Genomic DNA, 57,671 nt, shown 5'->3' on the forward strand with positions numbered 1-57,671 from the left:
TTCCTCTGAATACTTCGTAAACTTTTGTCCTTTTATAGCCATAATAAAATCCCCTCCAAGTAGCAGTGTAACATTCCATGATTAACATGGTCTTTTTACACTGTCTACCTAAAGGGGATAATATCATCTTATTACAAGAGCGGGCTTTTTTTATTTATCGCCGATTAACGGGCAGTAAGGGCCCCGTTGGTTCGGGCCAGGCTGAGCCTGGTCACTCAAGTATTGCCGCAGGACACGGTGCTCTTTACTTGAAGAAGTTTCATCTTATTTAAAGTAAATCACGGTCTGTGCGTTTCGTTCTATCTTCATTTACATGTGCTTCCTCGCGTCTGACAGTGTCACGCACCGTTTCGGTATCTTGTACTTTCCGTTTACCGATAACAATTTCCTCTGTCACGACCGGCTTTTTCGTTACTTCTACGCGTTCCTCTGTAATAGGCACACGGATCGTTTCACCATCATCTTCGAATGCGTCACGGTCATCAAACGCTGTTAAATCATCGTCTGTTCTTGTTAAATCGTTCTCCGCTACTGGACGGCGCTCTACAAATACTTCTTCGCGCTGAACAGGTACATCAATTACTTGTTCTTCTTGAATCACTTCTTTCTCTACATGCACTTCACCTGTTTGCACCCGTTCTTTATTTACATTTAGACGCTCTTCATGCAGCTGAAGAGTTTCTTCTTCTTGAATAGCATGGTCATGGTTATCATCAAAACGACGATCATCTGCTACAAATAGATTGCCGCGAAGAGTGGGATCAACGGTTGCTGCTGTATGGTCTTCATCATAAAGGTCACCGTAATCACGGTCTACATATAAAAGAATGCCGCCGTTTTCCACTTCTGTATAGTAGCGGTCTGCCTCAGCGTCCGATAAACCCATGTGACGAAAAGCACTGCGTACCGGTTCTTCACCTGACATGAACGCCATAAAACGATCCATCCATGATCCTTCTGTTGTTTGCACGTCTGCATTTGTACGTCCGCGAACCATTGAAATATCATCTTTGTCTTTTGCAATGACATAAATGTCGTTTTCTGTAAAGCCTTGTGTTTTCAAATTGTTGATTTCTGCGATCACTTCTGATTCACTATGATATACACCAATAAATGTTTTATTTTCCATGATAATTTATTCCCCCTAGAAGTTAAATTTCATTGTGCTCTATAGTTGTCTACCCGGCATAGCCATGATGAAACGAACTCCTCAGAAAATAGTTACAAAGTCGGAAGGCACCTACCAAAGAATCTTTTTGAAAAATAAGCTTATAATTTACATGGAAAGGGAATACTTATAAGAAAATTTACAATTATGAGATCTATGTAATATATTAAAGGAGTAAAATGAAAGAAAATGTCGATTAAAGGGATGTGAAGGATTGAGACATGTTATTCAATGTGCAGTACTGCTTGCTATAGTTATTAGTACATACTGGCTTTATCTAAAACAAATTGGAGCAGTTCCTTTCCTTCTCATCTCTATTTTTTTCTTTTATAAAGCATATAGAGCGTGTCGTAAACGTTCAAAAAAGCATAAACTGGATCGCTGCATGGATCATTCAGCAGATTCAGCTCCAAAAAAAGCAGAAATCATCACATAAATATGGCGTGCAGCCATATTTTTTGTTTATAATGGGGAATATGCCAAAAACGTTTTTGCTCTTTTTGGGCGTGCAAATAGAGAAGGGAAGTGCGAATGGTGAGTTTGCAAAAATATACCAATGAAGAAATAAAAGAAATGTCATTCCTTGAATTGGCATATTCAATTCTTATTGACAAGCGGGAGCCGCTAACATTTAAAGAATTGTTGTCGAAAATTCAAAAGCATCTTAACATTTCAGATGCTGAAGTAAAATCGCGTATGGTTCAATTTTATACAGATTTAAATGTGGATGGAAGTTTTTTATCATTAGGTGAAAATCGCTGGGGTCTTCGTGCGTGGTACCCGGTTGAAAAACTGGAAGAAGAAACGACGAATGCACCTGTGAAAACGCGTAAGAAAAAGGCGAAAAAAGCAGTAGTAGAAGATTTTGAAGAAGAACTGATTGAAGATGATGAAATCGAGGACTTCGATGATGAAGATTTTGATGAAGTGGATGAAGACATTGATATAGAAGAAGACATTGATGTTGAAGAGACAGATTTGGATGAAGACCTTGATGACGATGATGAAGAAGACATTGTCCTTGAAGTGGTACCAGACCTTGACGACGATGATGACGATGAATTTGAAGAAGAAGAAGGCGCTGAAGACGAGTACGATTTCGATGGTAAATAACTTTTAATCTTGGCTTGACTATTTCATCGCCGAATTGTAGTATTTTATTTGGGCTCTTTTATGAGACGAATGATTTTAGTCTATAACGCTCCTCTTACTGAGAAGTAAGCGGAGCGTTTTTTGTATTTTTATCCCGCATTAACGGGCAGTAAGACCCCCACTTCAAGACATCTGAAAGAAAAGAAGGCTTCGTTTGGGATCAACTGCCCGTAAAAGCCCGATTGGTTCGGGCCAGGCTGAGCCGGGTCACTCAGGTATTGCCTCGAGAACGTGGCGCTCTTTACCTGAGTTCCTCTTTATTCAATGGGGGAGACTAAAACCGTCACGTCCTGTGACAATGTCTGCATGACCCACATCCTATGGGCCTAAACCCCCACTGAATGAAGTTTCACTTTATGATAAAACACAAGTACTGAAGGAGGATATTTTCACTTTGACAAAATATATTTTCGTGACAGGTGGAGTTGTCTCATCACTGGGAAAAGGAATTACAGCAGCATCACTCGGACGTTTACTTAAAAACCGCGGTTTAAAAGTATTTATTCAAAAGTTTGATCCATACATTAACGTTGATCCGGGCACAATGAGTCCATATCAGCATGGTGAAGTATTCGTTACCGATGACGGTGCGGAAACAGACCTTGATCTTGGTCACTACGAGCGTTTCATCGATATTAATTTGACGAAATTAAGCAATATAACAACAGGTAAAGTATACTCATCTGTCATTCGAAAAGAACGCCGCGGTGAATATTTGGGCGGCACAGTGCAGGTAATTCCGCATATTACGAATGAAATTAAAGAGCGTGTTTTCCGTGCAGGGAAAGAATCAGGTGCAGACGTTGTTATTACAGAAATTGGCGGCACGGTCGGTGATATTGAATCACTTCCATTCCTTGAAGCCATTCGCCAAATTAAAAGTGATGTTGGTCAGGATAACGTGCTGTACATTCACTGTACGCTGATCCCGTATTTAAAAGCAGCCGGTGAAATGAAAACGAAGCCGACACAACATAGCGTGAAAGAGCTGCGCAGTCTTGGGATTCAGCCAAACATCATCGTTGTCCGAACCGAGATGCCGATTTCACAGGATATGAAAGACAAACTTGCTTTGTTCTGCGATATTGCAAAAGAAGCGGTTATTGAATGTCCAGATGCAGATACACTTTACGCGGTGCCAATTACGCTGCAAAGTCAAAAAATGGACGACCTCGTTTGCCGTCTGTTGAAAGTACAGTGCCATGATGCAGATATGACAGAGTGGAATGCACTCGTTCATAAAGTACGCAACTTGTCGAATAAGACGCGGATTGCTCTCGTCGGAAAGTATGTAGAACTGCAGGATGCCTATATTTCCGTTGCGGAGTCTTTAAAGCATGCCGGCTATCAGTTTGATGCGGATGTGGAAATTGATTGGGTGAATTCAGCTGAAATTACAGAAGATAATGTAGCAGAGCGTTTAAAAGATGCAGAGGGCATTCTTGTACCCGGAGGCTTTGGCGATCGTGGTATTGATGGAAAACTGCACGCGATTAAATATGCGCGTGAAAATAATGTGCCGTTTTTTGGAATTTGCCTAGGTATGCAGCTTGCATCAATTGAATACGCGCGGAACGTATTGGAATTAGAGGGTGCGCACTCAGCGGAAATCCGTCCTGATACACCGTATCCAATTATCGATCTTTTGCCTGAGCAAAAAGATATTGAGGATCTTGGCGGTACACTTCGTCTTGGTTTATATGCATGCAAATTACAGAAAGGTACACGTGCATATGAAGCATATAATAATGAAGAAATCGTTTACGAGCGCCACCGTCACCGTTACGAATTCAATAATGAATTCCGTGAGAAAATGGAGAAAAAAGGTTTTATCTTCTCCGGAACAAGCCCAGATGGACGTCTCGTTGAAATCATTGAACTGGCAGAGCACCCGTGGTTCGTTGCAGCACAGTTTCATCCGGAATTTAAATCTCGTCCAACACGTCCACAGCCATTGTTCAAGCAATTTATTAAAGCCGCAATTGGAAACCAATAAAAAATCCAAAGGCTGAGATCATGGCATTTAGGCTGTGCCTTGTTAGCATAGTCCACTTATCAAAAAAACCTGCCAGGTAAATTGTCTGGCGGGATTTTTTTTGATAAATGGAAGAAGCGGTCTTTCAGCGCTTCAATATTACTCATATTCGCTTATAATCTCTTCGATCGTCATCTTTAATAAAAAATAGGTGTATAATCCGGCGATGGAAGAGGGAAAACCAGTTCGGCCGCCATCATCATTAGGCAAAAGTCCTTTTGTCAGCCGAATATCAATAAATGCATCCGCTAATGCCTCGATGCCAGAATTATCCCGTTTTGAAGCAATGGCTGCAAAAGGAATCCCGTCAGCAGACAATTTTTTTGCCAGTTCTATCGCTTCCGTGTCATCCGTAAATCGTGAAGCGATCAATACACGGTCTGCTTCTGACAATTGGGCGGAGGGTTCCAAGCATTGAATACGACTTAACGGTTCAACACCATCGATCGCTTCTTTTTCAATGACGGCCATTTCACCGAAGCCTTTTATGTAAATCGTTCCTTCGCTGATTAAGCTTTGAGCAAGTAAACGCCCTGCATCTTCAATGGGGAATTCTTCTTTTTCACTAATTCGTTTCAATAAACCGATCAGCTGTGTAGTAAACATTTTTGACAATCGTATCACTCATTCCTTTTTCTCCAGTATAGTATTTACAACAAAATGAAGGAAGTAGAAAGCAGGAAGGAATTTGAAGAGACATGGAGAATATATGTAAAATGTATGAAAGAACGGAAGGCAAACTTACAGGGGGAAAATAAAGTGACAGCAAATATTTTAATTGTGGATGACCAATATGGCATCCGAATTTTATTAAATGAAGTATTAAAAAAAGAAGGATATAATACATTACAGGCTGCAAACGGGCCAGAGGCAGTAAAATTGGCAAAAGAACACAATCCAAATCTGGTGTTGCTTGATATGAAAATTCCCGGCATGGACGGAATTGAAATTTTAAAACAAATGAAAGTGGATAACCCTAATATCCGTGCAATTATTATGACAGCTTATGGCGAACTTGATATGATTCAGGAAGCAAAAAATATCGGTGCAATCATGCATGTGCCAAAACCATTTGATATTGATGATATTCGCAAAACAGTCAAAGAGAATCTAATCGATTAAAGGACTCCTGCACTTTCTGATGGTAATAAAAAGCTGAATTTGGTATGATGTTAATGTGGTTTTTTCATGAAGCGATTAATGCCCTTAAGAGGAGGATAAGTAATGCCGTTAGTCTCCATGACTGAAATGTTAAACACAGCGAAAGAGAAAAAGTATGCTGTGGGACAATTCAACTTGAACAACCTTGAGTTTACTCAAGCGATTTTGCAGGCAGCCGAAGAAGAAAAGTCGCCTGTTATTCTTGGTGTATCTGAAGGCGCAGCACGTTACATGGGCGGTTTTAAATTAATCGTGGTAATGGTAAAAGAATTGATTGAAGAATACGGCGTGACCGTTCCGGTAGCGATTCACCTTGATCATGGTTCGAGCTACGAAAGCTGTGCAAAAGCAATTCAAGCAGGTTTTACATCTGTTATGATCGATGGTTCCCATCATCCGCTTGAAGAAAATATTGCTTTAACAAAGAAAGTAGTAGAGCTTGCCCATATCCATGGTGTTTCTGTTGAAGCAGAATTGGGCCGTATTGGTGGTCAAGAAGATGATCTTGTTGTTGATGATGCAGATGCAATGTATGCCATTCCATCTGAGTGCGATCAACTTGTTCGTGAAACAGGCGTTGATTGCTTCGCTCCAGCCCTTGGATCCGTTCATGGCCCTTACAAAGGTGAACCAAACTTAGGTTTCGACCGTATGAAGGAAGTAATGGAATTAACCGGTGTTCCGCTCGTTCTTCATGGTGGTACAGGAATTCCAACAAAAGATATAGAACGTTCCATTTCTCTCGGTACAGCAAAAATTAATGTAAATACAGAAAATCAAATTTCATCTGCGAAGGCAATTCGTGAAACTCTTGCGGCAAAACCGGATGAATATGATCCGCGTAAATATCTCGGACCTGCACGTGATGCAATTAAAGAGACAGTAAAAGGTAAAATGCGTGAATTTGGTTCTACAGGGCAGGCGTATTAATTTTCTTTTGCGGCATAATTAAAATATACATAGTAACCGCCTCTTTTGATAGAAAAGGCGGTTGTTGCGTGTATAATACTAACAACATGAAAAGAGGAAAATATAATGAAATTCTTTATTGACACAGCAAATGTAGACGAGATTCGCGAAGCCCACTCATGGGGTATTTTATCAGGTGTAACAACAAATCCATCTATCGTAGCGAAAGAAAATGTTTCTTTCCACGACCGGATTAAAGAAATTACGGAAATCGTCAGCGGTCCTGTAAGCGCGGAAGTAATTGCACTTGACGCAGAAGGCATGATTAAAGAAGGCCGTGAATTGGCGAAAATTGCACCAAACGTTATCGTAAAAGTACCAATGACACCGGATGGCTTGAAAGCTGTCGCAGTGTTTTCAAAGGAAGGTATTAAAACGAACGTAACACTTATTTTCAGTGCAAACCAGGCATTAATGGCAGCTCGTGCAGGTGCAACATATGTATCCCCATTCCTTGGCCGTCTTGATGATATCGGACAAAATGGACTTGATTTAATTGAAGCAATTGCCGACATTTTCGCAATTCATGATATTGACGCAGAAATTATTGCAGCATCTGCTCGTCATTCCCAGCACGTAACATCTGCTGCACTTAAAGGTTCTCACTTTGTAACGGCACCATTTAAGCTGCTTCAGCAATTATTCCAACATCCATTGACAGATAAAGGAATTGAAGGGTTTCTGGCTGATTGGGAAAAACGCCAAGCAAAATAATAGTATACATGAGACGAATTTATATGGGTTAAACTAGGAGTATCAAGAAAGCTTTCCCGCTTTCCGTTTATACAGGAAGAAGGGAGTACAAAATGGAAAAATTAAAAGTTAAAGGTGGATACTCTTTAAAAGGAACGGTTAAAGTAGACGGCGCGAAAAATAGCGCCGTCGCCCTTGTACCGGCTGCTATTTTAGCGGAGTCGCCAATTACGATTGAAGGATTGCCGAATATTTCAGATATTCACATGTTAAAAGGATTGCTCGAAGAAACCGGCGGCGATGTGACGTTTGAAGATGGTGTGATGAAGATTGACCCAACAAAGATGACAGCAATGCCGCTTCCAAACGGAAAAGTGAAAAAACTGCGTGCCTCTTATTATTTAATGGGTGCGATGCTTGGTCGTTTTAATAAAGCGGTTGTCGGTCTTCCGGGCGGCTGTCATTTAGGTCCCCGTCCGATTGATCAGCATATTAAAGGATTTGAAGCGCTGGGTGCGGAAGTGACGAATGAACAAGGTGCGATTTATTTACGTGCGAAGGAACTTCGGGGGGCCCGCATTTATTTAGACGTTGTCAGTGTAGGGGCAACCATTAATATTATGCTGGCGGCAGTTCGGGCTAAAGGGCAGACGATTATTGAAAATGCAGCCAAGGAGCCAGAAATTATTGATGTAGCCACATTATTGTCTAATATGGGTGCTAAGATTAAAGGCGCAGGGACCGATATCATTCGCATTGATGGTGTAAAGCATCTTCATGGATGCCGCCATACGATTATTCCAGATCGTATTGAAGCAGGAACATTTATGATTATGGCTGCAGCTGTAGGCGAAGGAGTCGTTATCGATAATGTCATCCCGCTCCATATGGAGTCATTAACGGCGAAACTACGTGAAATGAATGTACCCATTGAAATTGGTGAGGACCGCATTTTTGTTGGGAAAGCGGATGAGCTGAAAACAGTTGATATTAAAACGCTTGTTTACCCGGGATTTCCGACAGATTTACAGCAGCCATTCACGACACTTTTGTCGAAAGCATCAGGTTCGGCTATTATTACCGATACGATTTATCCCGCTCGATTTAAACATATTGATGAGCTGCGGCGGATGGGAGCCAATGTGAAAACGGAAGGCCGATCTGCTATTATAAATGGTCCGGTTCAGCTGCAGGGAGCTAACGTGAAAGCGAGCGATCTGCGGGCAGGAGCTGCACTCGTTCTTGCTGGACTTATGGCTGATGGGATAACGGAAGTGACTGGTCTTGAACATATTGATCGGGGCTATAGCGGGTTAACAGAAAAGCTGACAGCTCTAGGTGCCAATATATGGCGTGAAGAAATGTCAAAAGAAGAGTTTGAAGAAATAAAAAGCTCATAATAATTCCGAGCATCTTCTCTAAATATGTTACAATAATTGAAGAACTCCGTGAAGCTGGCGCACGTATTAAACTCATTAATGATGGTGATGTCGCAGGTGCAATTAATACAGCGTTTGATCTAACGGGTGTTGATATTTTGTTTGGCTCGGGTAGTGCACCAGAAGGCGTTATTTCAGCGGTTGCATTAAAAGCGCTTGGCGGTGAAATTCAAGGCCGTTTATTACCGCAAAATGATGCAGAGCTGGAGCGATGCAAAAGAATGGGTATTGATGTGAACAAAGTGCTTCGCATGGAAGACCTGGTCCGTGGTGATGACGCTATTTTTGCAGCGACTGGTGTAACAGATGGTGAGCTTTTACGCGGTGTTCAATTTAAAGGCGCATATGCTGAAACACAATCAGTTGTTATGCGTGCAAAATCGGGAACAGTCCGTTTTATTGACGGCCGTCATAGCTTAACTAAAAAACCGAATCTTGTTTTTAAATGATAAGAAGTCGTTTCTTCTTTTAACCAACAGCGGTGCAACCGGGTCCGGTTCTCCGCTGTTTTGTTTAATCTAAACAAACCACTAAACAAATGCTTCACGACTACGAACAACGAGCAGTCCCTTCCTCCTAAAAATCAATCTAATAAAGTGTGGTGCCCTAATGGAAGAATTAACAATTAATCATCTTGAAAATTTAAAACTAAAAGAATTATATGAACTGGCTAAAACATATAAAATAGCATACTATAGCAAAATGACTAAAAAAGAACTTGTGTTTGCAATTTTAAAAGCACGAGCTGAACAGCAGGGTTTCTTCTTTATGGAAGGCGTTCTTGAAATTATTCAATCAGAAGGCTTTGGCTTTCTTCGCCCGATTAACTACTCAGCCAGTTCTGAAGACATTTACATTTCCGCATCGCAAATTCGCCGCTTTGATTTGCGTAATGGTGATAAAGTATCGGGGAAAGTGCGCCCGCCAAAAGAAAATGAACGGTATTACGGTCTTTTGCATGTAGAAGCTGTCAACGGTGATGATCCGGAGTCTGCGAAAGAACGCGTTCATTTTCCTGCATTAACACCGCTATATCCTGAACGTCAAATAATGCTTGAGACAGAATCAAAATATGTGTCGACACGTATTATGGATCTCGTTTCACCAGTGGGCTTCGGTCAACGTGGATTGATTGTGGCACCACCAAAAGCAGGGAAAACAATGCTGTTAAAAGAAATTGCCAATTCAATTTCGAAAAATCATCCGGAGACAGAATTAATTGTTCTGTTAATTGATGAGCGCCCGGAAGAAGTAACAGATATTGAACGTTCAGTGCAGGCAGAAGTCGTCAGTTCCACATTTGATGAAGTGCCTGAAAACCATATTAAAGTATCGGAACTTGTGCTTGAACGGGCGATGCGGCTCGTTGAACATAAGCGCGACGTTGTTATTCTAATGGACTCGATCACCCGTCTCGCCCGTGCTTATAATCTAGTCATCCCGCCAAGTGGACGAACACTTTCTGGGGGGATTGATCCGGCTGCATTTCATCGTCCAAAGCGTTTCTTTGGTGCAGCGCGTAACATTGAAGAAGGCGGCAGCTTAACGATTCTTGCGACGGCACTTGTCGATACCGGTTCGCGAATGGATGATGTCATTTATGAAGAGTTTAAAGGAACAGGTAACTTGGAGCTTCATCTAGATCGTTCGCTTGCTGAACGGCGTATTTTCCCGGCAATTGATATTCGCCGCTCAGGTACACGAAAAGAAGAACTTCTAATTGGCAAAGAACAGCTTGAAATTGTTTGGGCTATTCGTAAAACGATGTCTGACGCCCCTGACCTTGCGGAAAAAATACTTCGCCGTTTACGTCAAACGAAGACCAATGGAGACTTTATAAGCCAGCTGCTGGCTGAAATAAAGAAAAATGGCACATCGAAAAAAATGCTTTGAAAATAATTTGCGAAATAAGTAATACCCTGCTATACTGTTTTAGTGTGTACGAAAGAAAAGCATAAATCACTTTATGCTTATTCATATAATACTCTGTTTCGGAATGACTCAGGGCGGAAGGAGAGAAAAAACATGCAAGCAGGAATTCATCCTAACTACAAAACAGCAAAAGTTAAATGTGCGTGCGGTAACGAGTTCGAAACCGGTTCTGTAAAAGAAGACATTCGTGTAGAGGTTTGCTCTGAATGCCATCCATTCTATACTGGACGTCAGAAATTTGCTGACGCAGGCGGACGTGTGGATCGTTTCAACAAAAAATACGGCCTTAAAGATGAAGCAAGATAATGATAGACAAAAACGGGCGAGGAGTGCTATGCTGCTTGCCTGTTTTTTTTGTACAAAAAAACGGAGGACCTAACCCATTATGGCCCAGTTATTTTTTAAATATGGCGCAATGAACAGTGGCAAATCGATTGAAATATTAAAAGTGGCACATAACTATGAAGAACAGAACAAATCAGTGCTTCTTTTCACGTCGAGTCTTGATACACGAGATGAAGTTGGCTATATTTCAAGCCGAATTGGACTGCGTCGTCAAGCTTTGCCTATTTTTAATGAAACAAATATATTCGAGGATGTACGTACAAATAAATCAAATTCGTCATGTATTTTAATTGATGAAGTTCAGTTTTTATCAAAAGAACATGTTTTGCAGCTCGCACAAATTGTGGATGAACTGAATATTCCGGTTATGGGGTTCGGTTTGAAAAATGATTTTCAAAATGAATTGTTTGAAGGCAGCAAATATATGTTAATTTATGCGGATAAAGTAGAGGAAATGAAGACCATATGCTGGTTTTGCGAGCGAAAAGCAACGATGAATTTGCGTGTGGATGAAGCAGGGAAACCGGTGTATACAGGTGAGCAAATTCAAATTGGCGGCAATGATTCATATTATCCTGTCTGTCGGAAATGCCATCAAAAACCGCCGCTTTAAATATAAAAAAATCGAGGTGAAGAATATGTTTGACCGACTGCAGGCAGTAGAAGATCGTTATGATAAATTAAATGAGTTGTTAAGTGACCCGGACGTTGTGAATGATCCGAAAAAACTGCGCGATTATTCAAAAGAACAGTCTGCTATTCAAGAAACGGTAGAAGCATATCGTGAATATAAAGAGGTAAAAGCGCAGTATGCTGATGCAAAGGTGATGCTGGATGATAAGCTTGATGCGGATATGCGTGAAATGGTAAAGGAAGAGATGAATGAGCTAGAAGGTCAACTGACTGATCTTGAAGGACAATTGAAAATTTTGCTTATTCCGAAAGATCCGAATGACGATAAAAACGTTATTATGGAAATTCGAGGAGCAGCAGGTGGCGATGAAGCGGCATTATTTGCTGGTGATTTGTATCGTATGTATATGCGTTTTGCAGAAGCAAATAATTGGAAAACAGATATCATTGAAGCACATGCGACGGGACTTGGCGGCTATAAAGAAATTATTTTTATGATTAATGGCCGTGGTGCGTATTCAAAGCTGAAGTATGAAAATGGTGCACATCGTGTGCAGCGTGTGCCAGAAACAGAATCAGGCGGACGCATTCATACGTCGACAGCAACGGTAGCCGTGTTGCCGGAAACGGAAGAAGTAGAAATTGACATACATGATAAAGATATTCGGGTGGATACATTTGCATCAAGCGGCCCAGGCGGCCAGTCCGTGAATACAACGATGTCTGCCGTACGTTTAACACATATTCCAACGGGTACGGTCGTATCGTGCCAGGATGAAAAATCCCAAATTAAAAACAAAGAAAAAGCAATGAAAGTACTACGCGCTCGTGTATATGATAAGTTTCAAAAAGAAGCGCAGGCAGAATACGATGCTGTACGTAAATCAGCGGTTGGGACAGGTGATCGTTCCGAAAGAATTCGTACATACAATTTCCCACAAAATCGTGTAACGGATCATCGGATTGGCTTGACAATCCAAAAGCTCGATCAAATATTGGAAGGGAAAGTCGGGGAAGTGATCGATGCACTTATTGTAGAAGATCAATCGAGCCGTCTTGAAAACTTGGAGGATTAATCTGTGACGAAAAAAATGTACGAAGCCCTTAACTGGGCTTCTTCGTATTTAACACAACATGAACGGGACGCTAACGCAGGTGAATATATTATGAGGCATATCTTACAAGTTGAACGCTCGCAAATGCTTGCCCGTCTTCATGACAGGTTAAGTGACGAACAAACAACCCAATTTGAACAACTTGTCCATCTTCATGCAGAGGGTGTGCCGATTCAACACATGACCGGTATAGAAGAGTTTTATGGCCGAGTTTTTTCGGTGAACAGTGATGTGCTCATCCCGCGTCCGGAGACGGAAGAATTGGTTTATTACGCGTTGGGAAAAATAACGGACATGAAGTCGCCTGTTATTGCTGATATAGGCACGGGAAGTGGGGCCATTGCCATTACAATGAAATGTGAGCGCCCTGAAGCAAAAGTATATGCGGTTGATTTATCGAAAGCAGCATTAAAAATAGCAGAAAAAAATGCAAATAAGCTAGGTACAACTATTCAGTTTTTACACGGCGATTTATTAAATCCGCTCATTCAACATGATATAAAAGTAGATCTATTATTATCAAATCCGCCATATATTCCTAACCATGAGCGAGAGACGCTATCTGCAGTTGTAGTAGATCACGAGCCGCACATGGCACTTTTCGGAGGAGAAGATGGACTTGATTTATACAGAAAAATTGCTCAGCAGCTGCCTTTTGTTTTAAATGCAGGAGGGATTGCCGGCGTGGAAACGGGTGCGGGACAAACCGAAGCTGTTGCTGCCTTGTTTCAAGAGGCATTTCCGCAAGGGTTCATCAAAACGTTGAACGATATTAATGGAAAAGATAGAATGGTATTTTTGCACGTATAAGAAATTGTGGTCTCGGTGATACTGATTACCGGGAGGGGATTATTAATGAAAACACTAACAATGATTCTATATTTATATGGACTTTCGGCAACGGCTTCTTTTATGATGTATTTTGCGCCAGCTGATCAAATGGCAGGAGGCATTCCAGATGAATCAATCCGTATTCGTGTTATTGCACACAACGATAGCGACACTGAACAAGAACGTAAAGAAACCGTTCATCAAGCAATCGCCAAAGAAATAAACAACTGGGCACGGACGGCTGATTCGCCAGAAGAATCACGGATTATCGTGGAAGAGAATCTTGATGAAATTGAAAAAGTGGCTAATGCGGCAGCGGGAGCAAAACAGGACGTTCATGTTACATTTGGCCAAGAAGATTTTCCAGTGAAACAATATGGCCGTTTCTTTTATCCGCCAGGAACATATGAATCTCTTGTTGTCACAATTGGCGATGGAAAAGGAGCCAATTGGTGGTGTGTACTGTATCCGGCACTTTGTTTTCCAGAAGAAAAAGAAGAAAAGACAGAATTAAAATGGGCGTTTGTTGATTTATGGGGACAACTGAGGAAATAACTGCATTTTTCTGATAATATCCACACCCATCCACAGGGTTATTCACAAAATAATAAATGTTATCCACAGAATGTTAGTAACATTGTGTAAAACTAAAGAAAAAAGTTGATTTATGCATAGAAATCATTGAACACGTAAAGATTTTGTAAATATACAGACAAAGGTGACGAAAATGGAGACAAAACACTGGATTGTGGATAAGTGTGGTATAACTCATCAACAATATCCACAAATAGAAGCAGCAGCTCAGTTAATTCGCGAAGGTGAAGTGGTCGCTTTTCCCACTGAAACGGTTTATGGTCTTGGGGGACAAGTAAAAATGGATAAAGCTGTGCAAAAAATTTTTAAAGCGAAAGGCCGCCCTTCTGATAATCCGCTTATTGTGCATATTGCCGATCGTGAAGATGTGAATCGTCTGGCACAATCTGTACCTGACTATGCACAATTGTTGATGGATTCTTTTTGGCCAGGTCCTTTGACGATCATCGTACCGAAACAAGAAGGCATGCTTTCAGAGCTCGTAACAGCAGGTCTTCATACGATCGCCATTCGCATGCCGGATCATCCGATTGCTCTTGCGCTTATTAAAGAAGCGGGTGTACCGGTAGCAGCGCCAAGTGCAAACCGATCGGGAAAACCGAGTCCAACGAAGGCCGCGCATGTATTGGATGATCTCTCCGGCCGAATTGCCGGTGTGCTGGACGGCGGTGATACAGGTGTCGGTTTAGAATCAACAGTCGTGGACTGTACCGGTTCGTATCCGATCATTTTACGCCCAGGGGGGATCACGCAAGCAAACATCGAGGCAGTTGTCGGAAAAGTAGGGATCGATAGCGCTCTTCAAAATGAAAAGGAAGCACCGAAATCACCAGGAATGAAATATACCCATTATGCTCCTGAGGCTCCGCTTTATTTAATAGAAGGAACGGGTTCATTTATCCAAGAGCAAATTGATGAATTACGAGTCAAAGGGAAAAAGGTTGGTGTTCTGGCAACGGAAGAAAGTAAGCATTTATACGTGGCTGATCGCATTATCTCATGTGGGTGCAGACATGACATTGAATCGGTGGCAAAGCATTTATATGATGCGTTGCGCTCGTTTAATACGTCTCCGCTGGATGTTATTTTAGCTGAAACGTTTCCATCAGAAGGGGTTGGTACGGCGATTATGAATAGGCTAGAAAAAGCAGCTGGCCATCGGTGGATAAAGGAAATCGATTGATCACCCGGATCAACCGGCTTTTTTTATGGATAAAAAGGGACAAGCCGAATATAGATAAGCATGGACATCATTATCCTTTCACTGGCGTTGTCGGCAGATGCGTTCGGGGCAGCACTGGCGGTTGGAATGCGGAGAATGGGTTTATGGAATATGATTCTAATGAGTACAATGGTTGGCTTGATGCATGTCATCATGCCGTTCATCAGCATAACAGCAGGAAAAGAATTGCACGGTGTGTTTGGTGAAGCACTTATTTCAACAGGTGGTGTTATTTTACTGCTGACAGGGCTGCAAATGGTGCTGTCAATATGGAAAAATGAATCAAATTTAAAGAAGCCTGCCGGAATCGGGATGTTCTTTTTTGCATTCGGTGTGAGTATGGACAGTTTTTCTGCAGGGTTATCACTCGGTGTTATAGGGATGGATCATATGAAAGCAGTCACTTGTTTCGGACTGTCTTCCGCTGTTTTCACACTGACAGGTTTGTTGTTAAGCCGTCGAATTGGTACGGCAGCCGGCAAAGCAGGTGAAGCAGCAGGCGGCCTTGTCCTAATATTCCTGGGTATAAAATGGCTTCTTTCATTATGAATAGTCCTTTTCAATAAGAAAAGGACTATTTTCCTGTTTATAGAAACGTTATAATAGAAGAAAACGTACAGATAAAGGTGGAAATTTATGAATATTTTGTTTGTTTGCACAGGCAATACGTGCCGGAGTCCAATGGCGGCAGCAATCTTGCAGAAGAAGAGACCGGATTGGGAAATACAGTCGGCTGGATTATTTGCCAGTCCAGGCGTTTCAGCGTCAATAGGAACTAAAACAGTTCTTTCAGAAAAAGGAATTGAATTAGAACATTTTTCTATGCAATTAACAGAAGAGATGGTGGAGCAGGCAGATGTAATTTTGACGATGACGGATTCACACAAACAGATGATTGACATTCACTTTCCTCATTTAAAAGAAAAAACCTATACGTTAAAAGGCGAAGAAGGAGATGTTATCGACCCATTTGGCGGTCCAATTAATATTTACCGTCAGACATACGATGAATTGCTCTTTTATATCGAGAAATGGCTGAAAGAAGAGAAGCAAGCATGAGAGAGAAAGCGTCCTATTCATTTGGTATCCGTAAGAAAGTGATTGTACTCGTAACATTGCTGGCGATTGTTACATATACGACCAGTGCATTGTTTATTTATTATTTGTATCCTCTGTATTTTACATATATGAATGAAACATTTTTTTCGTTTTTAACACTTGCACTGGGCATTCTATGGTCAGGCATTCTTGCTTATTTTGCGGCCTCTTATTTTGTGAACCCGATTGTCCGGCTTGAAAAAGCATCACGTGCAGCAGCTGCCGGACAAATTGATAAGGAAGTGGAGATGCCGGAAGGGGACGATGAAATCCGGGCACTCTCGCTTGCATTTAATGAGATGTTAACGAATTTGCGGACGATGGTCAGCAGCATTGAGAGCAATTTTTCCATGACAAATGAAAGTGTTAGCCATATTGCAAGCATTAGCAGACAGGCGGTAGAGAAAGCTTCAGAAATGGCGCACACAGCAGCCGATATTTCGGTGGGTGCTGAAAGTTCTGCATTTGCGATCCAGGCGACAGCTGAAGCGATGGAAGAAGTTGCAGATATTGCCGCCCATGTACAACAAAAAGCAAATGAGTCCGCTCACCAGGCGGAAGGAATGGTACAGGATCTCGATGTTAGCAGCCGAACCTTTCAGTCGCTCATTGATGGCATGGATTCATTGGCCGCAGATAATACAGAATCACTTGAAGCTGTACGTTCATTAGAAGAAAATGCACATAAAGTCGGTAAAGTCATTAATCTTGTTGGTGATATTGCTGCACAAACGAATTTACTTGCATTAAATGCCTCTATTGAAGCAGCGCGTGCCGGAGAACATGGGAAAGGATTCGCAGTTGTTGCAGAAGAAGTGCGAAAGCTTGCGGATGAAAGCGCGACAGCCGTCCAAAGCATCTCTGAGCTAGTCAAGAAAATTCAGGAAGAGGTCGATCACGTCGTACAAAAAATTACTGCGCAGGCGGCGGCCGCCGGCGAAGGAGTAAAGAAAGGGGCATCTGCACAGGAAGCAGTGGTGCAAATAAGCAGCAAAATCACCAATATGGCGGGGGCCGTTGAAGAAATTGCCGGCCTTGTCGATCAGCAAATGGTAAAAATCGAACAAACATCTAAACAGTCACAAGAAGTAGCGGCGATTGCAGAAGAAACATCAGCAGGGGCCAATGAAGTAACAAACGCTGCAGCAGATCAGTCAGATGTTATTAGCGAAGTTGGTACTGTAAGCCAGCAGCTGCAGGAACAGGCAATGGAACTGAAGTCTGTTATTAAACGCTTTAAATTGTAACCATTAAAAGAAATATGAGAAAATATAAAGAGAACCTTCATTTAATCACGATCTTACTGCCTATTAACGCGGGATGAATAAGAGAGCATGAAAGGGGCCATAACAAATGAAAGCAGCTATTCAGTGGAAAAAGGAGCTTCAAGTCCTTTTGAATGAATTGCAACAACAGGCACAGTTTCAAGCGGGTCAATTGTTCCTGATAGGCTGTTCAACATCGGAAGTAGCAGGCGGCCGAATTGGCACAGCCGGCACAGATGAAACGGCTGCTGCTTTATATGACGTATTTGAATCATTTGCAGATCAGACAGGCGTTTCTCTCTCGTTTCAATGCTGCGAGCATTTGAACAGAGCGGTTGTCATCGAGCGTAAAGTGGCAGAAAAGTATGGTTATGAGGAAGTCGCTGCGATTCCAGTTCGGACAGCCGGCGGAGCGATGGCAGCCTATGCGTTTAATCAAAAAGACTATGTGCTCGTTGAGTTTGTGAAAGCAGATGGCGGGATTGATATTGGCGATACGTTCATCGGTATGCATTTGAAACATGTGGCAGTGCCGGTGCGTACGTCAACAAACAGTATCGGTGCGGCTCATGTAACGATGGCGAAAACGCGGCCAAAGCTGATTGGCGGATCACGGGCTATTTATGAAAAAACGAATATAAGCGAATCAATTACTGATGAATGTTAAGAATTTACTGTCTTTTTTAATAAAGACAGCTATTTTTTCAGCTTAAAACCGTAAAAAAGCATAAAATTCGGTTGAAAGATTCGAAAAACATGTTAGAATGAAAGAGAATTTTTTAACAGATATCCGTAAATACTATTTTGAATTAATAGATTGGGAAGGGGAACGATGATGAGTAAAATTCAAACGCAAGATCCGGCTGTATATGCAGCAATTGAGGATGAACTGAAACGCCAGCAAACGAAAATTGAATTAATTGCTTCTGAAAACTTCGTATCTGAAGCCGTGATGGAAGCGCAAGGATCGGTATTAACAAACAAATATGCAGAAGGCTATCCTGGGAAACGATACTACGGCGGCTGTGAGCATGTTGACGTTGTGGAAGATTTAGCGCGTGACCGTGCAAAAGAAATTTTTGGTGCAGAATATGTAAATGTTCAGCCGCACTCAGGTGCACAAGCGAACATGGCGGTTTATTTCACAATTTTAGAAACAGGCGACACGGTTCTTGGTATGAATTTATCTCACGGCGGTCACTTGACTCACGGCAGCCCTGTTAACTTCAGTGGTGTGCAGTACAATTTCGTTGAATACGGTGTAACGAAAGACAAGCAAGTAATTGATTATGAAGATGTTCGTCAAAAAGCGCTTGAGCATAAACCAAAATTGATCGTAGCCGGTGCGAGTGCATACCCGCGTGCGATTGATTTCGCTAAATTCCGTGAAATTGCTGATGAAGTGGGAGCCTATTTAATGGTGGATATGGCGCATATCGCTGGACTCGTTGCAGCAGGGCTTCACCAAAGTCCAGTGCCTTACGCTCATTTCGTTACAACGACAACGCATAAAACATTGCGTGGACCGCGTGGCGGGATGATTTTATCGAGTGAAGAGTTCGGCAAAAAGCTCGACAAATCAATTTTCCCAGGTATTCAAGGTGGACCGCTTATGCATGTTATCGCAGCAAAAGCTGTTGCATTTGGTGAAGTACTTGAAGACAGTTTCAAAACATATGCACAAAACGTGATCGACAATGCGAGCCGTTTAGCGTCGGGCTTATCCAAAGAAGGAATTGATATCGTTTCAGGCGGCACAGACAACCATTTATTATTAATTGATCTTCGTTCACTTAGCCTGACAGGTAAAGTGGCTGAAGCGATTCTGGATGAAGTTGGTATTACAGTAAATAAAAACACGATTCCTTACGATCCAGAAAGTCCATTTGTTACAAGCGGTATCCGTATCGGTACAGCAGCAGTAACGTCACGTGGTTTTGACCTTGAGGCAATGGACGAAGTGGCTTCCATCATTGCTAAAACATTGAAAAACCATGAAGATGAAGCAGTATTGAAAGAGTCAGCTAAACGCGTAGCAGAGCTGACTTCGAAATACGCACTTTATCAACAAGTATAATAAATGAGAATAAACCGCCAGCAAATTGCCGGCGGTTTATTTATGTGCAGCCATAGTGAGGCATCTGTTTGCAAAAAGTCCAGATTCTTAAAGGTCCTTTCGTTTTGTTGCCCGCTAAACTCTTTTCAAGTAAAATAGGGATGGCCTTGAATGAGCGTAAAATAAGGAGTGAACTTATGGGAAAAGTATATGTATTTGATCATCCGCTAATTCAGCACAAATTGACGATGATTCGCAACAAAGAAACAGGTACGAAAGAATTCCGTGAATTGACAGACGAAGTGGCAACTTTGATGGCCTTTGAAATTACGCGCGATCTTCCGCTTGAAGAAGTCATGGTTCAAACACCGGTGTGCGAAGCAAAGGCAAAAGTGCTTGCTGGTAAAAAGTTAGGGATCGTTCCCATTTTGCGTGCAGGTATCGGCATGGTGGACGGCGTATTGAAATTGATCCCGGCAGCAAAAGTCGGGCATATCGGTTTATACCGCGACCCCGAAACATTGCAGCCGGTTGAATATTACGTCAAGTTTCCAACAGATGTAAAAGAGCGTGATTTCATTGTTGTGGATCCAATGCTTGCGACAGGCGGATCAGCGGTTGAAGCGATTAACTCGCTGAAAAAACGCGGCGCAACGAGCATTCGATTTATGTGTTTAATTGCTGCACCAGAAGGGGTCGAAGCAATGAAAGAAGCACATCCAGATGTCGACATTTACATTGCGGCACTTGATGAAAAATTAAATGAACATGGCTACATCGTACCAGGTCTTGGCGATGCAGGAGACCGTTTATTCGGAACAAAATAAAAAGAAGCAGGTGGAAAAAGAATGGATCGCCCGATTAAAGTTATGACGATTTTCGGCACGCGGCCGGAAGCGATTAAAATGGCACCGCTCGTTCTAGAACTGAAAAGCCGTTCAGATGAATTTGAAGCGATCGTAACAGTTACAGCACAGCACCGCCAAATGCTTGACCAAGTGCTCGACATTTTTAAAATTACACCGGATTACGACTTGAACATTATGAAAGACCGTCAAACACTCATTGATGTAACAACACGGGGACTTGAAGGTTTAGACAAGGTGATGAAAGAAGTTAAACCGGATATCGTCCTTGTGCACGGTGATACAACGACAACATTTGTTGCGGGTCTTGCGGCATTTTATAATCAGATTGCCGTTGGTCACGTCGAAGCAGGGCTTCGTACGTGGAATAAATACTCACCGTTCCCGGAAGAAATGAACCGTCAGCTCACAGGTGTGATGGCTGATCTTCATTTTTCACCGACAGCACAGTCGGAACAAAACCTACTGAATGAAAATAAAGAACAGAAAGCGATTTTCGTGACCGGTAATACGGCGATCGATGCGCTGAAAACAACAGTTAAAGAAACATATACACACGAAGTACTTGAAAAACTTGGGACGGATCGTCTTGTCTTAATGACTGCTCATCGTCGTGAAAATCTTGGCGAACCGATGAAAAACATGTTCCGCGCGATTAAACGTCTTGTGAACGATCACGATAATATTCAAGTTGTTTATCCCGTTCATTTAAACCCGGCCGTGCGAGAAACGGCTAATTCGATTCTAGGAAATGATCCGCGTATTCATTTAATTGAACCGCTTGATGTAATTGATTTCCATAACTTTGCTGAGCGGGCCTATATTATATTGACAGATTCAGGCGGTGTGCAGGAAGAAGCACCGTCCCTTGGGGTTCCCGTTCTTGTTTTACGTGATACGACAGAGCGTCCCGAAGGCATTGATGCAGGTACATTGAAATTGGCGGGTACAGATGAAGAGACGATTTACTCGCTTGCATCAGAATTGTTAACAGATGCGGCAGCTTATGAAAAAATGTCGAAAGCGTCTAATCCATATGGCGACGGTGAAGCCTCGCGTCGAATTTGTGATGCGATCCGTTTCTATTTTAAAGCAGCACCAAGTGCACCAGAACGTTTTGAAGTGAAATGAATAAAAACAAGGCCGTCCGTCAATAAAAAAGGGCGGCCTGTTTGACTATTGAACGAAAGAACTAGAAAGTTTGAGCATTTTGTGAATATTCCCTGTTGTCTGCTGAGGTTTTCTTCTGAACACGTTGACATTGAAAAAGCGCTATTGTATGCTAACAAAGGGTACGGAGAATGGACTTTTTACATAGTGTAAACGTTTTTTCACTACTATTTTTTTTGTGTGTAAGCGTACTAAAGAGGTGTGTAATGAACCGGAATCAAGAAAATCGACCTTTTAAAGCAATGGCGCTTTACAGCACTATTTTGGCCCAGCTTGCAGGCTCTATGATTACCGGTATTTTTGCGGGACATGCACTTGACAAAAGGTTAAATACCCTACCTCTTTTTTTAATCATCGGACTGTTGGGAGGACTCTCGGCAGGGATTTACGCTATGCTGCGTACAATTCAACATTTCAATTCAGGAGACTAGTACTTTATGCCCGAACTCCAACAAGCCATTAAACGACAGCGAAAATATTTACTTTATCTGCTGGCCATCTTTGTTCTGGGTTGGGGTTTTACATCGACGCCGACCATTTATGCAGGTCTTATTCTTGGAACTGCATTGAGTCTTTATAATCACTGGATCATATCCAACCGGATTATCCGTCTTGGCAAAGCGGTTGATGAAGGCAGGAAAATACCGTCTCTCGGAACGATTTTGCGAATGGGCTCAGCGGCTCTCGCGGCGATGATTGCTCTCCAATACCCCGATCAATTCAATTTGATCAGCACCGTTTTTGGATTAATGACTGCATATGCGGTCATTATGATAGATTTTGGAATCCAGCATTTTATAAAACGCACGAACGGGAAAGAGAGGTGAAATAATTTGGGTCATGAGTCTCCGTTACGTCATGTTGACCTTTTCGGGATTACATTGACGTTCAATCTGTCTAACATCTTAATGATTACCGTTGCCAGTTTAATCGTGTTTTTAATTGCGCTTGCTGCAACACGTAATTTAGCGATGAAACCGACAGGCATTCAAAACATTTTTGAATGGATAATGGACTTTGTTAAAGGGATAGTTAAAAGCAACATGGACTGGAAAACGGGCGGTCGGTTTCACATTCTTGGAATTACATTAATTATGTATATATTCGTATCCAACATGCTTGGACTTCCGTTCGCAGTTGTTTACGATGATGTACTATGGTGGAAATCACCGACAGCCGATCCGGTTATTACGATGACGCTTGCTGTTATGGTTGTGGGACTGTCGCATTTTTATGCGATCCGCATGAAAGGTTTCTCCGAATATGGAAAAGACTTTTTCCGTCCAATGTGGTTTATGCTCCCGCTTAAGCTGATTGAAGAGTTCGCGAATACGCTGACGCTCGGTCTGCGGTTATACGGTAATATCTTCGCAGGAGAAATCTTGCTCACACTCCTTGCCGGTACATTGGCAACAGGAGTTGGAGGACATCTAGCAGCAATCGTTCCAACGCTTGTATGGATGGGATTCTCTGTATTTATTGGTGCCATTCAGGCATTCATTTTCACAATGTTAACGATGGTTTATATTGCCCACAAAGTGAGCAGCGACCATTGATATAATTACCCTGTTCAGTCACTGGAAAAACATTCTTTTAGTAAATCACGTTTTTAAAAATAAGGAGGAAAAATTAACATGGGTCTTTTAGCAGCAGCAATTGCAATTGGTTTAGCGGCCGTTGGTGCCGGTGTAGGTAACGGTTTGATCGTATCGAAAACAGTCGAAGGTATGGCTCGTCAGCCAGAAGCGGCTAAAATGCTTCAAACAACAATGTTCATCGGGGTAGCATTAGTAGAGGCGATTCCGATTATCGCAGTAGTTATCGCGTTCATGGTACAAGGACAATAATACGAAATGCGGAGACGGCCTGATCAGACTCGACAGGCATAAGGGACACCCGGATGAGTGGCGCTCTTTGCCACATAGCCAGTTGACACTTATGGCCCCGAGAGTCCCGGCCGTCGCAGCTAGACAATAAACGCTTCAGGAAAAAGGAACAAAGGCTAGGAACGCAACGTCCTGTTGCAACGCCTTTGTGACTCACATCCTGTGAGCCTTATGGCGAAGATCACATTCTTATGGGAGCCTTCGCCATTCCTTTATGTGTACATTTGCAACAACCGTTTACTTACAGCAGACGTTTTTTCCCTAATGGAAAGAACATGAATCTCTTGAAGGGAGTGAAATGATCGTGACGACAAACGCATACGTACTTGGAGCCGGCGCCGGTTTTAATGGCGGTGATATCCTGTTCCAGCTTGCTATGTTTATTATTTTGCTCGCATTGCTGAAAAAGTTTGCGTGGGGTCCGCTTATGGGCATCATGCAGCAGCGTGAAGAGCATATTGCATCTGAAATCGAAGCGGCTGAAAAAAGCCGTGTCGAAGCGAATCAACTATTGGAAGAAACGCGTGCCGAGTTAAAAGCAACTCGCCTTGAAGCGCAAAATACAATTGAAAATGCCAAGAAAATGGGCGAAGAACAAAAAACAGAGATTATCGCGGCTGCCCGCGCTGAATCTGAACGTTTGAAAGAATCTGCAAAACTTGAAATTGCACAAGAACGTGACAACGCAATGAACTCACTGCGCGAGCAAGTTGCTTCATTATCTGTAATGATCGCATCGAAAGTGATTGAAAAAGAACTTTCTGCAGCTGACCAGGAGAAGTTAATTAATGAGTACATTAAAGAGGCAGGCGAAGAGCGATGAGTAAATCCGGAGCGGAAAAACGCTACGCGATCGCGCTTTTTGAACTGGCAAAAGAACAGCATCAGGTAGCGGAAATAGAAAAAGAACTGCGTGTTGTGAAACAAGTATTTAGTGAAAACAAAGAACTTCAAACGGTTCTTAAATCACCGAAACTGTCTATTGCGAACAAACAGGCACTGATTCAATCCGCTTTTGCGCAAGCTTCTGCACCTGTTGTTAATACATTGAAGCTGCTCGTTCAACGCCACCGCAATGATGAAGTTTCATCTGTATGTGATGAATACATTGAATTGGCAAATGAAGAGCGTGGGACAGCGGATGCATTTGTTTATTCCGTCCGTCCGCTTACACCAATAGAAGAAACAGCTGTAACATCTGCCTTTTCCCGCAAAGTCGGCAAGCAGACACTTAACATTGAAAACATTGTGGATCCGAATTTGCTGGGCGGCTTAAAAGTTCGCATCGGAAATCGCATTTTTGACGGCAGCTTGCGCGGCAAACTGAACCGTCTTGAAAAACAACTAACAACGAATTAATAAATTTGAAAGAAGCGGAATGGCTTCTTGAAGAAAATGAGGGGTGACATGCATGGGCATCAAAGCTGAAGAAATCAGTGCGCTGATAAAAAAGCAAATTGAAAACTTCCAGTCCGACATTACAGTTAGCGACGTCGGTACTGTCATCCAGGTTGGGGACGGTATCGCACGTGCTCATGGCCTCGATAACGCTATGGCAGGAGAACTTCTTGAGTTCTCAAACGGCGTCATGGGAATGGCTCAAAACCTGGAAGAAAACAACGTAGGTATTATTATTCTTGGTCCTTACACAGGCATCAAAGAAGGCGATGAAGTGCGCCGTACAGGCCGCATTATGGAAGTACCGGTCGGCGAAGCGCTAATCGGCCGCGTTGTAAACTCTCTTGGTCAGCCAGTCGATGGTCTTGGTCCAATTAATACAACAAAAACACGTCCAATTGAAAGTCCGGCAACAGGCGTAATGGCTCGGAAATCGGTTCATGAACCATTGCAAACAGGTATTAAAGCGATTGATGCTCTTGTGCCAATTGGCCGCGGACAACGTGAATTAATCATCGGTGACCGTCAAACGGGTAAAACGACTGTCGCAATCGATACAATCTTGAACCAGCGTGACCAGGATATGGTCTGTATTTATGTAGCGATTGGTCAAAAAGAATCAACCGTTCGTAACGCAGTAGAAACACTTCGTAAACACGGTGCGCTTGACTACACAATCGTTGTCACAGCATCAGCGTCTTCACCGGCTCCAATGTTGTTCCTTGCACCTTACACAGGTGTTTCAATGGCAGAAGAATTCATGTTTAACGGCAAGCACGTTCTCATCGTTTATGATGATTTATCTAAACAGGCGGCGGCTTACCGTGAACTTTCTCTTCTTCTTCGTCGTCCTCCAGGTCGTGAAGCTTACCCTGGTGATGTATTCTACTTGCATTCTCGTTTGCTCGAGCGTGCAGCGAAGTTGAACGATACACTTGGTGCAGGTTCAATTACAGCACTTCCATTCGTTGAAACACAAGCAGGCGATATCTCTGCCTACATTCCAACGAACGTTATTTCCATCACAGATGGGCAGATATTCCTTCAATCTGACTTATTCTTCTCCGGCGTCCGTCCGGCGATCAACGCGGGTCTTTCAGTATCACGTGTTGGTGGTTCAGCACAAATTAAAGCGATGAAAAAGGTAGCAGGTACGCTTCGTCTAGACCTTGCTGCATATCGTGAGCTAGAAGCATTCGCGCAGTTTGGTTCGGATCTTGATCCGATCACACAAGGAAAACTAAACCGTGGTGCACGTACAGTTGAAGTACTGAAACAAGATTTGAATAAACCGCTTAAAGTTGAGCGCCAAGTTGTCATTCTATATGCATTGACACGCGGTTACCTTGATGATATTGCTGTTTCAGATATTACTCGTTTCGAAGACGAACTGTTAAACTGGCTCGATAAGAACCACACAAATGTGTACGATCATATTCGCACAACGAAAGAACTTCCGTCTGATGACGAATTAAAGTCAGCAATCAGCGAGTTTAAGAAATCGTTTGTGAAATCCGAATAATCGCAAGATCAGGGCGGTACCGTCAATCGGACGTCCGCCCTGTCTGCGTCATCTAACACAAAAAGGGTGGTGAGAGAAAGTGGCATCGTTACGCGATATAAAAACCCGTATTACGTCTACAAAAAAGACGAGTCAGATTACGAGAGCTATGCAGATGGTATCTGCTTCTAAATTAAGCCGTGCAGAAGCGAATGCAAAGGGATTCGTTCCGTATATGGACAAAATTCAGGAAGTTGTGGCGTCAATCGCAATCGGCAGTAAAGACGTAACACATCCGATGCTCCAAACCCGCCCTGTTAAAAAAACCGGGTACCTTGTGATCACATCGGACCGCGGTTTGGCGGGAGCTTATAACAGCAGCATTTTACGCAAAGTGCATAAAAAAATTCAAGAGCGCCATACGTCAAAAGATGAGTATGTCATTATCGCAATCGGCCGAATGGGACGGGATTTCTTCCGTATTCGTGGCATGGAAGTGAAAGAAGACATTACCGGTCTTCCGGATCAGCCAAACTTTGCTGATGTGAAAAAGATCGTGCGTAAAACGGTCGATCTTTTTTCAGAAGGTGCATATGATGAGCTTTATATGTACTATAATCATTTTGTTAATGCGATTCAACAGGACGTTACGGAGAAAAAGGTATTGCCTTTGACTGAGATTGAATCCTCAGGCGGCCGCCTTTCATCGTATGAATTTGAACCGTCTCCAGAAGAAATTCTTGAAGTTTTGCTTCCGCAATATGCAGAAAGCTTGATTTATGGAGCCCTTCTTGACGGAAAAGCGAGTGAGCACGCTGCGCGTATGACGGCTATGCAAAATGCAACCGACAACGCAAAAGAGCTCATCAGCTCGTTGACACTTCAATACAATCGTGCGCGCCAGGCAGCAATCACGCAAGAAATTACGGAGATTGTTGGTGGAGCAGCAGCACTTGAATAGAAGAAAAGGGCCGGGAGACTTTATCCCGCCCACTATATATTTAGCAAAACAGGAGGGAAAAAGATGAACAGAGGACGCGTTCTTCAAGTTATGGGTCCGGTCGTTGACGTTAAGTTTGAAAACGGTCAACTACCTGCTATTTATAACGCCTTGAAAGTGCAAATCAGCTCTGAAGCGGGTGATAAAGCTTCTGAACTGACGTTAGAAGTAGCAACGCACCTTGGCGATGATTCCATTCGTGCAATCGCGATGGCATCAACAGATGGCCTTCAACGTAATCAAGAAGTAATTGATACAGGAAGCGCGATTTCCGTACCGGTTGGTGACATTACACTCGGCCGTGTATTTAATGTATTAGGTGAAACAATTGACTTAGCAGAACCAATTGAGGCGGATGCACGTCGTGATGCTATTCACCGTTTGGCACCTACGTTTGACCAGCTTTCAACAGAAACGGAAATTTTGGAAACAGGTATTAAAGTTGTTGACCTTCTTGCTCCTTATATTAAAGGTGGTAAAATCGGTCTCTTCGGTGGTGCCGGTGTAGGTAAAACGGTATTAATTCAAGAATTGATCAACAACATCGCACAAGAACACGGTGGTATTTCCGTATTCGCAGGTGTTGGTGAACGTACTCGTGAAGGGAATGACCTTTTCTACGAGATGAGCGATTCTGGTGTTATTGCGAAAACAGCGATGGTATTCGGTCAAATGAATGAGCCGCCAGGTGCGCGTATGCGTGTTGCCTTGACGGGTCTTACAATGGCTGAATATTTCCGTGATGATCAAGGACAAGACGTATTGTTCTTTATCGATAATATCTTCCGTTTCACGCAAGCAGGTTCTGAAGTATCTGCCCTTCTTGGCCGTCTGCCATCAGCGGTAGGTTATCAGCCGACACTTGCAACAGAAATGGGTCAGCTTCAAGAACGTATCACATCTACGAATGTTGGTTCTGTAACATCTATCCAAGCTATTTATGTACCGGCAGATGATTACACGGATCCAGCACCAGCGACAACATTCGCCCATTTGGATGCGACAACAAACCTTGAGCGTAAACTTTCTGAAATGGGTATTTACCCGGCAGTTGATCCGCTCGCTTCTACATCACGTGCCCTTTCTCCTGAAATCGTAGGTGAAGAGCATTACAGTGTTGCGCGTGCGGTTCAGCAAACATTGCAGCGTTACAAAGAATTGCAAGATATTATTGCGATCTTAGGTATGGATGAATTGGGTGAGGATGACAAACTGACTGTATCACGCGCACGCCGCATTCAGTTCTTCCTATCTCAAAACTTCCACGTTGCTGAACAGTTCACAGGTCAAAAAGGATCTTACGTCCCTGTTCAAGAGACAGTACGTGGATTTAAAGAAATTCTCGACGGCAAACATGATAATCTTCCTGAAGATGCATTCCGTCTTGTCGGTAGCATTGAAGAAGTTGTTGCAAAAGCACAAGAGCTGGGTGCAAAAGCTTAATATAGGGATCAGGAGGTTTAGCTATGAAGACATTTAACGTCAATATCGTCACTCCTGACGGCCCGGTAGTGGATACGAACGTGGAACTCGTTAGTGCAAAAGCACAAAGCGGCGAGCTCGGCATCATGGCCGGCCACGTGCCCATGGTCGCTCCCTTACAAATCGGTGCTGTCCGTCTTGTTTTAGGCGACAATAAATCCGAATTGGTCGCTATCAGCGGTGGCTTTCTCGAAGTTCGTCCTGATCAGGTAACGATATTAGCGCAAGCTGCTGAAAAAGCGGAAAACATTGATATTGCTCGTGCAAAAGAGGCAAAAATGCGTGCAGAACGACTTTTGCAAGGCAAACAGGATCAAGTCGATTTTAAACGCGCCGAACTTGCATTGAGACGAGCTACTAATCGTCTTAATGTAGGCGAAGGCAAAATATAAAAAAAGAAGCTGTCCATCGTTCTGACGATTGGACAGTTTTTTTATCGCTGAATAACTTATATAAAAGGGAGAAGGTATAATGCTTGAATCGTTTGGGCAGGAATCGCTTATGAGCATGATCCTGAGCCTATTTTTCATAGGTCTGTCTTTCTGGGCACTGCAGGCAATCCGCTTTGAAAAGTTACTTCGTAAAAACCAGATAGCAAGGGCGCGCCTTCTCTATTTATTGCTTGCGATTGCAATTGGTTCGATCGTCAGCAGTTTCTTTCTTGACTATTATATATGGTCCCGCCAGCTGCCGCTTTTATTGCCATAAAAAATCAATCTATTTAATATACTTGCCTTTTTAGGGGAAATTATATAAGTTTAATTGAGAGAGTTTGTGAAACATCCTTCATTTTGGTTTGCTTTCTATTTATAAAGGGAAATAAAAAGAGGGTAGTTTTCTTAAACGGCTTCACAAATTATCTACAATTTGTGCTTAAATTCACTTGTGAATGGTGTAAATAGGATGGTAAACTTGAAGAAGTTTTGTCGAAATGATTTATAAAGACATTGGAAGCGGACTGGAACGTCAGTCCATTGATTTGAATATGTATAATAGAAAAGAGCGCGGAGGGGAACAGTTTGGACAAAATTATCGTCCGCGGCGGCCGTCAATTGAACGGTTCCGTCAAAGTTGAAGGTGCAAAAAACTCGGTGCTGCCTGTACTTGCAGCAACAATGTTGGCTAAAGAAGGGAAATGCGTCATTCGCGACGTGCCCACTTTATCTGATGTCTATACAATTAACGAAGTGTTGCGCCACTTAAATTGCGAAGTAACATTTGAAAACAATACAGTGACAGTTGATGCTACGAAACAACTTTTAATTGAAGCGCCATTTGAATATGTTCGGAAAATGCGCGCGTCTGTCCTTGTGATGGGCGCACTGTTAGCCCGTAATGGAAAAGCGCGTGTAGCTTTACCAGGCGGTTGTGCAATCGGCTCGCGTCCCATTGATCAACATTTAAAAGGGTTTGAAGCGATGGGTGCAAAAGTCCGTGTTGAAAATGGATTTATTGAAGCAGAAACAGATGGACGTCTCAAAGGGGCGAAAATTTATTTGGATTTCCCAAGCGTTGGAGCGACTGAAAATATTATGACAGCGGCTGCCCTTGCAGAAGGTACAACCATCCTTGAAAACGCCGCAAAAGAGCCAGAAATCGTTGATCTTGCTATCCTTATTAACAAAATGGGCGGGAAAGTCATTGGTGCTGGAACGGAAACGATTCGTATTGAAGGTGTAGAAACACTTCAAGGTACGGATCACGTCATTATTCCCGATCGTATTGAAGCAGGTACTTTTATGACAGCTGCAGCCATTACGGGTGGAAACGTACTAGTTGAAGGTGCAGTAGCTGAACACATGTCTTCATTGATTGCAAAGATGCGCGAAATGGGCATTCAAGTTATTGAGGAAGACAACGGTGTTCGTGTCATCGGACCGGAAAAAATGAAGTGCGTGGACATTAAAACAATGCCGCACCCTGGCTTCCCAACTGACATGCAATCACAAATGATGGCCCTTATGTTGAGAGCAGAAGGAACAGGCGTTATTACGGAAACTGTTTTTGAAAACCGATTTATGCACGTTGAAGAATTTCGCCGTATGAATGCAAATGTAAAAATTGAAGGCCGTTCCGTTATTATTGACGGACCAACAGACTTACAGGGAGCGGAAGTTGCGGCGACTGACTTGCGTGCGGCAGCAGCACTTATTATTGCTGGTTTGGTGTCAGATGGGTATACATCTGTAACCGAGCTGAAACATCTCGATCGTGGATATGTGAATTTCCATGGCAAGCTTGCTTTACTTGGCGCCAATATTGAACGTATCACGGAAGCTGCTGATACGCCGATCAAGGTGGAAAACTGAATTTATTTTTCTTTTTTAAAGAAGCCATCTGTTCACGCAGGCGGCTTTTTTGTGTATTGTCATAATTAGTATAGTCGTGCATATCCCTTTTTATACAGCAGGGAGGGATTTTGTTTTGAAAAAAGTGCTCTATCTTTTTCTTTTTATACTTATTCTTACGATTGCAATTCCAGCTGTCGGTCTTTTTTTAACAGAAGAAAAAACAACCGAGCAAAAAGAAGAACCGTCTGTTGAGGTTATCCGTTCTGATTCACAGGAAACAGAATCCGTTCATCTTGAAGACTATGTAGTGGGTGTTGTCGCGGCTGAAATGCCTGCAGCATTTGAAAAAGAAGCATTAAAAGCACAGGCTGTTGCAGCTAGAACATTTATGTTGAGACAAACGCTGGCCGGTCTTAAGGTAACCGATACAGTTGACGACCAAGTATTTAAAGATGAAGAAGAACTAAAAGAAACATGGGGAACACAATTTGAAGAAAACAAACAAAAGATAGAAGAGGCAGCGAAAGAAACAAAAGGAGAAGTACTTGTCTATAACGGGGAACCAATTACAGCTGCTTTTTTTTCATCAGGCAATGGAAAAACAGAAAATGCCGAAGAATATTGGCAATCGCCACTTCCCTATTTGATTAGTGTTGAAAGTCCGTGGGATGAGGCGGCCCCTCAATTTGAGCAGAACATCGTTATACCGCGAGCCGAAGTGGAGGATAAACTAGATGTCGAACTGCCGAAATCGGGTGAGGTAGGTACTGTTACTGCGCGCACGGCAGGCGGGCGCGTTAGGGAAATCCAAATTAGCGGAAAAAGCTTTACTGGGCGGGAAGTAAGAGAAGTACTTGAACTGCCATCAGCTGATTTTCAACTGTTTGTTCAAGGAGAAAATGTTGTCATAACGACCAAAGGATATGGACATGGTATCGGCATGAGCCAATATGGGGCAAATGGTATGGCAAAAGAAGGGAAAAAATACACAGATATTATGAAACACTATTATCCGGGTACTTCTATTGAATCTGTAGATCAGTTCTTAAAAAAATAAGCTCCGTTATAGAACGTTGTTGTTCTTGGACAAAAAACGTTTAATCAACTCATATAGCCAAAAAATAAAAAAACACGTCCGCTGTCTTTATTGCGGACGTGCCCATTCACTGAATATGGCCATCCAGCGGCCAATGCGTGAATTTTTCTCAAAATACATATATTTAACCATCGTGAAGGCAATAAATATGCCAGTGATATCTTTAATCGCATCAATAAATGTAGCTGAACGATATGGGACAAATGCCTGATGAATCTCATCCGCTAACCCGTAAAACGAAGAAAATAGAGCAGCAGCTAGACTGATAAAAGGTGTTAACCTTCCATTTGCTAAAAATGCATAAATAATTAATACATATAAAATCGCAAACTCTACCAAATGAAGAGATTCTTTTAAAAAAAGGTCTACTGTATTATTCGGTAAATTCATAATCGTATCGTGCGGAAGACCTGACATAATCCAAATAGCAATCATGTAAACGACAGGTGCCGCCATTGATAATAATCGAATCATTTTTTTCACTTCCACACCCCGCTCATCAATTAACATTACATTGATTTTATCATTTCATTTCCATACTGTTTTCTTTGTTTGTGGCATTTTTTTAACAGTTTAAGAAATATTGTGGAACATATGTATAAAAAATCTCAAGCGCGTCTACAATGCGTGATGAGGTGATGAAGATGAATGAGGGCGGCAAAAAACCACTACCCCCAAAATTGAAAGATTTTTTTAAGAAAAGACGAGCACTACCAGCAATTTATCTCGCTTGCGCCATTTTACTTATTTCCAGTCTTATGATGTATGAAGTGATGAAAGGTGAAAAGGATGAAGTATCTGTCACGAATCCGGCACCTGCATCAAAAGAGTTTGATGATTCGACGATCAGTGTAAATGGTGGAGAGGGTTCTGTAGAAAAAATGAACAAGCCATCGGAAGCAGATGTCATGGTTAAAACATCTTATTATGATGAAAAAGCAGCAGAAGGCGACCAACAAAAAGCGCTCGTTGTCTTTAACGATACGTATTATGAGAGCTCGGGTGTTGATTACGCCCTGGATAACGGTAAAACATTTGACGTGATTGCACCGTTATCTGGCAAAGTCGTTGACGTAAGGGAAGACGCATTTTTAGGCAATTATATTGAGATTGACCACGGAAAAGGTGTTGTCACGACATTCCAATCTATAGCAGATATTCAAGTGAAATCAGGAGACAAAGTGAGTCAAGGTGATAAAATCGGGAAATCTGGCAGAAGTTTAATGAATGAGGCTGCAGGCGTTCACGTCCATTTTGAAGTTAAACAGAATGGCGAGACACTAAATCCTGATTCATTATACGGAAAAGCGGTCTCTCAGTGGAAATAACCGTTCATGTTTCCTGGGAAATGAGCATATGGTAGTAAAAAGGAACGGGGCTTCTAAAAATGAGACTGCCCCGAAATAATGAATAACGATGCCTACTTGCTCACATCAACAGAAGATACGTCTCATTTCGCCCGTCCCGGTTCCGGTGAGGGAGGCGTGCATGTGCGCGATTACATCAAAGAAAGAGCACTTAATATCGGAGAGTACATCGTTGATACGAACAAAACAGTACGAGATATCGCAAAAGAATTTGGTATATCAAAAAGCACAGTCCATAAAGACTTAACCGAGCGGCTGCCGGGCCTCAGTCCAGAACTCTCAGCCCGTGTCGAACATATTTTACACTACCATAAATCGATCCGGCATTTACGCGGTGGAGAAGCAACGAAAGAAAAGTGGAAGACACTTGATCATCGGTGAAACGCAGTACAGGAGCAGCTCGGAATGGTTGTTCTTTGCCTTTTCAGAAGGGCAGGCAAGGCTGCGAATTGGGCAGCGTCTGGAACCGGACGAGAAAAATATAGGAACCCGCTGAATGAATTTATCCTGTCACATAAAGGCAGGATTTTTTTCTATTTTAAGGGAAAATATGTAGATTTATATAGGTTATCAACCTTTCCTGTTTACCGAATATTCCTCGACGAATTCATCCATTCTTACGTGTTTATATGGTAAAATGAATCTTTGAAACATAATACCTAAATGATAAGAAAATAGATACAGAAAAATCAGGAGGAAATAGATCATGTTATCTAAAGATATTGGAATTGATCTCGGGACAGCAAACGTGCTTATTCACGTAAAAGGACGAGGCATTGTACTAAACGAACCGTCTGTCGTGGCCCTTGATCGCAATACTAATAGAGTGCTCGCTGTGGGAGAAGAAGCGTACCAAATGGTTGGTCGAACACCAGGGCATATCGTAGCCATTCGTCCGCTGCGTGATGGGGTTATTGCTGACTTTGATGTAACTGAATCCATGCTGAAGCACTTTATTAACAAATTGAATGTAAAAAGTATGTTGTCCAAGCCGCGTATTTTAATTTGCTGCCCAACACAAATTACAGCAGTCGAACAAAAAGCGATTCGTGAAGCAGCAGAAAAAAGCGGTGGAAAGACGATTTACCTTGAAGAAGAACCGAAAGTTGCTGCGGTAGGCGCAGGGATGGAAATTTTTGAGCCAAGCGGCAACATGGTTATTGATATTGGTGGCGGCACAACGGATATAGCTGTTTTATCACTCGGCGCGGTTGTGACAGCGGAATCCATTAAGGTGGCTGGTAACACATTTGATGCTGATATTATGAGTTATGTCAAAAAGCAATACAAACTGTTGATTGGTGAGCGTACTGCAGAAGCGATCAAAGTAAATATCGGCACAGTCTTTCCAGAAACGCGCAATGAAGAAATGGAAATTCGCGGACGTGATATTATGACGGGACTTCCGCGTGTGTTAACAGTAAACTCAGCTGAAATTAAAGGAGCACTTCGGGAGTCGGTTATGCAAATTGTTCAAGCGTCCAAAAACGTCCTCGAAAAAACACCGCCTGAACTGTCGGCTGATATTATTGATCGGGGTGCGATGCTGACGGGTGGGGGCGCTTTACTGCATGGCATGGATCAACTTCTCATGAACGAACTGAAGGTGCCTGTATTCGTTGCAGAAAACCCGATGGATTGTGTGGCAGTAGGCACTGGAATCATGCTTGACAATATGGATCGTCTTTCCTCCAAAAAACACCGCAGATAGTAAAAAGGGCCATTTAATATGTAAAAATGGCCCTGTTTAATTTGCCTCATTTTGTATTAATTTCTGTTAATTACATCTTTATGTATTGTATAATGTATTCAGTGTCTACTGCTTGAAAATGAGGTGAATCAGTTGTTTAAGGGTTTTTACACAGCGGCTTCCGGCATGATCGCGCAGCAGCGGCGCACAGAAATTTTAACAAATAACATGTCGAACGTAAATACACCAGGCTACAAAGCGGATCAGACAAGCATGCGTGCTTTTCCAGAAATGCTTTTAAAGCGTATTGATGAAACGTCCATTCCAGTTGAAAATAAATTGAATCTTCCGTTTGAACCACCTATAGGTGCGTTAAACACAGGCGTTTACTTACAAGAAACCATTCCGAATTTTCGTCAAGGTGACATACGTGAAACGGGACTTTCTACAGACTTTGCATTGCAAGGGGAATCGGTCTTTTTCACCGTTCAAAATGCAGAAAACGAAATGCGCTACACACGGAACGGGAACTTTACACTTGATCCGGAAGGCTATTTAACAACGGCTTCCGGTCTTTACGTTCAAGATATAGAAGGCGAACGTATTCAGTTGACAACAGATCAATTTGAGGTAGATAGCGAAGGCCGTATTACAGAAAATGGTGAAGCCATCGGCCAGATAGGTGTTGCCTATACAGAAGATCCAAGTGTGCTTGTAAAAGAAGGCGATGGGTTGTACCGGATAGATGGTCCAGCGCTTCCAACAGCTTTCGGTGCGGACGGAGCCGTTTTTTCCATTCAGCAATCTTTTCTAGAAGGATCAACAACCGATACGGCACGTACAATGACCGACATGTTAACGACCTACCGTGCATTTGAAGCGAACCAAAAAGTGCTTACGGCTTATGACCGCAGCATGGAAAAAGCCGCCAACGAAATCGGCAGAGTGATGTAAGGAGACAAATAACATGAACAGAACGATGATCAATGCTGTCAACACGCTGTCACAGCTTCAAAAAAAAATGGACGTCACAAGCAATAACGTAGCAAATATAAATACAGTCGGCTATAAAAGAAGCGATGCAACATTCGCTGATCTCGTTCATCAGCAGACGGTTAACATGTACCGTGAAAATGAAGATGTTGGCCGACAAACACCATATGGTATTCGACTCGGTGCGGGTGCAATGATGGCTCAGGCACAGATGGTGGGAACACAAGGTGCTTTCCGGCAAACTGGAAGAACGCTTGATTTTACACTGTCTCAACCAAATCATTATTTCAAAGTACTTGTTCAAAATGAAGAGGGGAACGGCCGTGTTCATTATACGCGTGACGGTTCTTTCTCGCTCACACCGTCAGGCGGCGAAAATGTCATGCTCGTTACATCAGAAGGTCATCCGGTATTGGATGACCTTAATAATCCAATTATTCTGACAGCTGAAGAAATGATGGCGCAGGCAGGAGAATTATTGGGCGTCATTCAAGTAGATAAACTGCAGTTTTTAGAGCGTGCATCTAACAATTTGCTTGTGCTTCCGGAAGATCCGGTCATGGCAGAAGAACAGATATTACGTAATCTTACTGGAGCAGAGCGGGAAGATGCTGGTATCAGGAGCGGGATGCTGGAGCAGTCGAACGTTGATTTTTCAAAAGAAATGAGTGATCTTATGGTCACGCAGCGATCCTATCAATTTCAATCAAAAGCGATTTCAATCGCAGACCAAATGCTGGGCTTAATTAATGGGGTCAGATAGAGGGGAAGGATAAATTAGTGACTGTACAAAGGAAGCGGAAAAAACAAACCCGCCTCACCCCCCTCGGGAGATTCGTGTTAGCATTGTTTACCATGGTCATCACAGCTGTCATAGGTGCACTAATTGGTTATAGCATTATCGGCACCGGTGATCCGATCGAGGTGTTTATGCCTGACACATGGATTCATTTAGTCGACGTTATTGTTAAAAGTCTCTTTTAAAAGGTGGGTGTAAAAATGGATATTCGTGAAATTAAAGAAATTATTCCGCACCGTTATCCGTTTCTTCTTATCGATCGTATTATCGAAGTAGAAGAGGGAAAGCGTGCTGTAGGATTGAAAAATGTAACAGCAAATGAAGAATTTTTTAATGGACATTTTCCAGACTATCCGGTTATGCCGGGTGTTTTAATCGTTGAAGCACTTGCGCAGGTAGGTGCGGTTGCAATGCTGAAAAAAGAAGAAAATAAAGGCCGCCTTGCATTTTTTGCAGGCATTGATAACTGCCGTTTTAAGCGCCAAGTTTTCCCTGGCGACCAACTGCATCTTGAAGTCGAAATGACTCGTCTGCGAGGCTCAGTTGGCAAAGCGAAAGCAATTGCTTCTGTAGAAGGAGAGCTTGTCTGCGAAGCGGAATTAATGTTTGCGCTGGATTGACTTTGCCTTGTAACCCTGGCATGATCCGCAGTAAGAACTCACTTCGCTAATCGTTTTTGCTAGCATGCATTTCCGGCCTGCTTATCATTGAGCTGTGTCCTTTACATAATTCAAGGCAGAGTAGGGTGTTCCCTCAGTAAAATCGGATAGAAACACAAACAGTCTTTTCATCCATTATCGATGAAGACTGTTTTTTATTGCCCTTTTAAAATAGATTTTTATCCGTTGGTTCTGCAAATACATTCAAATTTTTATAAAGACAAGATATCCTTTTTATCCAATCTATGATTAATCTTCTGATAAGTAGGAAACAATATGATCAGTAAGAGCAAAAAATCGTAATTAGTGAAAGGGGATAATTTAAGAATGAACGCTGCACTTTTGAAACTAGTAGGTGGGTCTCTACTCGCTATGATGCTTCTTGCAGGATGCGGAGGAAATGAGGAGCCAGCCGAAGATCCAGCAGTTGAAGAGGATGTACAAGATGACGATGCTATTATGGATGATACGGATGAAGGCAAAGATGATGCCATTATGGATGACACGAATGAAGGCGGAGACGATGCCATTATGGATGACACGAATGAAGGCGGAGACGATGCCATTATGGATGACACGAATGAAGGCGGAGATGATGCCATTATGGATGACACCAATAAAGGCAATGAAGAAGATATCATTGAAGACGAAGCAGATATGGAAGATCCAGATAATAAAGACCGCTAATAAAGTGAAACATCATTCAGCGGAGAGCTTACTACCCATGAATGGGGGATACACAAAGCATCGTGCCGGATAAAAAACCGGCCGGTGCTTTTTTAAAGGATAAAAATTTTGTCACCGATACGGAAGTATGATAAGGTATAAGAGTTATTATTTTTCAAGAGTCAATGATGCCATTTCTAGGAGGTACCTATTGGCAATGTCAATGTTAAACAGTTTACCACATGGTGTAAAAATTAGTATTACCAGATCGATTAATACTGCTTTTGAACAATATATGGCGAAAATTATGTGGGATGAAGAAAGCTATGACCCGCAAGATTTTATAAAAGAATGGCGTCACTATATTCATCATAAAGCATCCTGGTATAACCAGATCGATGAAGAGTTGAAAAACGATCCATCTTTTCATGAAGAACTGGCTCAAAAAATCAATGAAGTCGTCGAAAAAACGTTTTCTGAGGAGCCAACGGCAGATCAGATTGAAACGATTGATGCTCTTCAAGAAGAGCTTGGCACTAACTATGATTATTCCTGCAAAGCAGAAGCGCGTTTTTATATCGATTTTTTAAAAAACTCGATAAAAAAAAAGTCGAACAGCTAAGTCCTGCGGATGAACGGGAGCTTGCGTTGGCTACACTTCTGTATTATCAGGTATATGACAAGGAATTGCCGGCGCAATCTTATACGAAACAGGACATTCACTATATTATTCAATTGTTGCAGCAAACCATCCAAACCGGTCATGACGGTCTGCAATCAGTGATTATTCATTGATTAAAAAAGACGCTTCCTTGTAAAAGGGAAGCGCTTTTTTTATTTTTGCGGCCTTTTTGGCTGTTTTCGGATTGTATCTGTAAACGCATTTAGTAGTTCTTCTCCCTCAAGTCCTTGTTTTAAAAGTGAGTCGAGTACCTGTTTGGTGTAATCATTCCGCCCCTGACGGAGCTGCGCATCAAAAAGGACACTGATTCCATGATCAAGCTTTTGGATATCACGCATTAAAACGGAAAAAATGGCGGGATCATTTCCCCTATGAGTAATCGCAATACGGGCAGTTAAATTTGATACATGATGAAAACGACGAATAAACAATTCTTCGCTTTCATCTAAAAATAATTCAATGAGCCATGATTGTTTTTCATCTTCGCGATTAATAATTAAGCCGTCTTTCAACGGGATTTTGTGCCAATTTTTTTCGTTTTCTAAAAAAAAATCAGCCACCTTGAACGTTTTCATATCAATGCATCCCCCTTCTTGAGAGCGTTTTATACATTGAATGTATCATAAAATTGTTAAATATCATTTTATTAACAAATAATAGGTGTTTTTTCGACAAAATAAGATAAATCTAGACAAAAATAGACTTAGTTCGACAAACAAATGAATGCTTTAATGGGAAAAAATCAGCAAAGGAGGATTTGCTCTTTTACTCCTTCGTTTTTATGATGTAGTTAATAAGCAGAAAGGAGGAATGAATCTGATTAACCAAGTGACACTCGTAGGCAGACTGACGAAAAATCCAGAATTAAAGCATACCAGTGATGGCCGGCCGCTCGTACAAACAACAATCGCTGTCAGCCGGCCGTATCGGAATGCGCAAGGGGAAACAGATACGGATTTTATTTACTGTACGATCTGGAATCGTATTGCTGAAAACACAGCAAAATATTGCGAGAAAGGTTCGCTTATTGCCGTACTTGGAACAATTCAGACGAGAACCTACAAAGACAGCAGTGATAAAACAGTGTATGTCACAGAAGTACTCGCTCATACGGTTCGTTTTCTTAGTAAAAAGCAGTCAGAAGTGAAACAAACGGCTGCATCAGGCATGATTCAGACTGTGCCACTCATTTAAGAGCACAACAGGATTGCTTTTCACAGGATCGGACAGATCGAATGTGTCATGGAAGATGATTTTCAACTTAGTAAAACATTGAAGGTCATTTGTGAGCTGAGATAACGGATTGAAAAATTAAAAAAGAAACTCGTACAGTCACAGCAGTAATGACCCGTTGCTAGAGAAGAAGTCGTAAGCCCCCTTTATCCGCGAAATGGCGCCAGCCGCCGCTCCGTCTGTTGTCCCCCCTGGCATTCAGACGGAGCTATTTTCATTGATCGAGTTTAAATAACTCACTGAGTGCATGATCATCAAGATTTGCGATGAAGATACCACTTTGAATAATTTCACTGCTAGCCGCTTGTTTAGATTCAATCATGGCATCGATTTTCTCTTCAATTGTTCCTGTCGTAATAAATTTATGGACATGAACGAATCGACTTTGCCCAATCCGGTAAGCCCGGTCTGTTGCCTGATTTTCCACTGCTGGGTTCCACCAGCGATCGTAATGAATGACGTGATTAGCCGCGGTTAGATTAAGCCCTGTACCGCCTGCTTTTAAAGACAAAAGAAAAAAAGGAAACTCGCCATTTTGAAAACGCTCCACCAGTCGATCACGCTCTTGCTTCGGTGTTGCCCCATTTAAAAAGGGTACATCGATTCCAAACGTATCTGCAATTTCACGCTGAATCATCTTGCCCATACCAATATATTGAGTGAAAATTAAACACGCTTCTCCATGTTCGTAAATATTCGCCGCCAGCTCCATTAATTTCTCCATCTTTGCTGAACGGTCACGCACACTATCAGGCATCTCTTCTTTTAAATAAAGAGCAGGATGACTGCAAAGCTGCTTTAGTTCATTTAAAAGGCGGAGAATAAGACCGCGTCGTTGAAATGCAGAAAGCTGTCCGATTTGCTCCATCGTATCACGTACCGCCTGTTCATACAGTGCTGCCTGCTCTTTTGACAGCGGGCAATATTCTTTCTGCTCCACTTTGTCGGGAAGGCCTAGTGCTGCTTCCGGGTCTGTTTTCGTCCTGCGTAATAAAAATGGCCGTATTTTCGATTGCAAAGCTGTTATACGACGATCATCATGGTCCTTTTCAATCGGTATCATATAATTTTTTTGAAACTGTGTTAGTGTACCGAGCCAACCGCGATTCGTAAAATCAAAAATCGTCCATAGTTCAGACAATCGGTTTTCCATAGGCGTCCCAGTGAGAGCGATAAAATGACGGCTGTTTAACTTTCGTACTGCACGCGACTGCTTTGTTCCAGCATTTTTAATGTTTTGTGCTTCATCAAGTGCGGCTGTGCCCCATTCCACTTTTTCAAGCATTTCAAAATCAGAATGAACGAGCCCGTACGTTGTCAGAACTACATCGGCTTTTGCAATTTCTTTTAAAAATGCCTCATTGCGTGGACGGTCTTTTCCATAATAAAGCATAACAGATAGATCGGGTGCGAAAGATGCCAGTTCACGCTGCCAGTTGCCGAGCACCGATGTTGGACAAATAATTAATGCTGGCGTTTCAGGGCGTTCTTTTTTCTTAACATGCAGTAAATAGGTGATTAACTGAATCGTTTTACCTAGTCCCATATCATCAGCAAGACAAGCACCAAATCCACATTCACGCAAAAATAAAAGCCAGCTCATGCCAATTTGCTGATAGGGACGAAGCTCTCCATGTAAGGCAGGGGGTGCAGGCTGGAGCGGAATGTCTGTAGCACTTTTCAGCCTTTCGATCATGGCTTGTAAAGAACGATTTAAGCGAATATGAATACGGGCTGTATCCTCTGTCTCCGAAAACTCCTGATTCAACACGTCAACGACGGTAACACCTTCCTGTTTTGCTTGATCCATTAAAGCCTTGATCTTGCTGATTACAGCAGGATCAAGGTGTACCCAGCGACCGTTGGCTTTGACAAGCCGGCGTTCGCCGCTCGCAAGCTGCATAAACTCTTCTTCGCTCATTTCCACGCCGCCGAGTGCTACTTTAAAATCAAACTGTAAAATGGCGTTCATGCCAACGAATGATTGTTTATTTGACTCCCTGACATCAGCGGCTACTGAGACAGCTGCTGAACGAACAGACTCCCACCATGGTGGGAGAAGCACTGGAATGCCGAGAGCCGTTAATTTTTCACCGCTTCGGGTTAAAAATGTAATAGCTTCTGCTTCAGTCAGTGATTTCTTTAATGAACCATTTTCATTTAATTCGGGAAAGAGTTGAAGCCACCGCTGTACTTCACAGTGTGCTTCCAATTCAAAGGGCTCAGCCGATTTTGGAAGCTTTTTATTAAATAAGTATACTTTTTCAAATGGTTTATTCCGGATTAAAATCGCTTCAAGCCGCCAAAAATCATCGTCTGTTTGTGGTTCCGATAAACGAAGACCAGGTTCATATGCGGGAACATCATCACTGTCCGCCAGATAAGAGCGAAGCCGTTCTGGATCAAAATAGCGATTTAATTCATCTGCCGTCAACTGATCACCAAATGAGTCTGCAAGCATGGTTATGCTGGGATGAGCTTGCGCCGCAATAAGAGGAAAGACGCGGTTAATAAACTCGAATCGGCTTTCATGAAAAATGGGTTCTTCCCAGAATGAATCTGCAAACTCATCGTGCACATCATCCGGAACTGGCCAATGAATTCCTTCAGCTGTAAACTTGGGCATGGCTTCAAACACCGCTTCATATAAAACAGGCGCACAGGCTAAACTAAAATGACCGGCTTCATCCCACTCAAAACGGGTAAAACGGTTAAAATGTTCCGCTTTAAACAAAGAAACCCACTCAAATGGCGTTAACCGAACAGATTTCCCGCCTTTGACCTGGCTGTACGCAAGTTTCGTACCATAAAAGCTTTCGCGGTGGCTGGCAAATAGCAGACGTGTCCATAACTCGGGGGAAAGCGGTTCACCGCTGTTATTAGTTGCCAGTATGTGAAAATACTCATTTTTATAGTGTGTCTCTAAATGAATGGTATCTAGTTTAATCATGTAACAGTCCGCCTTTTTTACATTCTTCTTGAAAGGCACGCAATCGCTTTGTGTCATTTGCCAGCCAGTCAAACCAATGATCAAATTCATCAGTCCGCTTTAATTTTTTGTATATAGTCCGCAGTCGTTTGCTGAATTTTACAGCCTGCCGGTATGCGTTTCGATTCCGTGCAGCAATAAGTGCAGCGATGCCATGGTGGAGAAGCGGCAACGTCTCTTCCGGTGCTTCTTTGATGACTGTTTTCAATCCTGCCCGGTCAAGATCGGGAAGCTCCGCATCAACGAGCAGCTGCAAATCAACCCACTCAGCATAATCACTTTGTTCTAATAAAAAGTAGCTGAGTGAGGCGTAGCTGAATGGCAATAAAGCAGTGTAGAGATCTTTAACGAGCGAAGGAACCCGGGCAGACAGCTCATCTTCATCAATTAATCGAATGAGCTGGCGTACAAACAAACGACGGCTGTACTCATCTTGAATGGTTAACAGTCCGTCATTTGCGAGAGCCGCTGCTGCTTTTAATAGAGGGATCAAACGATCTGACCGTTTTGCATCTTGAAGCCAGTGAGTAAAATATAAGAAGAGTTCAGCCGGTCCAGTGACAGCTGTTTCTACAAATTTGTCCATCTGACCAAGCAAATACAGTTGATGCATGTGAGCGGCTGTCTGAATGGTCTGGCTGCCCGAAGCGGGAACAGTTCGTTCTAATTCTTCACGCCGCCAGTCCATTTTTGTGAACAGGGAGCCCCAGAGGAGACGATACAGGTCAAGGCGCGCAGCGGGAAAACGCTCGTATGGAAAAGATAACAGTCTTCCGGTATCCATTCGGATTAAGTCAATATATGGTTCGAAAGCGAATGGCATCGAACCACCGGTCAGTTTTACCGCATCAAATGTTTCATCAGCCAAGTAAAACAGGAGGTCATATCCGGCACGTTCTGCTGTCTCATCGTCCAGTTCAGCTTCATCTAAACGTTCAGCAAGGCTGGAAAACGAATAAAAAGCCGCAAACATACGAAATAAAACTGCCCATTCTCGATCAGCTGGTGCTTTTTTTAACAAAGTCTGGTACACATCTTTAGCAGCATATTCAGTACTGTACGGCCGTTCTTTAATAACTTCAACTGTAAGCCGTTTATAAATGGCCGATGTAATGGCTTCCTTCCATTGCTCTGGGGAGTGCCCGATTTTTTGCACAGGGCGTAAATCAGAGGCACGCATAACTCCGGGAATGGAAAAAAGGTCTGCTCGATTAAAAGAAGATGAATCAGGAAAAAGCGTTTTCGCCTTCGTCAAAGTAGATGGCACCCTTTCAATTCTGTGTGATTTCTTCATTATAACATGAATTGAACGACCCTCCACTTAACCTTCTTTTGAGATATTTTCAGGCGAATTGCATCGCATGTACATTTCCTCCTTTCGGCCAAGTGAATTCTTTCCTTAACTTAGGAAGACAAAGTAAAACATATGTTCTGTATTATGATTATATTAAGGAATACATAAAGAGTAAAGTCTTTTGCTTTGTAAAATCGAAATTCCTCCCCTGCTTATCATTTGGCCATTCCTTTTATCTAGTAAAGCAGAGCACGGTGACGTTAAAATCTGCTAGATCCGAATATAAAAAAGAATAGATGTTTCTTTATTTCGATAGGATGACATGTATGACAAAAACATTACACTTTCAGGAAAAATATAGCGAAATACCCTTTTATCGATAAATATAAAAAAAGAGAGGTTTTTAGATTAATAGTTATATGCTAGACTAAAGTGGTAAATTTTAAGAAAGGTGGCATAATAGTGAAAAAAAGCTTTTTCTTTGTCATAATGGCGTTTTTATTGACGGTTCCTCTATTTGGTTTTGGACAGAATGCCAGAGCAGCAGGCTTTGTCGATGTACCTAACCGTGCAGCGAAAGAAGTAAACTATCTGGCGGAAGGAGGAATTGCCAATGGATCATCAGCGACTATTTTTGGTGCAGATAAAACGGTTACCCGTATGGAAGCAGCGGCATTTATTGGCCGCGCCCTTCAGCTTGACGGTACACAGCGTGTAACGAATTTTAAAGATGTTGGTTCTGGTAGTTTTGCATCAGGTTACATACAGTCTGCAGTTGAAAAAGGGATTTTATCTGGCTACGATGGCGGACGGTTTTTACCATATAATGAAGTATCACGCGGTGAAATGGCCGTAATGCTTTCAAAAGCGTTTGATTATGATTTCGGCGGAACGTTATCCGGTGCCGCAAATGCATTAACCTCACGGGGAATTGCAAGCGGTATGGAAGATGGTTCATTTGGTGCGGATCAGGTCATTAAACGTGCGGACTTTGCGGTTTTCCTTGCTCGAGCGATTAATCCAGAGTTTCGAACAAAAGAGTTTTCAAGTTTTACAAAAACATTATGGACAAATGTCGGTGATTTAAATATCCGTTCAGGTCCATCTACATCATATGCTTCTGAAGGGAAGCTGGCGAAAGATATAAAAATTATTGGTGCACATGACATTGCAGGCTGGACATACGTGAAATCTGGCAGCACAACCGGTTTTGTTAGTACATACTATCTTCGTAATACAGAAGAGCAGACTGTAACACCACCAATAGATAATCCGATACAAGGAGCGGATTCACGCCTTTCCAGCCAAACGATCATTCTTGATCCAGGTCACGGAGGCACAGATCCAGGAGCGATTGCAAACGGCCTGAAAGAAAAAGATGTGGTGCTCAAAATGGGGCTTCAAGTGAATAATATATTGAAACAAACGCCATTTAATGTAAAAATGACCCGTTCTACCGATACATTTATTCCATTGAAAGACCGGTCTACTTTTGCCAAAAACAATGGCGGTGATGTTTTCGTCAGCATCCATGTGAATTCTGCATCAGCCAGTGCAAGCGGGACGGAAACATATTATTATGCAGCAGGAAATCCATATGTGGCAGACAGCAAATTACTCGCAGCAAAAATTCAGGCACGAATGTTGGCCGCATGGGATTTAAATGATCGTGGAGTAAAACCAGGCGATTTCTCTGTGCTTCGTGAAAATAACATGCCGGCAGCACTAGCCGAACTTGGGTTTATTTCCAATGCAGGGGATGCAGCCAAAATGAAATCAGATTATTCGATGAAGATCATGTCTAAAGCCATTTACTACGGTATTTTGGACTATTATGATGCCAAAGGGTATGAAGTATCACCGCTTTATGATATTGCAAAATAGGTAAATATATAAATAGAATATTCATCGTGTAAACGGTACAATAAAGAGGGGCATACAGCTTCTCTTTATTTTTATTTAGAAGAAAGAGGTGATTAACATAGGTACTTCCAAATATTTACCTGCGCTGCTTTTCGCCGCATTTTTCTTCTTCATCGATACCCCTGAAGTGTTCGAAGCAAACACAATTGACGGCAGACAGGCGGTAATTATGTTTGATGAGAAAGTGGATAATGAATTGCTTAAGCGATACTCAGAATCAATTGAGTACATATTTGAAGAAATCCCAGCTGCATCGATTACAGTAACAGATGTACAAAAAAGAGCATTGGAGATGTCACCAGATGTAGTCTCCATTACGTATGATATGCCGATAAAATCATCGGCACAAGCCATTCCTTATGGATACAAAATGGTCGGGACACAAAATCCTGTACCTGCCACATTGACGGGAACCGGTGTGAAAATTGGCGTACTTGACTCTGGTATTGATGCCAGCCACCCTGATTTGAAAAATCGGATTGCAGGCGGCGCATGTATGATGACAATCGTCGACAAAAATGGCTGTCCGGACTCATACAATGATGACTCAGGACACGGTACACACGTGGCAGGGATTATCGCAGCGAATAATAATACATTCGGAACGATCGGTGTTGCATCCTCATCTAAACTTTATGCAATTAAAGTGCTGGATGAATACGGATATGGGACGACGAGCACGATGATTGCCGGTGTGGAATGGGCAATGAAACAAAAAATGGACATTTTAAATGTTAGCATTACGACGCCGGTGAATGAATTAGCCTTGCAGGAAGTGATGCAAAAAGCATATAAATCAGGCATGTTAATTGTCGCAGCGGCAGGTAATACAGGAGCACCTGTAAGCGGCTCTGCGTCATCGGTTGAATACCCGGCGAAATTCGAAAGTGTTATTGCGGTTTCATCTATTGATCAGTATAAAAAGATTGACCCGCTGTCATCACTTGGGAAAGAAGTCGAGTTAACGGCTCCGGGTGTAAGGATTTACAGCACGTATCCAATGTCGATGAATGCATCCGGTTATCAATACTCGAGCGGAACGTCAATGGCAGCACCTTATGTAACAGGTCTTGCAGCGCTGTATAAGGAAAAGTACCCCGAAATGACAAACGTTCAAATTCGATCACTTTTACAAAAAAACGCGGTTGATTTAGGTGCAGCAGGCCGTGATGCTTATTTTGGATTTGGTCTTGTGCAAGTGGATAAAAATCCAATTAATCATGGCATTGCCGTGCCATATACAGCGGATACAAAAGGAAAAGTGATATTTGATACGAGCGATCTTTCTGCCCGATTCGGCACTTTTAATGTATACCGCGGTGAAACACTCGTCGGAAAAAATGAAACAGGAAGCGAATGGATTGATTATGCATCGCAAGGAACAGTGACATATTATTTCCATCCGGTTGTCAATGGTGTGGAGGACGAAGTATCGTTTATTACATTAAAAGCAACGATTAAAGAACCGGAAATAAGTGATTTACGCGCAACAAAATGGTATGACCGTTACATGATGTATTTATATCATGAAGCCATTATGACAGGTTTTAGCGATGGCACTGTTCGCCCAGAGGCAAGTATTACCCGCGGAGAAGCAGCTGTGTTGATCGGACAGTCACTTGGTCTTGACGGCACAGTACGTGACACAGCCTTTAAAGATGTGACCGCAAAGGTGTCGTCTTCTGGTTACGTGCAAAGTTTGCTTGATGCAGGGATTATTGCAGGCTTTAGCGATGGGACATTCCGTTCAGGCACCCCTGTAACACGTTCTGAAATGGCGATTTTAATTGCTCGCGCCTATGATATAGCGCCAGCAGCATCCGGAAAGATGAAAGATGTGACAGCAAAGGTCACAGGTTATCAGTATATTAACGGCATCGTCGCGGAGAATATAGCAGGTGGATATGAAGATGGTACATTCCGTCCGTCAGCCCACATGAACCGTGCAGAGTTCTCAGCATTCCTTGCCCGAGCGATCAACAAAGAAATACGCTAGATAATAAATAAGGCCCGATTCGTGAGAGATACGAATCGGGCCTTTTGTAATGTGAATTTTCAGTTATATTTCAAATTCATGTCAATATTACAAGAGTATTGGCGAAAGGAAGAGAATAATAGGATAAAAGAACAATAAAAGGAAAATTTCAGAGGGAAAAGCGCGAGAATGCTGTCAAATCAACGTAATATAACGATATTTTAATGTAATAGAAACGTAAAACTATTTGAGGTTTAAGTTTGCTACAATTACGTTAATGAGAAAATATGGAGAACGAAAGAGAAACTGGGAGGTTTATGGTGAACAGTTGTAAAAAAGCAATAACTGCTTTAATCGCCGCGATCATGCTTATCACTCTGTCCCCGCTAACATCTGTAAAAACAGAGGCAGCGTCTGTCGGAGAATCAATCGTGACTTACGGTAAAAAGTTTATGGGTGTCCCTTACGTTTTTGGTGGAACAACGCCAAATGGATTTGATTGTTCCGGATTTACACAGTATATATATAAACATGCAGCAGATATTTCTCTGCCGCGCACAACAGATCAACAATTTAATGTGGGAACTTCCGTATCAAAAAGTGATTTACAACCAGGCGATCTTGTATTCTTTGCAAATACATACCGCCAAGGGATTTCACATGTTGGTGTATACGCAGGCGGTAATATGGTATTAAATGCAACATCTAGCAATGGGATCGATCTTGTTTCATTAAGTAACTCATACTGGGGTCCAAAATATGCAGGTGCGAAACGCATTGTTCAAGAAGAGAAAGCACCTGAATGGTTTACAGATGTAGCAAAATCAGAAACAACATACAGTGCTATTAAAACATTAACGGATAAAGAAGTTATTACAGGGTTTGAAGATTACACGTTCCGTCCAGACGCAAAAGTAACACGCGGACAAGCGGCAGCGATCATCAACCGCGTTTTAAACATTAAACCAGAAATAATGAGCCACTTTAAAGATGTACCAAAATCATATCGTTTCGCTTATGATATCGCAGCGATGCGTGAAGCGGGCATCATTACAGGATTCAGCGATAAAACATATCGTCCTAACGAAGAAATGACACGTAATGAAATGGCTGCTATTATCCAGCGTGCATTTGAATTGAAAATGTCACAAACAGCAGCAGCAAGCGTTGGCTATAAAGATATTAGTTCAAGTCACTGGGCATACGAAGGTATCGTCACAATGGCATCAATTGATAAAACAGGCCTTTTCGAAGGTGAAAAATTCTACGGTACCCATAACGCAACACGTGAAGCATTTACAGTTGCGATCTATAATGCAATGAGTGCACAATAAGAAAGATAAAAAAGCGGTCCCGGCTCTTACCCGGGGCTGTTTTTTTTATATATAGATAGCAGGCATAACCTTGAAAATAGGCCACCACCTTGAAGGGAGTTCCAATCTAAGATGAAAAAAGCATTTTCAATTGTGATGGCGCTTGTTTTATTATTCCCACTCTTGCCATCATTAAACATGAAAGTACAGGCAGATGATGTTACCGGTATTAAGCTTGAAGCAGAACTAAGGTCGATTATTGAAGCAGGTATTATGAGTGGATATGAAGACGGTACATTTCGGCCAGGAAATAATGTAACGCGGGAAGAGTTTGCAACGTTTTTAGCGCGTGCTCTTGAACTTCCCTCCGGTCCATCTGTGTTCAAAGATGTATCGCCAGCCAGTAAATTAGCACCCTATATAAATGCAGCGGCAGCGGCAGGCATTATTAAAGGTGGTTCAGATGGGAATTTCCATCCGAAAGCAACCATTGTGCGCAAAGATATGGCGTTAATGATTGACAATGCACTCGTGTATTTAAACAAGACTGCGGAATATACTGCCCCAACGTTTTCAGATATGGCGGGCTTAAGTTCAACGCATAAAATAGCCATTGGCAAAAGCGTCAATTTAGGCATCATTTCCGGGTTTCCAGATAATACGTTCCGCCCCGATGCGAACGCTCAGCGTGATCAGGCAGCAGCGTTTATTTACCGGCTTCTTGAAGGTGAATTACCGGAGCCTCCGGCAAAATTGTACCAGACAGCTAATATTGATGCATCTGGCAATGTAACACGTTCTGCCGTATCTTATGAATCTTTCGATCTGGCAAAACAGGCGATGAGTACGAATGGCTCTGAACTTGTCACAAAAGACGGCGACATTATTTATATGAAATATAATGGTGGGATGGTATTTGCTAAACCGGCGAGTGGAGCGACAGTGAATCTGTATACGGATCCTGCGTTAAAAACGGCGAAAACATATGTGTCGGCAAATCCAAAAAATGCATCAAAGATCGTGTACACCACGACGGAAATGAAATATGTCACCTCTACCGATCAATATGTACAAGTATACATTGGCGGAGAAGATTATTATATGAGACCGGGTGACGCGATGCTCGTTCCATTTGAAGGAGCGAAAGGACGCGGCTATTATCAAAATGTAAACGGATCACTCATTCATTCTATTTATGGAATTGAAAATAATACGTACTCGTCTTATAACGCTGGGATTGCGCCTTCATTTATGAGAAGCGGCCAAAAATATTACAGCTGGGACGGTTTCAGTTTTTATAATGAGGCAGGTCAAACGCTCGGACGGGAATATCAATTTTTTCAATACTTACCGGCGCGTACCACAACAAATTACACAGCAGCTGAACTGGATGCTTATATTACAAAAGTGGTCGCTGAACGGGAAGCAACAGGGGCGGCGCGTTATAAAGACGCATCGACAAAGAGTAAACTACTTGGGATTGGTGCTTCACTGAAAAAAGTAGAAAAAGAAAAACGCGTTAATGCCTTAATGGTGCTGGCAATGGCTATTCATGAGAGTGATTATGGCACGAGCGGTCATGCGTATAACAATAATAACCTGTTCGGCATTCAAGTGTATGATAACAATCCTGAAAAAGGAAAATCTTTTCAAACGGTGGAAGAAGGCATCATGCACTTGGCAGATGAATATTTCACTGGTGCAGATGGAGACTGGAGAGGCGGTTACCTTACACCAGGTGACTGGCGTTCATATGGCGCTGCACCCGGAACGAAATCGAATGGGATTAATGTGAAGTATGCATCGGATCCATTCTGGGGAGCAAAAGTCGGCGGTCATATGAGAACGATCGATAAAGCACTTGGCTCAAGAGACTTTGACTCTGATCAATATACATTAGGCTTTACCAATACAACGGACTTAAATGTACGCACAAGTGCGAATGGAAGTCTTCTATACACATATGATTTAAGTAGAATGCCAGTTGCCATCTTGCAGCAAGGCGAATGGGCAAAAGTAGTATCAGATATTCCAGCGAATGCAGAAGGCTATATTTACAGCGACTATATTAATGTATTGCCTATTGCAGGTAAAGAATAGAAATGAAGTCCCGTCTAGCAAACAGGCTAGGGCGGGACTATTTTATTTATTTCTGATTAACAGGCAGTAACGCTCTCCACGAATGGAATTTTCACTTTTTGATGGGATGATCAATCGATACAGTTATGCCGTCCGGCTCTCGCATGCTCATTCGGAATAAGGTAAAATAAGCAGGGGAATTCAATTGATATTGGGGTGTGCATAAATAATGTCATTAAAAAAAACAGCGCTCTGGCTTGGATTGCTGGCACTTGTTGTCAAATTGTCAGGTTTTTTGCGTGAAAGTATTATAGCCTATCAATTTGGTGTTAGCAGCTATACAGATGGTTATTTGCTTGCATTTTCATTTATTACATTGGCGATTGCCATGATTGCAGGCGGATTCAATAACGTATTTTTGCCGATGTACGTAAAGAGGCGAAAAGAAGAGCCCGTACAAACAGATCGCAGCGCGAACGGGATTATGAATGTTACGTTTCTTTTATTTATTGGTATTTCAATGATCGGCTTCTTCCTAGCACCGTCGTTCGTGCCGCTCATTTTTAGAAATATGCCATTGTTGACAGAAGAAACAGCTGTTTCCATTACACAGTTTTTCTTTGTGTTTATGTCATTCATTGCATTAACAAGTATTTTAGATTCTTATTTGCAGGGAAGACGTGTTTTCGTTCCTTCACAGATTGCCAAGTTGCTTCAAACGATTGTCGGTGTCGCATTTGCTCTCCTTTTCTCAGAACAGTGGGGAATTGCGAGCCTCGCTTACGGTTTTATCGCTGGTACGATTCTTGGCATATGTCTTCAATTTTTTTATCTTTACAAAACCGATTACAGATGGAAGCCGGTTTTGTCGGTTGATAAAGAGTTTCAGCACTCTTTCCTCGTCCTGTTAGCGCCGGCCCTGCTTAGTTCCGTCGTCGGCCAAATTAATGTGTTCGTTAATAAAGGGTTTGCAGCCGGGATAGGAGAAGGGCCTGTTTCCTATTTAAATTATGCCCAGCTATTATCTTCTATTCCGCACACCATTTATGCGACAACGATTGCCGTTATTATTTTTACGCTGCTGGCCGAGCAAGTGAATGACCGCCAACGTTTTCAAAATACGTTTTTCAGCGGGATGCAAATTTCATTGCTAACGCTCGCCCCCATTGCAGCGGGTCTTTACGTTGTTGGAGAACCTGCATTGTCATTCATTTATGAGCGGGGAGAATTTACCGCGGAAGATACGCATCATACCTACATTGCGCTCGTTTTTTACTTGCCCATGATTGTGACACAGGGAATGCAATACATTGTGGCAAAAGCGATGTATGCGCAAGGAAAAACGAAAATTGTCTTCCGGATTAGCGTGTTTACGATCGCTATTAATGTGCTGTTGAACTGGCTTTTCATCGGTCCATTCGGCTATCCAGGGCTCGCACTTACTAGTTCACTCGTTTCGCTTTATTATTTAACAGCCTGCACCATTTTTGTTTACAAAGACTTTGATCGATCAGAGCCTATAAGACTCGTTGGATTACTGGGCCGTACAGCGATTGCGACCGCATTTATGGCGGTACCTCTTTATTTTGTTCGTCCACTCGTTGATAATTTGTATTCATTGTGGCAGCTGGCCATTCTTGTACCAATCGGTGTCATTTTATATGTCGCCGGATTATTTTTCTTCTATAAAGAGGGCTTCCGTAAATTGCTCAGTATGATAAGAAGAAACCGGAGTGGTCTATCGTGAAAAAAAGATTCTTTATTTTCATTGTGCTCCTACTGGCAGGCTGTAAGGCAAGTTCTGAAGCGGCCCCTGTTGCGGAATCGCATATCATTCCAATGGGCAACCCGTCACTTGTGCTAGAAGCAGATCAATTATCATTAAAAAAAGAAACGAATCCAGAGGGGCTTGATGCTCTTTATAAAGATACAAACTATCGTTATAACGTTGGGAATAAGGCTGCTTTAACCGTGAAAGTCCGGAAAATGAACAATGGTGACCGGTTCGTTATGCTGCGTATGAGCGGGGAAGGGACGGTAAAGGGGAAGGTGGAAATTACGCCTGCTGACGACTATTATTTTGTCGATTGGACGAAAGGGGTTTCAGAACGCTTGCACGATGACGTAACGGGCGTCGATGAAACGAAGCCGCCGGCCGGTTTGTTCCGTTATACGTACGACCGTCAATTTACAAACGAGCTGGTCATGAGCCACACATTTACGTCGCGCGAGTTGAATGAATTGTACGGAAGCGGCCGTGAAAGTACGGTGCGTGAACTGCTGGCGGAAAAAAATACATTGCAGCATTCAAAAACAGGTGTTGAGTTTACGATGACTGCCGGACGCGGTGAAATAAGTGAGCAATGGTTTTTACTCGCAGAAGCACCGCTGTTTGAACAAACAAAAAACTTAAATGACTGGATTCACTTCCACCAGAAAAATTATAAGGAAGTGAACAACTGGTTTACGGTAGACGGGCCGCTTAAAAAATTGCCCTGGTCGATTGAACCATTTACAAAAGAAGGATATGGCCGTAATCCTGGTACGCTGATTGATAAAGAAGCCATCGATCAATATTTTAAAAACAACGAACGTTATTTTTACAATTTAACGGTTCAATCAGCAGCGAATGCATGGTTCTATCGTCAATCGAAAAAGGATGTCATTTGGAAAACAGAATATACGAGCACATGGCTAAAGCAGAAATATCATATTACAGCACCCTATGTAGATACGCGCCATAATGAGTTACTTGTCCTTTATATGCATCGGATTGGAAAAGAACTCGGGGTACCAAAACTTGAAAACGCACTATTTGAATACAGCGATTATTTGCTTAATCTAATTAGCATCGATAACGTTGTCCATACGGAAAAAGGATATTTGCCGGCTGATTATTATTCGCCGCAGCAAGGAAAACAGCATATTCACGCTTCCCTTAATCATGCGCTTGGCGAAGCAAATATGCTGATCGATGCGTATCGGGCGAGTGGTGATAAAAAGTATTTGCTTGCTGTACGTGAAATCCGCCGCGGCATTGAATCAGTTGGTGATGATTGGATACGCGAAAGCGGCGATCTCTGGTATCAAATTAATCGTGATGGTACATTTGCCGGCAATGATTATGAATACTTGACGCTCAACGATTTAGAGGGACATGAGAAAAAATGGGCCGCAATTGGCGGGCACAGGAGCCCAGTGCTTCAAAAATTAATCAAAAGCAAAAAGAGCTATTTAAAATCACGATAAATTTTACAAAAATCGACGCATTTTTTGCAGGAAAAGCGATAAGGTTTGACGAAATAGTAGAGAAGTAGAAAATTGACGAACGAACAAAAGCTGCCCTATGTTTACAGGTGAGCTTTATCAGAATTTGCGGATAAGTTGAAAAACAGGCAGGAAGTTCAATCGTAACATCTGCTTTAGATAAAAATACCAGGGAGTGGAAAGGAAGGAGATTCACATGACGAAACAACAATTTGGGGTAATTGGTCTTGCGGTAATGGGAAAAAATCTAGCATTAAACATTGAAAGCAGAGGGTACTCTGTTGCGGTTTATAACCGTTCAGCCGATAAAACGACTGCATTTCTCCATGAAGAAGCAGAGGGAAAAAATTTCAAAGGCACGTACAGTGTAGAAGAATTTGTGGACTCACTTGAAAAGCCGCGTAAAATTTTGCTTATGGTGAAAGCAGGCGGCGCAACAGATGCAACAATCGATGCTTTAAAGCCGCATCTGGATAAAGGCGACATTATAATCGACGGCGGGAACACATTTTTTGAAGACACGGTTCGCCGCAATAAAGAACTTGCAGGACTTGGCCTTCATTTCGTTGGCACAGGGGTATCAGGTGGAGAAGAAGGAGCACTAAAAGGTCCTTCTATTATGCCAGGCGGCCAGCGTGAAGCGTTTGAACTTGTCCGTCCAGTTTTAGAAGCTATTTCCGCAAAAGTAGGCGATGACGCATGCTGCACATACATCGGTCCGGATGGCGCAGGCCATTACGTAAAAATGGTGCATAATGGTATCGAATACGGCGATATGCAGCTGATTTCAGAAGCCTATTTCATTATGAAGCATATGCTTGATCTTTCAACAGATGAACTTCATGAAGTATTCGCAGATTGGAATAAAGGCGAATTGGATAGCTATTTAGTCGAAATTACAGCTGACATCTTCAAGAAAAAAGACGATGAAACAGGTCAACCGCTGGTCGACCTCATTTTAGATGCTGCCGGACAAAAAGGCACAGGCAAATGGACAAGCCAAAACGCGCTTGACCTGGGCGTACCGCTTTCTATTATTACGGAGTCCGTATTTGCCCGCTTCATTTCTGCGCTGAAAGACGAACGTGTACAAGCAAGCAAGCAATTAACAGGTCCTGAAGTAACACCGTTTGACGGTGATAAGAAGGAAATGATCGAAGCAGTTCGTCAAGCGCTTTATATGAGCAAAATTTGTTCATATGCACAAGGATTTGCTCAAATGAAGGCAGCATCAGAAGAATACGGATGGGACCTTCGTTACGGCGACATCGCTATGATTTTCCGCGGAGGCTGTATCATCCGTGCGCAATTCCTGCAAAAAATCAAAGAGGCGTTCGACCGCGATCCGAACCTTGCGAACTTGCTTCTTGATGAGTATTTCCAAGATATCGTGCAAAACTACCAATCAGCGCTTCGCCGTGTCGTAACACTGGCTGTGGAACGCGGTATTCCGGTACCGTCATTCTCAAGCGCCATTGTTTATTTCGATAGCTACCGCACAGAAACGCTGCCTGCGAACTTGATTCAAGCGCAACGTGACTACTTTGGTGCTCATACGTATAAACGAATTGATAAAGAAGGTACATTCCATACGGAGTGGATGAAATAAGCAACAAGAAAAAGGCCGTCTCTCATAGGAGACGGCCTTTTCATTTTAGTGAGGCTGCTTTACTTCATCAGCGGTGCTATCTGCATCTGTGTTCATTTTAATGAGAGAGAGATTAATAGACGGCACCTCCCAAAAGTGTTTAATACCGAGCGCACAGGCCCCTAAGACGCAGGCCTTTGTACCAAGCTTTGAAAGAGACAATTCCCGGTATTGACTGATAGTGGACTTTAAATTACTTTCAATTTGTTCAATAGACTGAGGGTTAAGCTCGAGCAGTTCGCTGTTTAAAACGATGACTTCCGGATTGTATGCATTAATCAGATTGTTTAAGCCGATCGTCAAAAAATAAATGAATTGTTCCATCATTTCGACGACGACGGGATCTCCGCCTTGCAGCCATTGGTTCACGTCTTCATACGAAATGGCTGATTGTTGTTTCTTTTCCGATAATTCTCTGAAAAAAGAGGATTCGGACGCGTATTGTTCCCAGCAGCCGTAGTTGCCGCAATTACACGGTTTCCCATCCGGCATAATGATCGTATGACCAATTTCACCTGCAAAGCCATTATGGCCTTTGAAAAATTCATCATTCATCATGACACCGAGTCCAATTCCAGAATAAAGGGTTGCGCATAATAAATTTTCCGTTTCATGGTGCTCATAAACGCGTTCTGCGAAAGAACATAAATTAGCATTGTTCTCAATGCAAATAGGGAGTCCAGTTGCTTTTTCCAG

General features: G+C 42.4%; 60 protein-coding genes and 1 pseudogene (1 of these 61 running past the window's edge). 54 read left to right on the forward strand and 7 right to left on the reverse strand.

From position 1 onward, the window contains the following. Positions 1 to 268: 268 nt before the first annotated feature. Complete coding sequence (locus ACZYRN_RS05615) at positions 269 to 1,129, reverse strand: YsnF/AvaK domain-containing protein (RefSeq protein ID WP_488910553.1); 861 nt, start codon at positions 1,127 to 1,129, stop codon at positions 269 to 271. 253 nt (positions 1,130 to 1,382) lie between these two features. Here ACZYRN_RS05615 and ACZYRN_RS05620 point away from each other — a divergent pair, with 253 nt between their 5' ends. The 3 genes from ACZYRN_RS05620 (at position 1,383) to pyrG (ending at position 4,316) form a co-directional block, all read left to right on the forward strand. Then, positions 1,383 to 1,604: a hypothetical protein gene (locus ACZYRN_RS05620; RefSeq protein ID WP_488910554.1), complete on the forward strand. Its 222-nt coding sequence runs from the start codon at positions 1,383 to 1,385 to the stop codon at positions 1,602 to 1,604. Between the two features lie 95 nt (positions 1,605 to 1,699). Beyond that, entirely contained in the window at positions 1,700 to 2,281 is a 582-nt protein-coding gene (rpoE, locus tag ACZYRN_RS05625) for a DNA-directed RNA polymerase subunit delta (protein WP_488910555.1), read from the forward strand. Positions 2,282 to 2,714: 433 nt separating this feature from the next. After that, a complete protein-coding gene (pyrG, locus tag ACZYRN_RS05630) occupies positions 2,715 to 4,316 on the forward strand; it encodes a CTP synthase (protein WP_488910556.1) in 1,602 nt (533 codons plus the stop codon). 138 nt (positions 4,317 to 4,454) lie between these two features. Here the strand turns inward: pyrG and ACZYRN_RS05635 are convergent, their stop codons facing one another. Continuing rightward, complete coding sequence (locus tag ACZYRN_RS05635; RefSeq protein ID WP_488911111.1) at positions 4,455 to 4,961, reverse strand: DUF2529 family protein; 507 nt, start codon at positions 4,959 to 4,961, stop codon at positions 4,455 to 4,457. Positions 4,962 to 5,114: 153 nt separating this feature from the next. Between ACZYRN_RS05635 and ACZYRN_RS05640 the strand changes: the two genes are divergently transcribed. The 33 genes and pseudogenes from ACZYRN_RS05640 (at position 5,115) to spoIID (ending at position 32,359) form a co-directional block, all read left to right on the forward strand. Further along, positions 5,115 to 5,477, forward strand: a complete 363-nt coding sequence (locus ACZYRN_RS05640; RefSeq protein WP_488910557.1) for a response regulator — start codon at positions 5,115 to 5,117, stop codon at positions 5,475 to 5,477. A gap of 102 nt (positions 5,478 to 5,579) precedes the next feature. Next, positions 5,580 to 6,446: a class II fructose-1,6-bisphosphate aldolase gene (gene fba / locus ACZYRN_RS05645; protein ID WP_488910558.1), complete on the forward strand. Its 867-nt coding sequence runs from the start codon at positions 5,580 to 5,582 to the stop codon at positions 6,444 to 6,446. A 105-nt stretch (positions 6,447 to 6,551) separates the two neighbouring features. Beyond that, positions 6,552 to 7,199, forward strand: a complete 648-nt coding sequence (fsa, locus tag ACZYRN_RS05650; RefSeq protein WP_488910559.1) for a fructose-6-phosphate aldolase — start codon at positions 6,552 to 6,554, stop codon at positions 7,197 to 7,199. A 92-nt stretch (positions 7,200 to 7,291) separates the two neighbouring features. Continuing rightward, the gene (gene murA, locus ACZYRN_RS05655) at positions 7,292 to 8,578 is read left to right on the forward strand and encodes a UDP-N-acetylglucosamine 1-carboxyvinyltransferase (protein WP_488910560.1); all 1,287 of its coding nucleotides are present in this window, start codon (positions 7,292 to 7,294) and stop codon (positions 8,576 to 8,578) included. A gap of 20 nt (positions 8,579 to 8,598) precedes the next feature. Next, positions 8,599 to 9,066, forward strand: a pseudogene (locus tag ACZYRN_RS05660) (fructose-bisphosphatase class II); the annotation flags it as partial. Positions 9,067 to 9,226: 160 nt separating this feature from the next. Further along, entirely contained in the window at positions 9,227 to 10,510 is a 1,284-nt protein-coding gene (gene rho / locus ACZYRN_RS05665) for a transcription termination factor Rho (protein WP_488910561.1), read from the forward strand. A gap of 132 nt (positions 10,511 to 10,642) precedes the next feature. Then, a complete protein-coding gene (gene rpmE, locus ACZYRN_RS05670; RefSeq protein WP_488910562.1) occupies positions 10,643 to 10,855 on the forward strand; it encodes a 50S ribosomal protein L31 in 213 nt (70 codons plus the stop codon). A 79-nt stretch (positions 10,856 to 10,934) separates the two neighbouring features. Beyond that, a complete protein-coding gene (locus ACZYRN_RS05675) occupies positions 10,935 to 11,507 on the forward strand; it encodes a thymidine kinase (protein WP_488910563.1) in 573 nt (190 codons plus the stop codon). Positions 11,508 to 11,532: 25 nt separating this feature from the next. Then, positions 11,533 to 12,603 (forward strand): peptide chain release factor 1, encoded by a 1,071-nt coding sequence (prfA, locus tag ACZYRN_RS05680; protein ID WP_488911112.1) that lies wholly within the window; start codon positions 11,533 to 11,535, stop codon positions 12,601 to 12,603. A gap of 3 nt (positions 12,604 to 12,606) precedes the next feature. Next, positions 12,607 to 13,452, forward strand: a complete 846-nt coding sequence (gene prmC / locus ACZYRN_RS05685) for a peptide chain release factor N(5)-glutamine methyltransferase (RefSeq protein WP_488910564.1) — start codon at positions 12,607 to 12,609, stop codon at positions 13,450 to 13,452. A gap of 45 nt (positions 13,453 to 13,497) precedes the next feature. Next, complete coding sequence (locus ACZYRN_RS05690) at positions 13,498 to 14,028, forward strand: stage II sporulation protein R (RefSeq protein ID WP_488910565.1); 531 nt, start codon at positions 13,498 to 13,500, stop codon at positions 14,026 to 14,028. 172 nt (positions 14,029 to 14,200) lie between these two features. Further along, positions 14,201 to 15,250, forward strand: coding sequence for an L-threonylcarbamoyladenylate synthase (locus ACZYRN_RS05695; RefSeq protein ID WP_488910566.1), 1,050 nt, complete (start codon positions 14,201 to 14,203; stop codon positions 15,248 to 15,250). A 60-nt stretch (positions 15,251 to 15,310) separates the two neighbouring features. Beyond that, on the forward strand, positions 15,311 to 15,838 hold the full coding sequence (locus tag ACZYRN_RS05700) for a manganese efflux pump MntP (RefSeq protein WP_488910567.1): 528 nt from the start codon (positions 15,311 to 15,313) through the stop codon (positions 15,836 to 15,838). Between the two features lie 87 nt (positions 15,839 to 15,925). Beyond that, positions 15,926 to 16,348, forward strand: coding sequence for a low molecular weight protein arginine phosphatase (locus tag ACZYRN_RS05705; protein ID WP_488910568.1), 423 nt, complete (start codon positions 15,926 to 15,928; stop codon positions 16,346 to 16,348). After that, entirely contained in the window at positions 16,345 to 17,634 is a 1,290-nt protein-coding gene (locus ACZYRN_RS05710; RefSeq protein ID WP_488910569.1) for a methyl-accepting chemotaxis protein, read from the forward strand. Before ACZYRN_RS05705 ends, ACZYRN_RS05710 begins: the two co-directional genes overlap by 4 nt. 106 nt (positions 17,635 to 17,740) lie before the next feature. Continuing rightward, positions 17,741 to 18,319, forward strand: coding sequence for a TIGR01440 family protein (locus ACZYRN_RS05715; protein WP_488910570.1), 579 nt, complete (start codon positions 17,741 to 17,743; stop codon positions 18,317 to 18,319). Positions 18,320 to 18,487: 168 nt separating this feature from the next. After that, positions 18,488 to 19,729, forward strand: coding sequence for a serine hydroxymethyltransferase (gene glyA, locus ACZYRN_RS05720; protein ID WP_488910571.1), 1,242 nt, complete (start codon positions 18,488 to 18,490; stop codon positions 19,727 to 19,729). Positions 19,730 to 19,905: 176 nt separating this feature from the next. Continuing rightward, complete coding sequence (gene upp, locus ACZYRN_RS05725) at positions 19,906 to 20,535, forward strand: uracil phosphoribosyltransferase (protein WP_488910572.1); 630 nt, start codon at positions 19,906 to 19,908, stop codon at positions 20,533 to 20,535. A 21-nt stretch (positions 20,536 to 20,556) separates the two neighbouring features. Continuing rightward, a complete protein-coding gene (gene wecB, locus ACZYRN_RS05730; protein ID WP_488910573.1) occupies positions 20,557 to 21,705 on the forward strand; it encodes a non-hydrolyzing UDP-N-acetylglucosamine 2-epimerase in 1,149 nt (382 codons plus the stop codon). A 245-nt stretch (positions 21,706 to 21,950) separates the two neighbouring features. Further along, positions 21,951 to 22,175 carry an AtpZ/AtpI family protein gene (locus ACZYRN_RS05735; protein ID WP_488910574.1) on the forward strand — a complete coding sequence of 75 codons (225 nt, stop codon included), beginning with the start codon at positions 21,951 to 21,953 and terminating at the stop codon, positions 22,173 to 22,175. A 6-nt stretch (positions 22,176 to 22,181) separates the two neighbouring features. Further along, positions 22,182 to 22,571 carry an ATP synthase subunit I gene (locus tag ACZYRN_RS05740; protein WP_488910575.1) on the forward strand — a complete coding sequence of 130 codons (390 nt, stop codon included), beginning with the start codon at positions 22,182 to 22,184 and terminating at the stop codon, positions 22,569 to 22,571. Positions 22,572 to 22,577: 6 nt separating this feature from the next. Further along, a complete protein-coding gene (gene atpB / locus ACZYRN_RS05745; protein ID WP_488910576.1) occupies positions 22,578 to 23,300 on the forward strand; it encodes a F0F1 ATP synthase subunit A in 723 nt (240 codons plus the stop codon). 78 nt (positions 23,301 to 23,378) lie between these two features. Next, complete coding sequence (gene atpE / locus ACZYRN_RS05750) at positions 23,379 to 23,591, forward strand: F0F1 ATP synthase subunit C (RefSeq protein ID WP_488910577.1); 213 nt, start codon at positions 23,379 to 23,381, stop codon at positions 23,589 to 23,591. A gap of 343 nt (positions 23,592 to 23,934) precedes the next feature. Next, the gene (gene atpF, locus ACZYRN_RS05755) at positions 23,935 to 24,453 is read left to right on the forward strand and encodes a F0F1 ATP synthase subunit B (RefSeq protein WP_488911113.1); all 519 of its coding nucleotides are present in this window, start codon (positions 23,935 to 23,937) and stop codon (positions 24,451 to 24,453) included. Then, positions 24,450 to 24,989 carry a F0F1 ATP synthase subunit delta gene (locus tag ACZYRN_RS05760; protein WP_488910578.1) on the forward strand — a complete coding sequence of 180 codons (540 nt, stop codon included), beginning with the start codon at positions 24,450 to 24,452 and terminating at the stop codon, positions 24,987 to 24,989. The genes atpF and ACZYRN_RS05760 overlap by 4 nt, the downstream gene beginning before the upstream one ends. A gap of 52 nt (positions 24,990 to 25,041) precedes the next feature. Further along, a complete protein-coding gene (gene atpA / locus ACZYRN_RS05765) occupies positions 25,042 to 26,550 on the forward strand; it encodes a F0F1 ATP synthase subunit alpha (protein WP_488910579.1) in 1,509 nt (502 codons plus the stop codon). A 79-nt stretch (positions 26,551 to 26,629) separates the two neighbouring features. Next, a complete protein-coding gene (locus ACZYRN_RS05770) occupies positions 26,630 to 27,490 on the forward strand; it encodes a F0F1 ATP synthase subunit gamma (RefSeq protein WP_488910580.1) in 861 nt (286 codons plus the stop codon). A gap of 63 nt (positions 27,491 to 27,553) precedes the next feature. Beyond that, positions 27,554 to 28,972, forward strand: coding sequence for a F0F1 ATP synthase subunit beta (atpD, locus tag ACZYRN_RS05775; RefSeq protein WP_488910581.1), 1,419 nt, complete (start codon positions 27,554 to 27,556; stop codon positions 28,970 to 28,972). Between the two features lie 23 nt (positions 28,973 to 28,995). Further along, a complete protein-coding gene (locus tag ACZYRN_RS05780; protein ID WP_488910582.1) occupies positions 28,996 to 29,403 on the forward strand; it encodes a F0F1 ATP synthase subunit epsilon in 408 nt (135 codons plus the stop codon). A 79-nt stretch (positions 29,404 to 29,482) separates the two neighbouring features. After that, positions 29,483 to 29,719 (forward strand): DUF1146 family protein, encoded by a 237-nt coding sequence (locus ACZYRN_RS05785; RefSeq protein ID WP_488910583.1) that lies wholly within the window; start codon positions 29,483 to 29,485, stop codon positions 29,717 to 29,719. Positions 29,720 to 29,942: 223 nt separating this feature from the next. Further along, positions 29,943 to 30,086 (forward strand): hypothetical protein, encoded by a 144-nt coding sequence (locus ACZYRN_RS05790; RefSeq protein ID WP_488910584.1) that lies wholly within the window; start codon positions 29,943 to 29,945, stop codon positions 30,084 to 30,086. Continuing rightward, on the forward strand, positions 30,031 to 31,320 hold the full coding sequence (murA, locus tag ACZYRN_RS05795) for a UDP-N-acetylglucosamine 1-carboxyvinyltransferase (RefSeq protein WP_488910585.1): 1,290 nt from the start codon (positions 30,031 to 30,033) through the stop codon (positions 31,318 to 31,320). Before ACZYRN_RS05790 ends, murA (ACZYRN_RS05795) begins: the two co-directional genes overlap by 56 nt. A gap of 115 nt (positions 31,321 to 31,435) precedes the next feature. Further along, positions 31,436 to 32,359, forward strand: coding sequence for a stage II sporulation protein D (gene spoIID, locus ACZYRN_RS05800; RefSeq protein WP_488910586.1), 924 nt, complete (start codon positions 31,436 to 31,438; stop codon positions 32,357 to 32,359). A gap of 87 nt (positions 32,360 to 32,446) precedes the next feature. Here the strand turns inward: spoIID and ACZYRN_RS05805 are convergent, their stop codons facing one another. Beyond that, a complete protein-coding gene (locus tag ACZYRN_RS05805; RefSeq protein WP_488911114.1) occupies positions 32,447 to 32,872 on the reverse strand; it encodes a VanZ family protein in 426 nt (141 codons plus the stop codon). A gap of 170 nt (positions 32,873 to 33,042) precedes the next feature. On the opposite strand from ACZYRN_RS05805, the gene ACZYRN_RS05810 reads away from it, so the two are divergent. The 10 genes from ACZYRN_RS05810 to ACZYRN_RS05855 all read left to right on the forward strand — a co-directional run bounded on the left by ACZYRN_RS05810 (position 33,043) and on the right by ACZYRN_RS05855 (position 39,367). Then, entirely contained in the window at positions 33,043 to 33,726 is a 684-nt protein-coding gene (locus ACZYRN_RS05810; RefSeq protein ID WP_488910587.1) for a peptidoglycan DD-metalloendopeptidase family protein, read from the forward strand. Positions 33,727 to 33,888: 162 nt separating this feature from the next. Further along, positions 33,889 to 34,146, forward strand: a complete 258-nt coding sequence (gene spoIIID, locus ACZYRN_RS05815; RefSeq protein ID WP_026221770.1) for a sporulation transcriptional regulator SpoIIID — start codon at positions 33,889 to 33,891, stop codon at positions 34,144 to 34,146. Positions 34,147 to 34,471: 325 nt separating this feature from the next. Further along, positions 34,472 to 35,476 (forward strand): rod shape-determining protein, encoded by a 1,005-nt coding sequence (locus tag ACZYRN_RS05820; RefSeq protein WP_488910588.1) that lies wholly within the window; start codon positions 34,472 to 34,474, stop codon positions 35,474 to 35,476. Between the two features lie 132 nt (positions 35,477 to 35,608). Then, positions 35,609 to 36,409 carry a flagellar hook-basal body protein gene (locus ACZYRN_RS05825; protein ID WP_488910589.1) on the forward strand — a complete coding sequence of 267 codons (801 nt, stop codon included), beginning with the start codon at positions 35,609 to 35,611 and terminating at the stop codon, positions 36,407 to 36,409. A gap of 13 nt (positions 36,410 to 36,422) precedes the next feature. Then, entirely contained in the window at positions 36,423 to 37,211 is a 789-nt protein-coding gene (locus tag ACZYRN_RS05830) for a flagellar hook-basal body protein (protein ID WP_488910590.1), read from the forward strand. Between the two features lie 17 nt (positions 37,212 to 37,228). After that, on the forward strand, positions 37,229 to 37,432 hold the full coding sequence (locus ACZYRN_RS05835) for a DNA-directed RNA polymerase subunit beta (RefSeq protein ID WP_488910591.1): 204 nt from the start codon (positions 37,229 to 37,231) through the stop codon (positions 37,430 to 37,432). A gap of 15 nt (positions 37,433 to 37,447) precedes the next feature. Continuing rightward, entirely contained in the window at positions 37,448 to 37,867 is a 420-nt protein-coding gene (gene fabZ, locus ACZYRN_RS05840) for a 3-hydroxyacyl-ACP dehydratase FabZ (RefSeq protein WP_488910592.1), read from the forward strand. Between the two features lie 366 nt (positions 37,868 to 38,233). Next, on the forward strand, positions 38,234 to 38,593 hold the full coding sequence (locus ACZYRN_RS05845) for a hypothetical protein (RefSeq protein ID WP_488910593.1): 360 nt from the start codon (positions 38,234 to 38,236) through the stop codon (positions 38,591 to 38,593). Positions 38,594 to 38,795: 202 nt separating this feature from the next. Beyond that, positions 38,796 to 39,194 carry a hypothetical protein gene (locus ACZYRN_RS05850; RefSeq protein WP_488911115.1) on the forward strand — a complete coding sequence of 133 codons (399 nt, stop codon included), beginning with the start codon at positions 38,796 to 38,798 and terminating at the stop codon, positions 39,192 to 39,194. A 26-nt stretch (positions 39,195 to 39,220) separates the two neighbouring features. Further along, positions 39,221 to 39,367 carry a hypothetical protein gene (locus ACZYRN_RS05855; RefSeq protein ID WP_488910594.1) on the forward strand — a complete coding sequence of 49 codons (147 nt, stop codon included), beginning with the start codon at positions 39,221 to 39,223 and terminating at the stop codon, positions 39,365 to 39,367. Between the two features lie 39 nt (positions 39,368 to 39,406). On the opposite strand, the gene ACZYRN_RS05860 is transcribed toward ACZYRN_RS05855, so the two are convergent. Further along, positions 39,407 to 39,829 (reverse strand): YwpF family protein, encoded by a 423-nt coding sequence (locus ACZYRN_RS05860; RefSeq protein ID WP_488910595.1) that lies wholly within the window; start codon positions 39,827 to 39,829, stop codon positions 39,407 to 39,409. A 241-nt stretch (positions 39,830 to 40,070) separates the two neighbouring features. Between ACZYRN_RS05860 and ACZYRN_RS05865 the strand changes: the two genes are divergently transcribed. Next, on the forward strand, positions 40,071 to 40,448 hold the full coding sequence (locus ACZYRN_RS05865; RefSeq protein ID WP_488911116.1) for a single-stranded DNA-binding protein: 378 nt from the start codon (positions 40,071 to 40,073) through the stop codon (positions 40,446 to 40,448). Between the two features lie 253 nt (positions 40,449 to 40,701). On the opposite strand, the gene ACZYRN_RS05870 is transcribed toward ACZYRN_RS05865, so the two are convergent. Then, the gene (locus tag ACZYRN_RS05870; RefSeq protein ID WP_488910596.1) at positions 40,702 to 43,437 is read right to left on the reverse strand and encodes a DEAD/DEAH box helicase; all 2,736 of its coding nucleotides are present in this window, start codon (positions 43,435 to 43,437) and stop codon (positions 40,702 to 40,704) included. Then, entirely contained in the window at positions 43,430 to 44,731 is a 1,302-nt protein-coding gene (locus ACZYRN_RS05875) for a hypothetical protein (RefSeq protein ID WP_488910597.1), read from the reverse strand. The genes ACZYRN_RS05870 and ACZYRN_RS05875 overlap by 8 nt, the downstream gene beginning before the upstream one ends. A gap of 501 nt (positions 44,732 to 45,232) precedes the next feature. On the opposite strand from ACZYRN_RS05875, the gene ACZYRN_RS05880 reads away from it, so the two are divergent. The 7 genes from ACZYRN_RS05880 (at position 45,233) to gndA (ending at position 56,936) form a co-directional block, all read left to right on the forward strand. Next, on the forward strand, positions 45,233 to 46,654 hold the full coding sequence (locus ACZYRN_RS05880; RefSeq protein ID WP_488910598.1) for an N-acetylmuramoyl-L-alanine amidase: 1,422 nt from the start codon (positions 45,233 to 45,235) through the stop codon (positions 46,652 to 46,654). An 88-nt stretch (positions 46,655 to 46,742) separates the two neighbouring features. Further along, the gene (locus tag ACZYRN_RS05885) at positions 46,743 to 48,689 is read left to right on the forward strand and encodes a S8 family serine peptidase (RefSeq protein WP_488910599.1); all 1,947 of its coding nucleotides are present in this window, start codon (positions 46,743 to 46,745) and stop codon (positions 48,687 to 48,689) included. A 296-nt stretch (positions 48,690 to 48,985) separates the two neighbouring features. Continuing rightward, positions 48,986 to 50,002, forward strand: coding sequence for a C40 family peptidase (locus tag ACZYRN_RS05890; protein WP_488910601.1), 1,017 nt, complete (start codon positions 48,986 to 48,988; stop codon positions 50,000 to 50,002). Positions 50,003 to 50,113: 111 nt separating this feature from the next. Next, positions 50,114 to 52,081 carry an S-layer homology domain-containing protein gene (locus ACZYRN_RS05895; RefSeq protein ID WP_488910602.1) on the forward strand — a complete coding sequence of 656 codons (1,968 nt, stop codon included), beginning with the start codon at positions 50,114 to 50,116 and terminating at the stop codon, positions 52,079 to 52,081. Positions 52,082 to 52,289: 208 nt separating this feature from the next. After that, entirely contained in the window at positions 52,290 to 53,807 is a 1,518-nt protein-coding gene (gene murJ, locus ACZYRN_RS05900) for a murein biosynthesis integral membrane protein MurJ (protein ID WP_488910603.1), read from the forward strand. Further along, positions 53,804 to 55,309 (forward strand): hypothetical protein, encoded by a 1,506-nt coding sequence (locus ACZYRN_RS05905; protein ID WP_488910604.1) that lies wholly within the window; start codon positions 53,804 to 53,806, stop codon positions 55,307 to 55,309. Before murJ ends, ACZYRN_RS05905 begins: the two co-directional genes overlap by 4 nt. Positions 55,310 to 55,523: 214 nt before the next feature. After that, complete coding sequence (gndA, locus tag ACZYRN_RS05910; protein WP_488910605.1) at positions 55,524 to 56,936, forward strand: NADP-dependent phosphogluconate dehydrogenase; 1,413 nt, start codon at positions 55,524 to 55,526, stop codon at positions 56,934 to 56,936. A gap of 45 nt (positions 56,937 to 56,981) precedes the next feature. Here the strand turns inward: gndA and ACZYRN_RS05915 are convergent, their stop codons facing one another. Then, positions 56,982 to 57,671, reverse strand: partial view of an ROK family protein gene (locus ACZYRN_RS05915; RefSeq protein ID WP_488910606.1) — the 3' portion only. It continues 522 nt past the right edge of the window; 690 of the gene's 1,212 nt are visible here — the last part of the coding sequence; its start codon lies off the right edge, out of view; it ends in the stop codon at positions 56,982 to 56,984.

It is taken from the genome of Domibacillus sp. F004, assembly GCF_057814295.1.

Coding starts and splice junctions, on each gene's coding strand:
- ACZYRN_RS05615 (WP_488910553.1), bottom strand. CDS start 1,129: ATGGAAAATAAAACATTTATTGGTGTATATCATAGTGAATCAGAAGTG.
- rpoE (WP_488910555.1), top strand. CDS start 1,700: ATGGTGAGTTTGCAAAAATATACCAATGAAGAAATAAAAGAAATGTCA.
- ACZYRN_RS05635 (WP_488911111.1), bottom strand. CDS start 4,961: ATGTTTACTACACAGCTGATCGGTTTATTGAAACGAATTAGTGAAAAA.
- fba (WP_488910558.1), top strand. CDS start 5,580: ATGCCGTTAGTCTCCATGACTGAAATGTTAAACACAGCGAAAGAGAAA.
- fsa (WP_488910559.1), top strand. CDS start 6,552: ATGAAATTCTTTATTGACACAGCAAATGTAGACGAGATTCGCGAAGCC.
- murA (WP_488910560.1), top strand. CDS start 7,292: ATGGAAAAATTAAAAGTTAAAGGTGGATACTCTTTAAAAGGAACGGTT.
- rho (WP_488910561.1), top strand. CDS start 9,227: ATGGAAGAATTAACAATTAATCATCTTGAAAATTTAAAACTAAAAGAA.
- rpmE (WP_488910562.1), top strand. CDS start 10,643: ATGCAAGCAGGAATTCATCCTAACTACAAAACAGCAAAAGTTAAATGT.
- ACZYRN_RS05675 (WP_488910563.1), top strand. CDS start 10,935: ATGGCCCAGTTATTTTTTAAATATGGCGCAATGAACAGTGGCAAATCG.
- prfA (WP_488911112.1), top strand. CDS start 11,533: ATGTTTGACCGACTGCAGGCAGTAGAAGATCGTTATGATAAATTAAAT.
- ACZYRN_RS05690 (WP_488910565.1), top strand. CDS start 13,498: ATGAAAACACTAACAATGATTCTATATTTATATGGACTTTCGGCAACG.
- ACZYRN_RS05695 (WP_488910566.1), top strand. CDS start 14,201: ATGGAGACAAAACACTGGATTGTGGATAAGTGTGGTATAACTCATCAA.
- ACZYRN_RS05700 (WP_488910567.1), top strand. CDS start 15,311: ATGGACATCATTATCCTTTCACTGGCGTTGTCGGCAGATGCGTTCGGG.
- ACZYRN_RS05705 (WP_488910568.1), top strand. CDS start 15,926: ATGAATATTTTGTTTGTTTGCACAGGCAATACGTGCCGGAGTCCAATG.
- ACZYRN_RS05710 (WP_488910569.1), top strand. CDS start 16,345: ATGAGAGAGAAAGCGTCCTATTCATTTGGTATCCGTAAGAAAGTGATT.
- ACZYRN_RS05715 (WP_488910570.1), top strand. CDS start 17,741: ATGAAAGCAGCTATTCAGTGGAAAAAGGAGCTTCAAGTCCTTTTGAAT.
- glyA (WP_488910571.1), top strand. CDS start 18,488: ATGAGTAAAATTCAAACGCAAGATCCGGCTGTATATGCAGCAATTGAG.
- upp (WP_488910572.1), top strand. CDS start 19,906: ATGGGAAAAGTATATGTATTTGATCATCCGCTAATTCAGCACAAATTG.
- wecB (WP_488910573.1), top strand. CDS start 20,557: ATGGATCGCCCGATTAAAGTTATGACGATTTTCGGCACGCGGCCGGAA.
- ACZYRN_RS05735 (WP_488910574.1), top strand. CDS start 21,951: ATGAACCGGAATCAAGAAAATCGACCTTTTAAAGCAATGGCGCTTTAC.
- ACZYRN_RS05740 (WP_488910575.1), top strand. CDS start 22,182: ATGCCCGAACTCCAACAAGCCATTAAACGACAGCGAAAATATTTACTT.
- atpE (WP_488910577.1), top strand. CDS start 23,379: ATGGGTCTTTTAGCAGCAGCAATTGCAATTGGTTTAGCGGCCGTTGGT.
- ACZYRN_RS05760 (WP_488910578.1), top strand. CDS start 24,450: ATGAGTAAATCCGGAGCGGAAAAACGCTACGCGATCGCGCTTTTTGAA.
- atpA (WP_488910579.1), top strand. CDS start 25,042: ATGGGCATCAAAGCTGAAGAAATCAGTGCGCTGATAAAAAAGCAAATT.
- atpD (WP_488910581.1), top strand. CDS start 27,554: ATGAACAGAGGACGCGTTCTTCAAGTTATGGGTCCGGTCGTTGACGTT.
- ACZYRN_RS05780 (WP_488910582.1), top strand. CDS start 28,996: ATGAAGACATTTAACGTCAATATCGTCACTCCTGACGGCCCGGTAGTG.
- ACZYRN_RS05785 (WP_488910583.1), top strand. CDS start 29,483: ATGCTTGAATCGTTTGGGCAGGAATCGCTTATGAGCATGATCCTGAGC.
- ACZYRN_RS05790 (WP_488910584.1), top strand. CDS start 29,943: ATGATTTATAAAGACATTGGAAGCGGACTGGAACGTCAGTCCATTGAT.
- ACZYRN_RS05805 (WP_488911114.1), bottom strand. CDS start 32,872: ATGATTCGATTATTATCAATGGCGGCACCTGTCGTTTACATGATTGCT.
- ACZYRN_RS05810 (WP_488910587.1), top strand. CDS start 33,043: ATGAATGAGGGCGGCAAAAAACCACTACCCCCAAAATTGAAAGATTTT.
- ACZYRN_RS05820 (WP_488910588.1), top strand. CDS start 34,472: ATGTTATCTAAAGATATTGGAATTGATCTCGGGACAGCAAACGTGCTT.
- ACZYRN_RS05830 (WP_488910590.1), top strand. CDS start 36,423: ATGAACAGAACGATGATCAATGCTGTCAACACGCTGTCACAGCTTCAA.
- fabZ (WP_488910592.1), top strand. CDS start 37,448: ATGGATATTCGTGAAATTAAAGAAATTATTCCGCACCGTTATCCGTTT.
- ACZYRN_RS05845 (WP_488910593.1), top strand. CDS start 38,234: ATGAACGCTGCACTTTTGAAACTAGTAGGTGGGTCTCTACTCGCTATG.
- ACZYRN_RS05850 (WP_488911115.1), top strand. CDS start 38,796: ATGTTAAACAGTTTACCACATGGTGTAAAAATTAGTATTACCAGATCG.
- ACZYRN_RS05860 (WP_488910595.1), bottom strand. CDS start 39,829: ATGAAAACGTTCAAGGTGGCTGATTTTTTTTTAGAAAACGAAAAAAAT.
- ACZYRN_RS05870 (WP_488910596.1), bottom strand. CDS start 43,437: ATGATTAAACTAGATACCATTCATTTAGAGACACACTATAAAAATGAG.
- ACZYRN_RS05890 (WP_488910601.1), top strand. CDS start 48,986: ATGGTGAACAGTTGTAAAAAAGCAATAACTGCTTTAATCGCCGCGATC.
- ACZYRN_RS05895 (WP_488910602.1), top strand. CDS start 50,114: ATGAAAAAAGCATTTTCAATTGTGATGGCGCTTGTTTTATTATTCCCA.
- murJ (WP_488910603.1), top strand. CDS start 52,290: ATGTCATTAAAAAAAACAGCGCTCTGGCTTGGATTGCTGGCACTTGTT.
- gndA (WP_488910605.1), top strand. CDS start 55,524: ATGACGAAACAACAATTTGGGGTAATTGGTCTTGCGGTAATGGGAAAA.